This window comes from Sphingomonas sp. CBMAI 2297 (assembly GCF_029870595.1).
GTDB lineage: Bacteria > Pseudomonadota > Alphaproteobacteria > Sphingomonadales > Sphingomonadaceae > Sphingomonas.
Genome location: NZ_JAPDIR010000001.1, coordinates 1 through 53,560 on the forward strand (window position 1 = coordinate 1; position 53,560 = coordinate 53,560).

Here is a 53,560-nt window from a genome sequence, read left to right on the forward strand (position 1 = left end):
CCCCCAGCCCCTCCCTCCTGGGAGGGGAATCGGAAGGCCTTACGCCTCGGTCCGCGCCTTGACGATCTTGCCCGGGTTGCGCGGCGGCTCGCCCTTGGGCAGCGCGTCGACATGCTCCATGCCCTCGGTCACCACGCCCCAGACGGTATACTGGCCGTCGAGGAAGGTGGCGTCGTCGAGGCAGATGAAGAACTGCGAGTTGGCGCTGTTCGGATCCATGGTGCGCGCCATCGAGCAGACGCCGCGGACATGCGGCTCGCGGCTGAACTCGGCCGGCAGGTTGGGCAGCTTCGAGCCGCTCATGCCGGTGCCGGTGGGATCGCCGCCCTGGGCCATGAAGCCGTCGATCACGCGGTGGAAGACCACCCCGTCGTAAAAGCCCTCATCGGCGAGGGTGGCGATGCGCTCGACATGCTGGGGGGCGAGGTCGGGGCGCAGGAGGATGTGCACGTCGCCGGTATCGAGGGTCATGACGAGCTTGGTGGGTTCGGACACGAATTGACTCCTGAGAAGGATTTGCGCCCTGCCTAGGCGGGCTTCCGGCGACTTGCAAATCGCGCCCGGCAATGGCAGCGGCGGCAGGGGGCCGACAAGGGAGGTCGAACCTTGAGCGAGACCGAACTTCAAATGGATAGCGGCGCCCCCGAGCCCCAGCTCGACGAGGACGACCGGCTGCGCCCCGAGTTCGTCCATGCGGTGCTCGACGCCGTCCATGCCGGCGATTCCGCCCGCGCCCATGCGCTGGCCGAGCCGCTCCACCCCGCCGACATCGCCGACCTGGTCGAGCTCGCGCCCACCGAGGAGCGCGCCGCGCTCGTCGCCGCGATCGCCGACCTGATCGACGGCGACGTGCTCGCCGAGATGAACGACTGGGTGCGCGAGGCCCTGGTCGAATCGCTCACCGCCACCCAGGTGGCGGACATCGCCGCCGAGCTCGATACCGACGACGCCGTCGCGATCATCGAGGACATGGACGTCGAGGACCAGCGCGAAGTGCTGCGCGCGCTCGACCCGGACGACCGCGCGGCGATCGAGGAAGCGCTCTCCTATCCCGAGGAATCCGCCGGCCGCCTGATGCAGCGCGAGCTGATCGCGGTGCCCGAGCATTGGACCGTCGGCGACGTGCTCGACTATCTGCGCAGGAACGAGGACCTCACCACCGATTTCTGGGAGATCTTCGTGGTCGACCCGGCGCACAAGCCGGTCGGCACCTGCCAGCTCTCCTGGGTGCTGCGCACGCCACGCGTCGTCTCGATGGGCGACGTGATGAAGCGCGAGCAGACGCTGATCCCGGTCGACATGGACCAGGAGGAAGTGGCGCTGCGCTTCCAGAAATACGCGCTGATCTCGGCCGCGGTGATCGATCCGAGCGGGCGGCTGGTCGGGATGATCACGGTGGACGACGTGGTCCACATCATCTCCGAGGAAGCGGGCGAGGACATCCTCCGCCTGTCCGGCGCCGGCGAAGGCGACATCAACGAGCCGGTGGTCGACAGCTACAAGGGCCGGGTGCGCTGGCTGCTCACCAACCTGCTGACCGCGCTGGTGGCGGCGACGATCATCAGCCTGTTCGAAGGCACGATCCAGAAGATGGTCGCGCTCGCCGCGCTGATGCCGATCGTCGCCGGGGTGGGCGGCAATGCCGGCACCCAGACCATGGCGGTGACGGTGCGCGCGCTCGCCACCAACCAGCTGACTCAGTCCAACACGCTGCGCGCGATCCGGCGCGAGATCTCGATCGCCGTGCTCAACGGCCTGACCGTCGCCTGCGTGATCGGCACCGCGGTGGGGCTGTTCTTCCACCATGCCGCGCTGGGCGGCGTGATCGCGGCGGCCATGCTCACCAATATCGTGATCGCGGGACTGGCCGGCGTGATCGTGCCGCTCACGCTCGACCGGCTGAAGGCCGACCCGGCCGTAGCCAGCTCGATCTTCGTGACCATGACGACCGATTCGATGGGCTTCCTCGCCTTTCTGGGCCTCGCCACCGCCAGCGGCCTGGTCGGTTGATTGCGGCGCCCGCGCGCACCAGATTGATCGCGTGCAACTCCATCTGACCAAGGTCGCCTTTGGCTGCGACTCCGTAGACTATCTCGCCCAGCGCCTCGCCGCGCGCGGCGGCACCTGGGGCCTGACCACCCGCTATCTCCCCAAGCGCCACGAGGAGATCGGCGGGGAGGGCTCGCTCTTCTGGATCCTCAAGCACCAATTGGTCGGACGCACGCCGATCCTGGGCTTCGGCGAGGCCGAGGACGGGCGCACCGCGATCCTGATGGAACCGCGGCTGATCCTGGTCGCCGCCCGCCCCAAGCGCGCGCACCAGGGCTGGCGCTATCTCGAAGCGAAGGACGCGCCGCCCGATCTGGGCGAGTCCGGCGCCGGGATCGACGCACTGCCGCCCGCGCTGATGGGCGAACTGTCGGGACTGGGGCTGATCTGACGCGGGCCGGGAGACGGCTTCAGTTCACCAGCAGCGGATAGGCGTTGCGGAACGCCGCGACCTTGGGCTTGTCCCAGCGCACGATATAGGGATGGGTGGGGTTTCGCCAGAAGAAGTCCTGGTGATGGGCCTCGGCCGGATAGAAATTGCCGGTCTCCAGCCTGGTCACGATCGGGCGGGGAAAGGCCTTTGCCCTGGTCAGCTGCTCGATATAGGCCGCCGCCACGCGCCGCTGCTCCTCGTCCTGCGGGAAGATCGCCGAGCGATAGGAGGGGCCGCGGTCGGGCCCCTGGCGGTTCAGCTGCGTCGGATCGTGCGCGACCGAGAAATAGATGCGCAGCAGCGTGCCATAGCTGACCTTCCGCGGATCATAGGCGATGCGCACCGCTTCGGCATGGCCGGTCTTCTCGGTCGAGACCTGGGCATAGGTGGCGGTGCCGGCGGTGCCGCCGGCATAGCCCGACGTCACCGAATGCACGCCCTTCACCGACTGGAAGACGGCTTCCATCCCCCAGAAGCAGCCGCCGGCGAGCACCGCGACCTGCTCGCCCTTGCTCGGCTTCACGTCGAGCGTGGGGACAGGAACCGGCACCGCGCGCTCGACCACGCCGGCGCCCGGCAGCGCGCCCGGCATAAGGAACAGCGCGGCTCCGAAAAGCACGGCAGCGGAGAGCGACCCTTTGAGCATGGCCGCAATGTCGGGCCTGTTCGCCCTCAGCGCAAGGCCGCGCAGGCTTCCTGGATCCGGCCGCACGCCTCGGTGAGCAGCGCTTCCGAGGTCGCATAGCTGATCCGGAGCGCCGGCGAGAAGCCGAACGCCCCGCCATGCACCGCCGCGACTCGCGCCTCGTCGAGCAGATAGCCCACCATTTCCTCGTCGGTGGCGATCACCTGGCCCTTGGGCGTGGTCTTGCCGATCAGCTGGCTGAACTCTGGATAGACGTAGAAGGCGCCTTCCGGACGCGGGCAGTGCATGCCGTTGATCTGGTTGAGCATCGACACGACCAGATCGCGGCGGCCCTGAAAGGCGGCGACGCGATCCTTGAGGAAGCTCTGGTCGCCGTTCAGCGCCGCGACCGAAGCCGCCTGGCTGATGCTCGACGGGTTCGAGGTCGACTGCGACTGGAGCTTGCCCATCGCCTTGATCAGCCAGGCCGGCCCGCCCGCATAGCCGATGCGCCAGCCGGTCATCGCATAGGCCTTGGACACGCCATTGGCCGTCAGCGTGCGATCGTAGAGCGACGGGCAGACCTGTGCGATCGTCGCGAATTCGAAGCCGTCGTACAGGATGTGCTCGTACATGTCGTCGGCATAGACCAGCACATGCGGGTGCCGCTCGAGCACTTCGCCCAGCGCCTTCAGCTCCGCGGCGCTATAGGCGGCGCCGGTCGGGTTGGAGGGCGAGTTGAGCACCACCCATTTGGTCTTCGCCGTGATCGCCGCCTCGAGCTGGGCGGGCTTGATCTTGTAGCCCTCGGCCGCGCCGGCGGCGATGAACACCGGCTTGCCGCCCGCGAACTCGACCACGTCGGGATAGCTGACCCAATAGGGCGCCGGGATCACGACCTCGTCGCCCGGGTCGATCGTCGCGCAAAAGGCGTTGAACAAGGTGTGCTTGCCGCCCGAATTCACGCTGATCTGGTTCTCGGCATAGGCGAGGCCGTTGTCGCGCGCATATTTGGCCGCGATCGCCTGCTTCAGCTCGGGCGTGCCGTCGACATTGGTATATTTGGTCTTGCCGGCGCGGATCGCCTCGATCGCCGCCTCCTTCACGAAATCGGGCGTGTCGAAATCGGGCTCGCCGGCGCCCAGGCCGATCACGTCGATCCCCTGGCGCTTCAGCTCGAACACCCGGCTCGTCATCGCGAGCGTGGCGGAGGGCTGGATGCGATTGAGCGCGGCCGAGGTCTGCATGAAAGGCGCCTTTTCCGATAAGGGAGACGGCGCGCCTATAGGACCGGGCTCGCGGCCTCCGCAACCGTTACCGCTGAAACCAGTCCGCGCAGCGCATTGCCGACATAGAAGCCGCCCGCCAGATCGGCCGGCCGCAGATCGCCTTCCACCGCGCGGCCGGTCTCGATCAGCTCGGCGCGCAGCACGCCGGGGAGCAGGCCGCGCGCGGCGGGCGGGGTGACGAGCATGCCGCCCCGCTCGATGAAGATCGACGTGAAGCTGCCCTCGGTGAGATAGCCTTCCGCGTCGGTGAACAGCACTTCCCAGGCGCCGGATTCGCGCCGCGCCGCGTCATGGAACGCCCGGCGGCTGGTCTTGTGCGCCAAGCGGAAGTCGTCCCGCGCGACTTTCCGGGGCGCGATCGCCACCGGCACCGGGCCGGCCGGCACCTCGGGCAGCGGCGCGATGCCGATGGCGATGGCGCCCGAGGGCGCGAGCAGCAGCCGCACGCGCGCGGGCGCGCGCAGGCGGAAGGTAGCAGCCTGCAATTCGTTGCGCGCCGCATGGCGATCGAACGCGAAGCCGAAGGTCCTGGCGCTATCCTTCATCCGCGCGAGATGCCGCTCGAGCAGCGGCAGGCCGGCCAGCGGATCGAAGCGCATCGTCTCGATCAGGTCGAACGGCACCTCGCCGGACGTGACGAAGGCGCCCTTGGCCAGGCACTCGTCCCATTCCTCGGCGGCGTTCGAATCGGCAACCACGCCCGATCCTAACCCGAGCAGCGCGCGATCCGCACCCGTTTCGATCGTCAGCGTGCGGATCGCGACGTTGAACAGGGCGGAGCCGTCAGGCTCGATCGCGCCGATCGCGCCGGTATAGATGCCGCGGGCGTCGCGCTCGACCTCGGCGATCACTTCCATCGCGCGCAGCTTGGGCGCGCCGGTGACGGACCCGCAGGGAAAGAGGGCGGCGAGCGCGTCGATGGCGGCGACGCCGGGCGCGGGCACGGCGGTGACGGTGGAGACCATCTGGTGGACGGTCGGATAGCGCTCGACCGCGAACAGGGCCGGCACGCGCACCGTCCCCGCCCGCGCGATGCGGGCGAGGTCGTTGCGCATCAGGTCGACGATCATCAGATTCTCGGCGCGCTGCTTGGGATCGGCGGCAAGCTGCGCGGCGAGCGCATCGTCCTCCGCCGGCGTGGCGCCGCGCCGGGCGGTGCCCTTCATCGGCTTCGCGGCGAGGCCGGCGGCGTCGAAGGTGAAGAAGAGCTCGGGCGAGAAGGAGAGGATCCAGCGCGTACCGGTGAAGACCAGCGCGCCATAGCCCGCGCGCGCGCGCGACCGCAGCAGCGCGTAGAGCGCCGCGGGATGCCCCGCAACGGGCACCGCGGCGCGGAAGGTCAGGTTCGCCTGATAGATGTCGCCGGCAGCTATATAGTCGGCGACACGGGCGAACTGCGCCTGATAGTCGGCGCGGGTGATGCCGGGGAGCGGCGTGCCCGCCCAGGCACCGGCCGGATCCGGGAGCAGCGCGGCGGGGTCCACCGGCTCCCGCCTGGCGAACCTGCCGAACCAGAGGCTCGGGGCCGGAGCCTCGCGCGTCGCGGCCCGCGGCTCGAGGCCGGAAGCCGCCTCATAGCCCAGCATGCCGGCGACATGGCCGTCGCCGCCGCGCAGCTGCTCCAGCGCATCCGCCACGCTGCCCCGCATGTCCGCCTGCACGATCTGCAGCACGCCGTGATAGAGGCGCGCGCCTGCCCCGCCGGGGCGGGCATCGTCGAGCAGCACGAAGGGAGTGTCGGGCAGGGTCATGCCGGCCCCCGCATGCAGCCGCGCGGCCGCCACGGCAAGCCCGTGTTGCCGCGGCGGACCGCCGCGCCTATCTCCGCGCCATGTCGAATCCCCCGATGCGCGCCGCGGTGATCCCGGTCACGCCGCTCCAGCAGAACTGCACGCTTTTGTGGTGCACCGAGACGATGCGCGGCGCCTTTGTCGATCCCGGCGGCGACCTGGAGAAGCTGCGCGCCGCCGCCCTGCAGCAGGGCGTGACCATCGAGAAGATCCTGGTGACGCACGGCCATATCGATCATTGCGGCGCGGCGGGCGAGTTCGCCGAGGAGCTGGGCGTGCCGCTGGAGGGACCGCACGAGGCGGACCGGTTCTGGATCGCCCGCCTAGACGAGGACGGGCGCACCTATGGCATCCGCGGCACGGTGTTCGAGCCGACGCGCTGGCTGGCGAACGGCGACCAGGTGACCGTGGGGAAGCTGACCCTCGACGTCTATCACTGCCCCGGCCACACGCCGGGCCATGTCGTGTTCCACCATCCCGAATCGCAATTCGCCTGTGTCGGCGACGTGCTGTTCCAGGGCTCGATCGGCCGCACCGACTTTCCCATGGGCAACCATCAGGACCTGATCGACGCGATCACCGGGCGGCTCTGGCCGCTCGGCGACGCGACGGTGTTCGTGCCGGGGCACGGGCCGCTCAGCAATTTCGGCCATGAACGGAAGACCAATCCCTTCGTGGCCGATTCGGTGCTGGCGAAGGGCTAGCCCACCCGACCGACCTTGAAGACGGTGGCGGGCGCCGCGCGGTACTGGCTGCCGATATAGATGCCATAGGCCGCGAGGCCGAGCATCGTCAGCATGGTCAGCGCGATGCCGATGCGGCGGCCCAGGCCCCAGCCGTCCATGCCGAAGGCGTGGAGGACACGGCCGAGGATCAGCGCCGCGCCGACGCCCCACAGCCAGATGCTCGTTCCCGCCGCCAGCTCGACCAGCGCGAGCAGGACGAGAATCAGCGGCACATATTCGACGAAGTTCAGCTGCGCGCGCATGCGGCGGACCAGCCGGTCGTCGCCGCCATCGCCGACGAAGATCTTTTCGGACATGCGGAGCCGGCCGATTCGCAGGGCCAGCCAGAAATTGACCACGGCGGCGGCGCCGGCGGTGCAGAGCGTCACGGGAAGAATGAGCATATAGAAGAGTCCCCTCCAGAGGCTTCCTCCTACACTCCCTTGCTTCCCCTGCAAGAATCGCTATACGCGCGCACTCGCTTTCGTGACCGTCCGCTGGTCCGGCGAGCGCCGGATCCTCCGTCGCTTGCCCGCTGGGCCATGCGGGCGTATCGCGATTTTGACTTTGGTTTCGTTAGAAGGTGCCGAAATGGCCGTTCCCAAGAGAAAGACCTCGCCGTCGCGGCGTGGCATGCGTCGCGCTCACGACGCTCTGACGCCCCAGGCGTTCCAGGAGTGCCCGAACTGTGGCGAGCTGAAGCGTCCGCACGTGCTGTGCGGTTCGTGCGGCCACTATAACGGCCGCGAGATCGTCTCGGCCGAAGACTGATCGGCAACGATTGGGCCGAAACGCGCGGGGGCATGCGGGTATGACGAATTCCTCTCGAATCGCCGTCGATGCGATGGGCGGTGACGAGGGAATTGCGGTCATGCTCGCCGGTGTCGCCCGCGCGCGCCGCCGGTTCGAGGGCATGGAGTTCATCCTCGTCGGAGACGAGGCGCAGATCCGCGAGGGTCTGAAGAACCATCCGAACCTGACGGCCGCCTCCGAAATCGTCCACGCGCCGGACGTCGTCGCCTCGGAAGAGAAGCCGAGCGCGGCGATTCGGCGCGCCAAGACCACATCGATGGGAATCGCCATCGACCTGGTGAAGAAGGGCCAGGCCGGCGCGGCCGTCTCCTCGGGCAATACCGGCGCGCTGATGGCGATGGCGAAGCTGTCGCTGCGCACCATGCCGGGCATCGATCGCCCCGCGCTCGCGGCGCTGATGCCGACGCTGGGCGAGAACGACACGGTGATGCTCGATCTGGGCGCCAACACCGAAGTCGATGCGCGCAACCTCGTCCAGTTCGCGGTGATGGGCGCCGCCTATGCGCGCACCGCGCTCGACCTGGAGAATCCTCGCGTCGCGCTGCTCAACATCGGCACCGAAGAGATGAAGGGCACCGACTCGATCCGCGAGGCGGCGGCCGAGCTGCGCGCCGCCGAGCATCTCCGGCTCGACTTTCGCGGCTTCATCGAGGGCAACAAGCTCTCGCGCGGCGATGTCGACGTGATCGTGTGCGACGGCTTCTCGGGCAATATCGCGCTGAAGACGGTGGAGGGCACCGCGCGGTTCGTGGCGGACCTGCTCAAGCGCGCCTTTTCCAGCTCGACCCGCTCGAAGATCGGCTTCCTGATCTCCAGGCCGGCGACCGAGCTGCTGCGGCACCATCTCGACCCCAACAACCATAATGGCGCGGTCTTCCTCGGCCTGAACGGCATCGTCGTGAAGAGCCATGGCAGCGCCAACGAACTCGGCGTCGACACCGCGATCGGCTTCGCGGCCAAGATGCTGCGCGACGATCTCAATCGCCGCATCGCCGAGGATCTCGGGAACTTCGAAGCAAAGGCGGCGTAGACATAGTAAGATGACCCTGCGTTCCGTCATCATCGGCACTGGTTCCGCCCTGCCGCCCCGCCGCGTTTCCAACGCCGAACTCGCCCAGGAAGTGGATACGAGCGACGAGTGGATCGTCGAGCGCACGGGCATCCGCTTCCGGCACATCGCCGGCCCCGACGAGACCACCGGCACGCTCGCCGCCGAGGCGAGCAAGGCCGCGCTGGCCAGTGCCGGCATCGCCGCGGCCGATATCGACCTGATCGTGCTCGCCACCGCGACTCCGGACCAGACCTTCCCGGCCACCGCGACCAAGGTGCAGGCCGCGCTCGGCATCCAGGACTGCGTGGCGTTCGACGTCGCCGCGGTCTGCTCGGGCTTCCTCTATGCCGTGCAGGTCGCCGATTCGATGCTGCGCGCCGGCGTCCACAAGCGGGCGCTGGTGATCGGCGCGGAGACGTTCAGCCGCATCCTCGACTGGGAGGACCGCGCGACCTGCGTGCTGTTCGGCGACGGCGCCGGCGCGATCGTGCTGGAATCCCAGGATACGGTTCCCGAAGGCGGGCGCGGGATTCTTTCGACCAAATTGCATGCGGATGGCCGCTACAACGAGCTGCTCTACGTCGATGGCGGCCCCTCGACCACCCAGACGGTCGGCAAGCTGCGCATGAAGGGCCGCGAGGTGTTCCGCCACGCCGTGGTCAACCTCGCCTCGGTGATGCAGGAATCGCTCGCCGCCGCCGGGCTCCAGCCCGGTGACGTCGACTGGGTGGTGCCGCACCAGGCCAATGCCCGCATCCTCGACGCGACCGCCCGCAAGCTCGACCTGCCGGCCGAGAAGGTGATCATCACCGTCGACCGGCACGCCAACACCTCCGCCGCCTCGGTGCCGCTCGCGCTCGACACCGCGGTGCGCGACGGGCGCATCCGCCAGGGAGACCTGCTGGTGCTGGAAGCGATGGGCGGCGGCTTCACCTGGGGCGCCGCGGTGGTGCGTTTCTGATAGCTGCGAAAAAACGAAGATAATCGTTCCGGAGCCTCAATGTTCCCGTTTGCTGTGTCGAAACAATCTGATACGACCGACTCGACACAGTAGAACGCAAGGGGGAGTTGCCGCATGACGGCTGCGGGCACGCTGACCAGGGCCGATCTTGCCGAATCGCTGCACCGCGAGGTGGGTCTCTCGCGCGCCGACGCCGCGCGGCTGGTCGAGCAGATCCTGAGCCATATGTGCGAGGCGCTGGCCAAGGGCGAGAACGTCAAGATCTCCGGCTTCGGCAGCTTCATCCTGCGCGACAAGGGCGAGCGGGTGGGCCGCAATCCCAAGACCGGTGTCGAAGTGCCGATCGCACCCCGCCGGGTGCTGACCTTCCGAGCAAGCCAGATGATGCGCGACCGCATCGTCTCGGCCGGCTGAGGGAAGCCGGAATGCCGGGGGCCGAGAAGGCTGCTGGCGCGCTAAGGACGATAGGGGAGCTCGCCCAGGAGATCGGGCGCCCCCAGCACATCCTGAGATATTGGGAAACCCGCTTCCCCCAGCTGCGCCCGCTCACCCGGGCCGGCAACCGCCGCTATTACCGGGCCGAGGACGTGGCGCTGGTGCGCCGCATCCATGACCTGCTCTCCAACCAGGGCTACACGATTCGCGGCGTGCAGAAGCTGCTCGCGGCGGAAAAGGGCAGCCGCGCCGCCCGCGCCGCCGCGGGCACCAGCCCCGGCGTGGGCAGCGGGAGCAAGCAGGGCCTGAAGACCGTCCGCGATTCGCTCGCCCAGGCGCTCGACGAGGACGGCTGAGCCGGCTTCGCGCGCGCCGGCCGGTCGAGAGGTTCCAACGCCGCCGATGGTGCGCGGCGCCCCGGCCCGGCCTTGGGAGCATCGGCATCCGGCCTGAAGACGCCGTGCCGGCGCCTGCCATGCCGGCCTGTTTGCGGAGCACGCACGCGAAGGGGGCAGGCTTTCGCGCCAATGACGCGGTTTGCCGGTCGCGTCGTGCCCCTGGGGCCAGAATCCGCGCAGGTCGCTGGTTCGCCTGGAGGCCAAGCCCCCATTTCGTCACCCTCGCGCGGGCGGGGATCCAGGGTAGCCCTGGATATCGACGCCGCTACCCGCATGCTCTCCGGAGAGTGCGGGGCCTGGCTGCGTGCAGTCCGCCCTTGGCCCTGGATCCCCGCCTGCGCGGGGATGACGGTGTAGGATGGCGGGAATGACGGCGCGGGATAGCGGGGATGGCGGCGCGGGATGGCGGGGATGGCGGCACAGGATTACGCGGATGACGGCGCCGGATAGCGGCGGTGACGGCGCCGGAAGCTGGATAGCAGGATCGCGGGGCGTGCCGATCGGCCCTGCCCCGGGAACCGCCCGACAGCCATGCCGATGGCGGCCTATCGATAGTCCGGCCCCAGCGTGGGATCGAGATCGCGCGGGCGCGTGAAGCGCACCAGCTCGCCCTGGCCCGGCTTCACGTCCGCCCAGCGCGCCACGTCGAAGCGCATCTCGGCAAGGCTCGCCGTGGGGAATTTCAACGCGACCGAATCGCGCAGCGCGTTCGCGCCCGCCAGCAGCAGCACCAGCTCCTCCAGCCCGGGATTATGCCCCGAGAAGAGCACCCGGCCGGCCCCGTCGGGGAGCTCGTGCACCAGGTCGAGCAGCGTGGCGGCCGAAGCGAGGTAGAGCCGCTGGTCCCAATGCGGCGCCAGCTCGCAGCCATAGCCGATAGCGACCTGGGCCAGCGTCTCCACCACCCGCGCGGCGGGCGAGGCGAGGACATGGTCGAACTCCAGCCCCTCGGCCTTCAGATGCCGCCCCATCATCGCGGCGGCGCGCTGCCCCTTGGGGTTGAGCGGACGATCGAAATCGCGCGCGACCGGATCGTCCCATCCCGACTTGGCGTGGCGCAGCAACGTGAGCGTCTTCATGGAATCCCCGGTCAGGCGTTCGCGGGGGCCTCTTGCCCCAGCTTGGCGGCCAAGGAAAGCCGCACGCGCTCGACTGCCTGATCGAGCGTGACCCGCGTCACCCGCGTGCCCGGCGGAAAGGCGTCGAGCAGCCGCGAGGGGCTGGCGGCAGCGAGCAGCACGAAGGTGCCGCGATCGTCCGCCCGGCGAATCAGCCGGCCGAACGCCTGGGCGAGCCGCGCGCGCACGATCCGGTCGTCATAGGCGGTGCCGCCCCCGGCCAGCCGCCGCGCGGCGTGGAGCACGGTCGGCTTGGGCCAGGGAATCCCCTCCATCACCACCAGCCGCAGCGAATCGCCGGGCACGTCCACTCCGTCGCGCAGCGCATCGGTGCCGAGCAGCGAAGCGCGCGGATCGTCGCGGAAGATGTCCACCAGCGTGCCGGTGTCGATCGGGTCGACATGCTGGGCGAGCAGCGGCAGCCCCTCGCGCGCCAGCCGGTCGGCGATTCGCGCATGGACGGCGCGCAGCCGCCGGATCGCCGTGAACAGCCCCAGCGTGCCGCCCTCGGCCGCGACCGCCAGCCGCGCATAGGCGTTGGCGAGCGCCGGCATGTCGCCGCGCTTCACATCGGTGACGATCAGCACCTCGGCCTGCTCGGCATAGTTGAACGGGCTCGCCGCCTCGAAGCGCTGGGCGGGGCGCATCAGGTGCACCGCGCCCGACCGCGCCTCCGCCACCTCCCAGTCGCCGCCGGCCCGCAAGGTCGCCGACGTGATCAGCGCGCCATGCGCCTGTTTCAGCACCGTCTCGGCGAACGGCTTGGAGGGATCGAGCCAATGGCGGTGGAGCCCGACATCATATTCGCGCCCCTCCACCCGATCGACCGCGAGCCAATCGACGAACGCCGAATCGGCCGGACCGCCGATTCGCGCGATCAGCGCGAGCCAGGCGCCGACCGTGTCCGCGCGCCAGCCGAGCGAGGCGACCGCGCCTTCGATCCGGGCGCGGGCCGGGCCGTCCATCCAGTCGGGCGCCTCGGTCAGCACCGCTTCGAGCCGGCGGCCGAGATGGACGAGCGGGCGGAGCAGCGCGTCGAGCGCCTCGCCGGCGGGCCCGGCCGCCTCGACCAGCGCGGCATCCGGCTCGGCCAGCTCGGTCTCCAGCCCATAGCCGGCATCGGCGGCGCCGTTGACGTCGCGGGCATAGACCAGCCCGCGCACCGCCGCGAGAAGATGCTCGACCGGGCCGAACGGCTCGCCTTCGTTCAGCCGCTGGAGCCAGCCGTCGCTGGGCAGGGCGCGAGCGGCATCCACGGCCTCGGCGATCGCCCGGCCGCCCTCCTCGTCATAGCTGGCAACGTCCGAGAGGCGCGCCGCCAAGCCCCGGCGGCGGCCCCTCGAACCCGATTCGGGACCCGTCACCCAGCGGCGGATCTCGATCGCCTCCTGCCCGGTGAGCGCGGCGGCGAACATCGCATCGGCGGCATCGAACAGATGATGCCCCTCGTCGAACACATAGCGGGTCGGGCGATTCGCCGTCTCGCGGCCGCGCGCGGCGTTGACCATCACCAGCGCATGGTTGGCGATGACGATGTCCGCATCCGCCGAGGCGCGGGTGGCGCGCTCGATGAAGCATTTCCGATAATGCGGGCAGCCGGCATAGATGCACTCGCCGCGCCGATCGGTGAGCGCGGTCGAGCCGTTGCGGCGGAACAGGGTGGGGAGCCAGCCGGGCAGGTCGCCGCCGACCATGTCGCCGTCCGCGGTATAGGCGGCCCAGCGCGCCACCAGCTGCGCCAGGATCGCGGCGCGGCCGGCAAAGCCGCCCTGCAACGCATCCTCGAGGTTGAGCAGGCAGGCGTAGTTCTCGCGGCCCTTGCGCGTGACGATCTTCCGCTTGCGCAGCTCCGGATCGGGAACGAGCCGTTCGCCCTCATGGCCGAGCTGGCGCTGCAGCGCCTTGGTGAAGGTCGACACCCACACCGCGCCGCCGGCCTGCTCGGCCCAGAGCGAGGCGGGGGCGAGATAGCCCAGCGTCTTGCCGATGCCGGTGCCCGCCTCGGCCAGCACCAGATTGGGCGATTCGCGCATGTCGCGCGGGGCAAAGGCACCGGCGGCGGCGGCGGCATAGTCGCGCTGGCCCTGGCGGCGCTCGGCGGCGCTGCCGGTGAGGCGGGCGAGGCGCTCGGCGACCTCGCTATCCTTGAGCGTCACGCTGCGCGGCGGCACGCGCGGCGGCTGCTCGTTCCATTCGGGCAGGCGCGAGAAGAGCCAGCGCTCGGCGCGCTCGGGCTTGGCGATCGCCTGGGAGACGACGGGCGCCCAAGGCCAGCGCAGCCGGAACAGCGACTGCGCGGCGTGCCAGGCGCCTTCGCGCTCCGGCCAGTCGCCCTGGGGCAGGGCGAGCAGCGCCTCCGCGGCACGGCGCAGGAAGCCGGCGACTTCGGTGTCGTTCTCCGGCGGCTCCAGCCCGGTCGCGCGCGCCACGCCCTTGGGGGTGGGCACCATGAACCGGGCGGGGCGCAGAAATGCGAACAGCTCGAGCAGGTCGAGCCCCGACAGCTCCGCATAGCCGAGGCGCTGGCCGATCAGCGGCGCGTTGAGCAGGATCACCGGCGTATCCGCCGCCAGCCGGATCGCCTCGCCCCGGCTGATCGCGCGCGTCTCCTCCGCGGTGGCGAGCCAGACGCCGCCATGGCTGGCGTGGAGAGCGGGATAGGGGAGCATGTACGCCTTTCGTTCCCTTCCTCCTAGCGCCAGCCGGGGTGCGAAGTGAAGGGACTCGCCCCGAATCATTTCACTTTGGCCGATTTCCCCCGGCCCGCGGCGCCCGGCGGCATGTCTTCGGGGTTTCGCGAGCCGGGGGGACGACTCGACGATGGTCCTTCGGCAAACCCCGCGGCCCGCCTCTCCACCCTGGGTTCAGCCGAAATGGCCGAGGCAGTTTCAACGGCCTGCTCGCGTTCCCGGACCGGGCCCGGCGCATCGGCCGGCCGCGAATTTCGTCGCCGCCAGTTCCATATGGGACTGAGTCCGGCCGGCGCGCCTCGCCTAATGCATCCGCGAGTCGCATCCCGCCCACGGCCTCGCGCCGGGCGGCCCCAGAAAAGAAAAAGATCCGCACATCCTTTCCCACGGGGAGAATTCTCATGTCCGATACCCTTCCGCCCTTTCCCGAGATCGACAGCACCGACTGGTCGCCGCCGGCCCAGACCGATCCGATCGAAATGGTGCGCATCACCAAGCCGCTCGTCATCTATGCCGATGCCGACAACGCCAACTACCAGGACAATGTGTGGGACGAGCCCCGCGATTCGGGCTGGCCGCGCCTGAACAACTGGTGGGACAATAGCGCGCCGGTCCCCCATCAGCTGGTGCTGCGCAAATATTGGAAGCTGGTGCCTGGCACCTTCACCCATCTCTATCCGGGCACGCACCTCCAGAAGAGCTGGGCCTATGAGCACGGCATCTCGACCACCGACAGCGAGTCGCTCACGGTCCAGATGGGCTTCTCCGGCGGCGGCGTCAGCGCGGGGGTTAGCGCCACGCTCTCGCATTCGGTGACGATCAACGACAAGCAGACCTCCACCATCCAGTTCAACGTCGATCCGCCCGCCTCGGGCACGCGCGTCTGGCTGCTCTGGGACCTGATGTACGAGTTCATGATCGTGCGGTCGGGCACCGACGAAGTCATTCCGACCGGCCGCTATCATGGCGATGTCGATTTCAACAATGACGACCATTATTCGGGCGCCTATCTCGACTATCGCTGGACGCACCTGCCCATATCGTCGGGCATATTGTGCCCGCAGGACAAGGTGTTCCCCTGATCCCGGCACCGGCCTCCCGCACGGTGCGGGGGGCCGGATTCACCACGGCGCTGGCCCCGCGCGCCCGTCTCCGCTAGAGGCGCGCGGTTATGACCGATACGAACGCCCTGCGCGCCGCCGCGCTCGACTCCAAGGCCTGGCCCTATGAAGAGGCGCGCAAGCTGGTGAAACGCTATCCGCAGGGCAAGCCCGACGGATCGCCGATGCTGTTCGAGACCGGCTATGGCCCGTCGGGCCTGCCGCATATCGGCACCTTCCAGGAAGTGCTGCGCACCACCATGGTGCGCCATGCCTATGAAGAGATGACCGGCCACGCGACCCGGCTGATCGCGTTCAGCGACGATATGGACGGCCTGCGCAAGGTGCCGGACAATGTGCCGAACCAGGCGCTGCTCGCCGCCAATCTCGGCAAGCCGCTGTCGCGCATTCCCGACCCGTTCGAGAAATATGAGAGCTTCGCGGCGCACAACAACGCGATGCTGCGCGAATTCCTCGATCGCTTCGGCTTCGAATATGAGTTCGCCTCCTCGACCGACTATTATGCCTCGGGCCGTTTCGACGAGACGCTGCGCAAGGTGCTGCGCAACTATTCCGCGATCATGGACGTGATGCTGCCGACGCTGCGCGCCGAGCGCCAGGCGACCTATTCGCCGGTGCTGCCGGTGAGCCCGAAATCGGGCGTGGTGCTGCAGGTGCCGGTCGAGGTGGTGGACGCCGAGGCGGGCCGCATCCGCTTCGTCGACGAAGGCGAGACGATCGAGCAGTCGATCTTCGGCGGCCAGGCCAAGCTCCAATGGAAGCCCGACTGGGGCATGCGCTGGGCCGCGCTCGGCGTCGACTACGAGATGTACGGCAAGGACCTGATCGACAGCGGCGTGCAGAGCGGCAAGATCGCCCAGGTGCTGGGCGGGCGGAAGCCCGAGGGGCTGATCTACGAGCTGTTCCTCGACGCCAAGGGGGAGAAGATCTCCAAGTCCAAGGGCAACGGCCTGTCGATCGAGGAATGGCTGACCTATGGCCCGGACGAGAGCCTGGCCTTCTACATCTATCGCGAGCCGAAAAAGGCCAAGTCGCTGCATCTGGGGCTGATCCCGCGCGCGATCGAGGAATATTGGCAGTTCCGCGCCAATTATCCGACGCAGGAGATCGCCCAGCAGCTCGGCAACCCGGTCCACCATATCCACAACGGCCAGGTGCCGGCCGAGACGCTGCCGGTGACTTTCGGGCTGCTGCTCAACCTGGTCAGCCTGCCGGGCGTGGGCAATCGCGAGACGGTCTGGGGCTTCCTGCGCCGCTATTCGCCCGACCTGTCGCCGGAGAGCCATCCCGAGCTCGACCGGATGGTGGGCTATGCGATCCGCTATGCGAAGGATTTCGTCGAGCCGGGCTTGCAGCGCCGCGCCCCGAGCGCAGCCGAAGCGGGGGCGCTGCGCCAGCTCGACGCGCAGCTCGCGGCGCTGCCGGAGGATGCCTCGGCGGAGGACATCCAGAACATCGTCTACGAGATCGGCAAGACCGATGCGTTCGCCAACCTGCGCGACTGGTTCAAGGCGCTCTACGAGACGTTGCTGGGCAGCGAGCAGGGGCCGCGCATGGGCAGCTTCATCGCGCTCTACGGGATCGAGAACAGCCGCAAGCTGATCGCCGAGGCGCTGGCCCGGGCCTGACGGCTCAGGGCGCCGGCGCCTGCCAGGCCAGCGCCGCCTGCGCGCCGTTGCCGGGCAGGCGGACGGCGGCGATTCCGGCTGCCTCCAGCCGCGCGATCACCAGGTCCGCGCGCCGGCCCGACACGCCGATCGGCAGGTGCAGGCGCCGGGCACCCCAGATCGCCGTGTCGAGCGCGGCAAGGCCCGCCGCATCAGGCACCTCGCCGTCGAAGCCGACCGGGGGCAGCGGCGCGGCGGGCGGCAGCAGCGTCACCTGCCAGTCCGGCACCGTCGCCGCCACGCGCTGCTCGAGCGCGCGATAGCTGGCGAGCGAGGCGCCGGGCAGCGGCGCGGCGCGGACCTCGGCACGGCGCGCGGTGCCGTCGAGCAGGACGGCATTCGCGTCGCCCGCCACCAGCGCCAGCCGGTCGCGCAGCAGATCCGCCTCGGACCGCTCCCGCTCGCGCGACTGGGCCGCGGCGATCTGCGCCGATTCGCTCGCGCCGCTCTCGCCGCCCACCCGGACCTGATCGACATGCACGTCCACCGCATGGCCGAGCGCCGCCCGGATCGCCGCGCCGGCCATGGCATCGCCGTCCGTCCGCAGGGCCGGGGTGAAGACCACCGCGCGGATCCGCTCGGGCCGCCCCGCGAAATCGATGTCGAGCTGGCTGATCCGGGCCTCGCGCGGGAAGCTGGCGCGGATCGCCTCGCGCACCTGGCGCTGGGCCAGCGCTTCCCAGGCGATCTGCCGCAGCGCGATGCCCAGCGGCACCGCCAGCGCCACCAGCCCGAGGATGATCAGCAGCCCCTGCAGCCGGGTCTGGGACGGCGAGAGATGGCCGCCGAACCCGTAGAGCCGGGCCATCACCGCCGCGGTGAGCGCGATGGTGACGAGGTTGGTCAGGAACAGCAGCAGCGCGCCGCCGGCCACCGTGCCGTTCAGCGTCGCGATGCCGAAGCCCACCACCGCGAGCGGCGGCATCAGCGCGATGGCGATCGCCACGCCCACCACCGTCTCGCCGCGCCCGCGGATCAGCGCATAGCCGCCCGCCACCGCCGAGAGCAGGGCGACGAGCAGGTCGAACAGATTGGGCTTGGTCCGCGCCGCGATCTCGCTCGTCACCGTCTGCACGGGCGAAAGCGCGACGAAGCCGGCGCACAGCAGCACCGCGATCGCGGCGCCGGCCGCCAGGGCGAAGGCCGCCCGGCGGATCTCGGCCAGGTCGAAGGTGGCGATGCCGAAGCCCAGGCCGATGATCGGCATCATCAGCGGCGAGATCAGCATCGCGCCGATCAGCACCGCCGAGGACGGCAGCAGCAGCCCGAGAATCGCGATCAGCCCCGAGACGATCACGAGAAAGGCATAGCGCCCGCTGAAGCCGGAATCGGCATGTACCCGCGCCAGCACCGCGCCATGCTCGACCGAGCCGACGACCACGCGGCGCCACCAGCGCCAGGGCAGGGCCCAGGCCCGCATTGGGGAGCTGTCCATCCCCCGAGGCTACGGGCTTTGCAGCGCGACATCCACCCCATAGAACGGCCGCGCCAGGCAAGCAGGGAGGCAATGGGCCGCGCATGCGCAAGATCGAAGAGGCGACCGAGTCGCTCGCCAAAGCTCCCGCCCGGGCCGAATCGGCACTGCGCGACTTCCTCAGGAGCGAGGCCGCGGGCGGCATCATCCTGATCGCCGCCGCCATCCTCGCGATGATCGCCGCCAATGTTCCCGGCATCTCGGAAACCTATTTCCACACGCTCCACCGGGAGATCGGCCCCACCCTCTCCGCCGCGCACGGGCCGATGACCGTCCATCTGTGGATCAATGACGGCCTGATGGCGGTGTTCTTCCTGCTCGTCGGGCTGGAGATCAAGCGCGAGTTCGTCGACGGCCGGCTCGCGAGCTGGGAGCGCCGCCGCCTGCCGGTGGTGGCCGCCGCCGCCGGCATGGCGGGTCCGGCGATCCTCTATCTCGCCGTGACGGGCGGCACCCCCGGCCTCGCCAATGGCTGGGCCATTCCGGCCGCGACCGACATCGCCTTCGCCATCGGCGTGCTCGCGATACTGGGCAGCCGCGCGCCGGCATCGCTCAAGCTGTTCCTCACCACCGTGGCCATCGTCGACGACATGGGCGCGGTGGCGATCATCGCGCTCGCCTATACCGCGCATATCAGCACCCTGGCGCTGGCCGGCGCGGCGATCGTGCTCGCTACCATGTACGTGCTCAACCGCAGCGGCGTGCGGCGGCTCTGGATCTATCTGCTGCTCGCCCTGCTGCTCTGGTATCTCGTGTTCCTCTCCGGCATCCATGCGACCGTCGCCGGCGTGGCCGCCGCGATGACGATCCCGATCGTCAAGTCGCCCGGCCATCCCGACGACGCCGCCTCGCCGCTCCACCGGCTCGAGCACGCGCTGCATCCCTGGTCGGCCTATCTGATCGTGCCGCTGTTCGGCTTCGCCAATAGCGGCGTCTCGCTGGCCGGAGTCTCGCCTTCGGTGCTGCTCGCCCCGCTGCCGCTGGGCATCGCGCTCGGCCTGTTCCTCGGCAAGCAGCTGGGCATTTTCGGCAGCATCTGGATCGCGGTGCGGACCGGCTTCGCGACGCGCCCGGGCGGCTGGCGCCAGATCTACGGCATGTCGCTGCTTGCCGGCATCGGCTTCACCATGAGCCTGTTCATCGGCGGCCTGGCCTTTCCCGGCCGCCCCGAGCTGATCGACCAGGTGAAGATCGGCGTGCTCGCCGGCTCGATCCTCTCGGCGATCGCCGGCTATCTCGTCCTGCGCTCGGCGAGCACCGCCACCACCAGCACCGCGAACCCGCCGAGCGACAGCAGCGCCCCCACCCAGCCGGTCGACGTCCAGCCATAGCCCGCCGCGATGGCGAGGCCGCCCAGCCAGGGGCCGAGCGCGTTGGCGAAGTTGAACGCCGAATGGTTGAGCGAGGCGGCAAGGCCCTGCGCCTCGCCCGCCACGTCCATCAGCCGGGTCTGCAGCACGGCGCCGAGCGCGCCGAGGAACCCGATCGCGGCGATGTCGAGCGCCAGGCTCCACAGCTGGCCGGCGGCGAGGGGATAGAGCGCCAGCGCCACCGCGCTGCCGAGCAGCAGCGCTGCCGCCGTCGGCATCAGCGCGCGATCGGCGAATTTGGGCACGATGATGCTGCCCGCGGTCGCGCCGATGCCGAAGATGGCGAGGACGACGGGGATCATGCCCGGCGAGGCCCCGGTCACTTCCAGCATGGTCGAGGCGACATAGGTATAGACGCAGAACATCCCGCCAAAGCCGATCGCGCTGATGCCGAGCGTAAGCCACACCTGGCCATTGGCGAGCGCCCCCAGCTCCTTGAGCGGGCTCGCGCCCCGTTGCGGCGGATCGCGAGGAGCGAGCGCCGCGACCAGCGCCACCGTCGCCAAGGCGAGCCCGCCGACCACCACGAAGCCCCAGCGCCAGCCCAGCGCCTGGCCCAGCCAGTTGGCGAGCGGCACGCCCAGGATCGTCGCCACGGTGAGCCCGAGCATCATCCGCCCCACCGCCTGGGAACGCTTGTTGACCGGCACCAGCGAAGCGGCGACCAGGGCGGCGATGCCGAAATAGGCGCCGTGCGGCAGCCCCGACAGGAAGCGGAACAGCAGCAGCCAGCGATAATCGGGCGCGAGCGCGCTCAGCGTGTTGAACAGCGCGAAACCGGTCATCAGCAGGATCAGCGTCAGCCGGCGCGAGAGCTTCGCCGCCGCCACCGCGATCAGCGGCGCCCCCACCACCACCCCGAGCGCATAGGCGCTGATGACATGGCCGGCGCTGGGCACGTCGATCTTCAGCCCCTCCGCCATATAGGGCACCAGGCTCATCGTCGCGAATTCGGTGGTGCCGATCGCGAAGCCGCCCATCGCCAGCGCGAAATGGACCAGGCCGACATTGTGGACGCGGGGAGCGGGGGCGTGCATGCGCCTCAAGTGCGTATGCTGCACTGCAGCGTCAACCCCCGGCGCGCGCATCCGGCGTTGCGCGCGCCGCATGGCGGCCGCCCTTTCCGGCACTCCCGCGATCGCCTATCCTGGCGCCATGCTCGCCGCCGCCCTCCTCTCGCTCGCCGCGCCGGACGCCTGCCCCTCGGACTGGCGCCTGCTCTTCGCCAACGGCCCCCAGGGCGAGGACGTCGCCGGGAGCCGCGCGGCGCTGATCGCGGCGGTGCGCCGGGGCAGCCCGCTGCGCGTCGGCTGGGGCGAGGCGGCCAGGGACGGCAGCTGGTCGGTGGAGGAATTCGCCAATGTCGGCTTCACCAACATCATGGGCGGCCGCGACCTGGTGGTGCAGCTGGAGCCGGCGATGATCCAGAGCGACTATCTCGACGCGAAAAAGGCTACGCTGCGCGCCGAGCCGCTGGAATGGCGGGCGATCATGTCCACCGATGGGCGCTTCGACGCGCAGATGACCGTCCCCGCCACGGGCAAGCTGTTCCGCACGCTGCGCCAGCGCACCCGGATCCATTGGTACGCGCTCGCGCCCGATCCGAAATGCGATGCGCGCGAAGCCGTGAACAGCGCCCCGCCCGGGCGCACCAACATCCTGGTCGAGAGCATCAAGCCGGTCGAATGACCGGGCACCCGGCGCTTCACACGCCGAGCCAGTCCAGCCCGCCCGGCAGCGCGGCCGCGGAATAGTCCAGCTGCAGCACCCGGCGATGCCGCATGCCGACGCTGGCGGCCGAGGCATGGACGATCGGCGTGGCGTAGAGCCAGACATCGCCCGGCCGGGCGAGGCAGGCGGCGGTGCCGCAGCGCTCGACCACGCCGGCAAGGTCGCCCTCGGCGATGCGGCCCAGCCGGTGCGAGCCCGGCGCGATCAGCAAGGGTGCATTGTCCTCGGGCACCGGATCGAGATGGACCCGCATCGTCCGCATTCCCTCGATCAGCGCGAAGGGCGGTTCCACGTGGAGCAATCCCCGCTTGCGCGACCAGGGCCCGAAGCCCGGCACCTCGCGGCGCGCGCGCACCGCGATCGTGCGGTCCTGGTGCCAGCCGAGCGCCCAATTGGCGCCGGGACTCTTGTCGAACAGGATCGCCCGGACCGGGCGCATGCCGGGAGCCAATGCGCCGAGCGCGTCGGGGCCGAGCAGCTCGGCCAGGCCCGGCACGCCGTGCAGCCGGATTCCGGCGCGGTCCGCCGGCTGGCGCGCGGCAAGCGCCAGCAGCGCATCCAGAAAAGGGGCGGCCGCACCGGCAAGGTGCGCCGCCCCATCCGCGTTCAGCGAAAACGCCAAGGTCAGAGCTTTTCGGTGAGCTCCGGCACGATCTTGAACAGGTCGCCGACCAGGCCGATGTCCGCCACCTGGAAGATCGGCGCGTCCTCGTCCTTGTTGATCGCGATGATCGTCTTCGAGTCCTTCATGCCGGCAAGGTGCTGGATCGCACCCGAGATGCCGATCGCGACATAGACTTCGGGGGCGACGATCTTGCCGGTCTGGCCGACCTGATAGTCGTTCGGCGCATAGCCCGCGTCCACGGCGGCGCGCGAGGCGCCGACGGCGGCGCCGAGCTTGTCCGCCAGCGGATCGATCTGCGCGTGGAACTGCTCCGACGAGCCGAGCGCGCGGCCGCCCGAGACGATCACTTTGGCGCTGGTCAGCTCCGGACGCTCGGACTTGGCGATCTCGGCACCCGCGAAGGTGGAGAGACCCCTATCTGCACTGGCTCCGCCTTCGCTCGCAACCGCCTCGATCGTGCCGCTGCCGCCGGTCGCCGCCGCCTTGGGGAAGGCGGTGCCGCGCACGGTGATCACCAGCTTCTTGTCGCTGGTCTGCACGGTGGCGATCGCGTTGCCGGCATAGATCGGGCGCGTGAAGGTGTCGGCACCCTCGACCGAGAGGATGTCCGAGATCTGCATCACGTCGAGCGCGGCGGCCACGCGCGGCGCGATGTTCTTGCCCGTGGTGGTCGCCGGGAACAGCACCGCGTCGTGCGAGCCCATCAGCGACACGATCAGCGGCGCGACATTCTCGGCGAGGAAATGCGCATATGCGGCGTCATCGGCGACATGGACCTTGCCCACGCCCTCGATCGCGGCCGCCTGCTTCGCCACGCCGTCGACGCCCTGGCCGGCGACGAGGAGATGGACCTCGCCAAGCTTCGCCGCGGCGGTGACCGCCGAGAGCGTGGCGTCCTTGAGGTTCTGATTGTCGTGCTCGACCCAAACCAGCGTCTTCATTTCGCCACTCCCAGCGCCTTGAGCTTCTCGACCAGCTCGTCGACCGAGCCCACCTTGACGCCGGCCGTGCGCTTGGCCGGCTCGACGACCTTGAGCGTCTTGAGGCGCGGGGCGACATCGACGCCGTAATCCGCGACGGTCTTCTTCGCGACCGGCTTGGACTTGGCCTTCATGATGTTCGGCAGCGTGGCGTAGCGCGGCTCGTTGAGGCGCAGATCGGTGGTGACGATCGCCGGCAGCTTGAGGTCCACCGTCTCGAGGCCGCCATCGACTTCGCGCGTGACCTGCACGCCCTGGCCACCCAGCTCGACCTTCGAGGCGAAGGTGCCCTGGGGCCAGCCGAGCAGCGCGCCCAGCATCTGGCCGGTCTGGTTCGAATCGTCGTCGATCGCCTGCTTGCCCAGGATGATGAGCCCGGGCTGCTCTTCCTCGGCGACCTTGGCGAGCAGCTTGGCGACGGCCAGCGGCTCGACCTCGTCATCGGTCTGGATCAGGATCGCGCGGTCGGCACCCATGGCGCGCGCGGTCAGCAGCACGTCCGACTCCGCCTTGGCGACGCCGATGGTGACCACCACCACTTCGGTCGCCGCGCCCTTTTCCTTCAGGCGCACGGCTTCCTCGATCGCGATCTCGTCGAACGGGTTCATGCTCATCTTGACGTTGGCGAGGTCGACCCCCGTCCCGTCCGCCTTCACCCGCGGCTTCACGTTGTAGTCAAGCACCCGCTTGACCGGCACCAGCACTTTCATCGAAATCCTCTCCATCGCTGGAAGATCGGCAACACCAATCGCTAATGCCCGAGAATCGATTCAAGTCCAGCCCCAAAGCGCCCCCGGCATACCCGATCATCGAAAATGCAGCCTATATCGCCTCGTTACGGTGGCGCGACGAGTTCACCGCAAGTTCAGACGCGAACCTGCATTTTCATGCAGAGAGGAGAGAGGATATGGGGAAGTCCACCACATCGATGCTGGCGATACTGATGGCGATGGCCGCTGCGGCGCCGGCGCTCGCGCAGGAGGCACCGGGCACGGAGAAGAAGGCGCCCGCGACCTCCGCGACTCCGAAGCCGGGCGGGGCGGTTTCGTCGAGCTATGCGCGGTGCGCGCCGGGCCAGCCGATCAAGGGGGTCATAGTGAAGGGCGGCACGAATCCGACCGGGAAGGCCGCCGCGTCCGAGCCCGAGGGCAGTTGCCCCGCGACCGGCGGGGCGGAAGCCGCGGCACCGGCGGCGCGGGACCAGATGCCCTCGCGCCTGTCGATGACGCCGACCACGGCGAAGGCGGCCGCCGAGCCGCCCGCGCCGACGGGCAAGAGCATCAGCGAGAAGGGCGTGGCGGCATCCAAGCCGCATCGCTGACGAAAAAAGGGGCGGAAGAGACCCGGTCTCCTCCGCCCCTTTCTCTATAGGGACCGTCAGCCGGCCGGGTCGCTCAGGCGGCGACCTTCTTGACCTCGGCCACGATCTTCTGCGCGGCATCGCCCAGGTCGTTGGCAGGGACGATCGCCAGGCCCGAATTGGCCAGGATGTCCTTGCCTTCCTGCACGTTGGTGCCCTCGAGGCGGACGACCAGCGGCACCGAGAGGTTCACTTCCTTCGCCGCGGCGACGATGCCCTCGGCAATGATGTCGCAGCGCATGATGCCGCCGAAGATGTTGACCAGGATGCCCTTCACGGCCGGATCGCTCAGGATGATCTTGAACGCCGCGGTCACCTTCTCCTTGTTGGCGCCGCCGCCGACGTCGAGGAAGTTGGCCGGGAACATGCCGTTGAGCTTGATGATGTCCATCGTCGCCATCGCCAGGCCGGCGCCGTTGACCATGCAGCCGATATCGCCGTCGAGCTTGATATAGGCGAGGTCGTACTTCGAGGCCTCGAGCTCCATCGGATCCTCTTCGCTCTCGTCGCGCAGCTCGGCCAGGTCCTTGTGGCGGAACATCGCGTTCGAATCGAAGCCGACCTTGGCGTCGAGGACGAGAAGGTTGCCCTGCTCGGTCAGCGCCAGCGGATTGACTTCGATCTGCGCGGCATCGGTGCCCTGGAAGGCGGCGAAGAGCGCGGCGGCGACCTTGGCGGCCTGCTTGCCCTGGTCGCCGGTCAGGCCCAGCGCCGCGGCGACGGCGCGGCCGTGATGCGGCATGAAGCCGGTCGCCGGATCGACGTCGAAGGTGTGGATCTTCTCGGGCGTCGAATGGGCGACTTCCTCGATGTCCATGCCGCCTTCGGTCGAGACGACGAAGGCGATGCGGCCGGTGACGCGATCGACGAGCAGCGCCAGGTAGAATTCCTTGGCGATGTCGGCGCCGTCGGTGATGTAGAGGCGGTTGACCTGCTTGCCGTGCTCGCCCGTCTGGATCGTCACCAGCGTGTTGCCGAGCATCTCGTGCGCGGCCTCGCGCACCTCGGCCTCGCTGCGGGCGAGGCGGACGCCGCCCTTGGCCTCGGGCGGAAGCTCCTTGAACTTGCCCTTGCCGCGACCGCCGGCATGGATCTGCGCCTTCACGACATAGAGCGGCCCGGGTAGCTTGTTCATCGCCTCGACCGCCTGCTCGACGGTGAAGGCCGCATAGCCGGCGGCGATCGGCGCGCCGAACTTGGCGAGCAGTTCCTTGGCCTGATATTCGTGGATGTTCATGGGAGCGCGCCCTCGTCATTTGTGGCGGGAAGGGGTTTGCGCGAGCCTTAAGCACGGCGCGCGCGCGAATCCAAATCTTTTCGGCGTAAATGAGATTGCGACGTATTTGCAAGAAGACCTGATGCTTCGTCGTGCCTGACTTGTCCGGCGATTGTCCGCAAAGACCACAACCCCTCTCCCGTCATCCCCGCGCAGGCGGGAATCCCGGGGAGCCAGCGACGATCGAAGCAATCCCGGTCGAGGCTGCCGGAAAAGGCACCACGGGCCGCATCGCCGTCGCGACCGGCCCTGGATCGCCGCCTGCGCGGGGATGACGGAGGGGTGTTTGCTCCAGAGGACAAGTGCCAAGCAGGTCCGGGATGAGGGAAAGGGCCGACCCGGCGACTCGCATACGCCGGCTGACGGATCGCGTGCGAGCGCCTATCTACACCACATGCCCCCCTGGCTCGGCCCCTTGCTGTTCCTCGCCACCATCGCCGCGATGGAAGGCTTTGCCTGGGCGATGCACCGCTGGGTGATGCACGGGCCCGGCTGGTTCCTCCACGCCAGCCATCATCGGCCGCGCACGGGTCCGTTCGAGTGGAACGACCTCTATGCCGTGATCTTCGCCATGCCTTCGATCCTGTTCCTGTACGGCGGCGTGCAGGCGGGCTGGTGGCCGGGCTTTGCCTGGATCGGGGCGGGGATCGCCGGCTATGGCGCGATCTATTTCGGCTTCCACGACGTGATCGTCCACCAGCGGATCCGCCATCGCCACGTCCCGCGATCGCGCTACATGAAGCGAATCGTCCAGGCGCACCGGCTGCATCATGCGGTCGAATCCAAGCATGGCGCGGTCAGCTTCGGTTTTCTCTGGGCGCCGCCCGCCGACGAACTGAAGCGCCAGCTCAAGGTCAACGCCGGTTTGGCCCGCTTCCGCGCCAACCCGGATTGACGCGGCCCCCGGCGCCGGACACATGCTTTGCGCCATGGAGCATCTGAATCTCTCCGAGTCCGAGTGGCGCAAGCGCCTGAGCCCGGAACAGTTTCACGTGCTGCGCGAAGCCGGCACCGAGCGGGCCTTTTCCGGCCACTATACCGACAACAAGGCAGACGGCCTCTATCTGTGCGCCGGCTGCAAGCTCGAGCTGTTCGACAGCGCCGACAAGTTCGACTCGGGCTCGGGCTGGCCCAGCTTCACGCGGCCGATCGATCCGGAGAACGTCACCGAGCACGCCGATACCAGCCATGGCATGCGCCGGGTCGAGCTGCGCTGCGCGCGCTGCGACGGGCACCAGGGCCATGTCTTCCCCGACGGGCCGCCGCCGGCGGGCCTGCGCTACTGCATCAACTCGGTCAGCCTCGATTTCCGTTCACGTGGCGGCAACCAGAATGCCGCTACCAGCGAACCGAGCGGCGCCTGATCCTTGTGAGCAGGCCGAATAGGGCTTAATCGCACTCCCCCGATGCCATCGAAGAATTTGCCCACCGTGATCCGCACGCCCAAATGGCGTGACCTCTCCTTTTGGAAGCGAATCGCTTTCTGGACGCTGGTGAGCGGCGGCGGCCTGGCGCTGCTCGCCTTCATCGCGCTGCTGATCGCGGTCTATTCGACCAAGTCGACGCTGCCGAGCTTCGACGAGCTCAAATCCTCGCCCAACGGCCAGATGATCCGCGTCCATGCCGCGGACGGCACCGTGCTGGTGTCGCTCGGGCCGAGCTATGGCGAATGGATCAAGTACGACCGGATTCCGCAGGTGATGAAGGACGCGATCATCGCCACCGAGGATCGCCGCTTCGAATCGCACTGGGGCGTCGATCCCGTCGGCGTCGCGCGCATCTTCTGGCGGGCCAAGCAGCTGCACGACGAGGGGCGGCGCCTGCAGGGCGGCTCGACGATCACCCAGCAGGTGGCGCGCACCATCTTCCTGTCGAACAAGTACGATCTCGGCCGCAAGGTCCGCGAAGGCGTGATCGCGCTGGCGATGGAGCGGAAGTTCACCAAGGACGAGATCCTCGAGCTCTATCTCAACAAGGTGTATTTCGGCGGCGGCGCCTATGGCATCGACGCCGCGAGCCGGAAATTCTTCGGCCACCCCGCCACCAATCTGAGCCTGGCCGAGGCGGCGGTGATCGCCGGCCTGGTCAAGGCGCCCTCGCATTATTCGCCCACCGCCGATGCCGAGGCCGCGGTCGGCCGCGCCAGCGTGGTGCTCGACCTGATGGCCGAGACCGGCAAGATCACGCAGAGCCAGGCCAAGGCCACCGATCCGCGCACCGTGGCGCTCGCCCCCGAACCCCAGCAGAACAGCGTGCGCTACTTCACCGACTGGGCGCTGCCCCAGCTGGAGGTGCTGATCGACGAGACCGAGGCGCCGCTGGAAGTCTGGACCACGCTCGACCTGTCGATGCAGCGCGCCGCCGACGATGCGATCCGCGCCAACGCGCCGAAGAACGCGCAGGGCGCGCTGGTCAGCCTCGACCGCGACGGCGCGGTGCGCGCGATGGTGGGCGGCAAGGACTATGTGGCGTCCATCTACAATCGCGCGACCCAGGCGACCCGGCAGCCGGGCTCGGCGTTCAAGCTGTTCGTCTATCTCACCGCGCTCGAAGCCGGCCACAAGCCCGACGACATGGTGGTCGACGAGCCGGTGACCATCGCCGGCTGGAGCCCGCGCAACAGCTCGGGCGCGTTCCGCGGCGAGATGAACATCCGCACCGCCTTCGCCTATTCGGTCAACACCATCGCGGCGAAGCTCGGCCAGGAAGTGGGCTTCGGCGCGATCGCCAACATGGCGCGCCGCTTCGGCATCACCACCCCCGTCGACACGCATCCGGCGATGGTGCTCGGCACGTCGGACGTCCGCCTGATCGACATGACCCGCGCCTTCGCCTCGGTGGCGAACAAGGGCGTGGCGGTGACGCCCTATGGCATCACCCGCGTGACCGCGAACGGCGCGGTGATCTACCAGCATGAAGTCGACACCAGCCAGGTCCTGGTCGCGCCCTATGTCGCGGCGCAGATGACCGACCTGATGCAGACCGCGGTGGCTACCGGCACCGGCCGCGCCGCGCAGATCGGCCGCCCGGTCGCCGGCAAGACCGGCACCACCACCTCGAACAAGGACGGCTGGTTCGTCGGCTTCTCCTCGGGCCTCACCACCGGCGTGTGGATGGGCCGCGACGACGCCAAGGTCGTCCCCGGCCTGCAGGGCGGCACCGCCCCGGCACGCGCCTTTCACGATTTCATGGTCAAGGCGGTGGCGCGCCGGCCGGTCGAGCAGTTCGACACCCAGGTGACGCTGCCCGAATATCAGCTCGACGAAGAGAATGCGGCCTATGCCGAGCCGGACAATGGCCTGTTCGTCGATCCGGACGGCAATCCGCTGCCCGAGGATCAGCAGCCGCGCGGGGACGGCACCGAGCAGGCCCAGCCCCAGCATGGCCAGGACGAGCAGCTCGACCAGGACTGGATCGACCGGATGACCGGCCGCAAGGCGCCGGCCCCGGCGCAGCGCGACCAGCGCGATGCCCCGCGCGACCTCCCCCGCCAGCCGGGCCCGCCGCCGCGGGGCGATGCGCCGCGAGGCGAGCAGCAATAGGCCCGCGCCTCTCTCCCGAGGGGTGGGGAAGGGCCAGGTCGAGAACCCGGGCGAGTATCCGAGACTATATCCGTCATCCCCGCCTGCGCGAGGATGACGGCCGACAGAATATCAAGACCCGCCTATCGCCCGTACCAGTGCAGCCCGGCGCCGTTGCGCTTGAGCCACGCCCGCGCCCGCTCCGGATCGCCTTCATAGAGTTCCGCCACCACCCGGTGGAAAGCCGGCGAATGGTTCATGTGGATCCGGTGGGCGACTTCGTGCGCCACGGTCGCGCGGCGGACATGGCCGGGCGCCAGCAGCAATCGCCAGCTGTAGCGGATCTGGCCCGAGGAAGCGCAGCTCCCCCAGCGCCCGCGCGGATCGCCGATCGATACCTTGGTCACCGTTACGCCCGCGCGCTCGGCATATTCCGCGGTCTCCTCGCTCAGCAGGTCGAGCGCCGCCTGGCGGAGCCAGCGCTCGATGCGCCGCTCCAGCCCCTCGCGCGGGCCGCCGCAGAGCAGCCGGTCACCCGCCAGCCGCGGCGTGCGACCGGCGCCGGGCGCGGGCCAGGCGATCTCCACCTCGGCATCGCCGATCGGAATGCGTGCGCCCGGCGCGAACGGCCGCGCCTCGGGCATCTTCGCCCGTTGCGCCGCGATCCAGCCCTGCTGCTCGCGCGCCCAGTCCATGCCCTTCTTGAGCGAGGCCCGGGGCGGCAGCGTCAGCTTCACCCGGCCCGAGCGGGGATCGACCGAGAGCCGCATCCGCCGCGCCCGGGCGTGACGGACCACCTCGATCTCCGGGTCGCTCAAAGCTCGCGGTCCACCAGATGATGCTCGAAATCCACCACATCGTCCTCGCTCACCGTCCAGCCGCGCGTCGACTGGCCGGCCGCATGGACCGACTCCGGATCGCCGCTCACCAGATAATGCCAATCGGGCAGGGGCTTGCCCTCGCCGCGCAGCCGATAGGCGCAGGTGGAGGGAAGCCATTCGATGTCCCGGACGTTGCGCGCCGTCAGCCGCACGCATTCGGGGACATAGGCATGGCGATGCTTATAGTCCGAGCAGCGCCCCATCCGCCGGTCGAGCAGGCGGCAGGCGACATTGGTCGGCATCAGCTCGCCGGTCTCTTCGTCCTCGAGCTTGTGGATGCAGCACTTTCCACAGCCGTCGCAAAGCGCCTCCCATTGCGCCCGGTCGAGCTTGTCCAGCGGCAGGTCTTCCCAGAATTTCCCGGTCATTTCACCCAATGGTCGAGCTGCTCCACCATGGCCGCAGCATCCTTCTCGATCGGCAGCGACGTGATCGGCTTGCCGTCCTTGTCCATCAGATAGGCAATCTGGCTGTGTCCTACCAGATAGGCGCCGTTCGGGCCGGGCGCCTCCTTCTTGGCATAGACCGCATATTGCTTCTCCACCGCCGCGATCGCCGCCGGGCTGCCGGTGAGGCCGACGACGCGATCGTCGAAATTGCGGACGAACGCGCCGACCACCTTGGGCGTGTCGCGCTCGGGATCGACGGTGATGAAGATCGGCACGATCGCCTTGGCCTTTTCCGGGGCCTGCTTGTCGAGCATCCGCATTGCCTGGCCGATCTTGAGCATGTCGTTCGGGCAGATGTCGGGGCACCAGGTATAGCCGAAATAGACGATGCGGTACTTGCCGGCGAAGTCGCTGTCGCGCACCGGCTTGCCGTCCGGATCGGTCAGCGTGAAGGGACCGCCGATGCGGGCGCCGGCGAGCGGCGGCTCGTCCACGGCGCCGCTGCAGCCCGAGACGATCAGTAGCAAAGGCGCAAGGGCCTGAAAAATCCTGCTCATGGTATCTCCTGCCATGATCTGATAGTCCGGGGCTTGCAAGCACTGCCGCTATGGGGTTTGGGCAAGACATGATCGTTCGCGTATTGGGCGCCGCCGGCGCCGCCCTGCTGATGCTCGCCGCCGCGCCCGCATCGGCCCAGCAATTCTCCGACAGCTACAATTTCCTCAATGCCATCCGCGAGACGGACGGCACCAAGGTGAACAAGTATCTGGAGAACAAGTCGCTCCGCATCGTCAACGCCAAGGATCGCTCGACCGGCGAAGGCGCGCTGCACATCGTGACGCGACGCAGCGACTCGACCTATCTGCGCGTGCTGCTCCAGCAGGACGACATCAATCCGAACCTGCAGGACAATCGCGGCAATACCCCGCTGATCATCGCCGCCGAGCGTGGCTGGGGCGACGGCGTGCAGATCCTGCTCAAATACGGCGCCAATGTGAACACCGCCAACACCAGCGGCGAGACGCCGCTGATCCGCGCCGTCCAGGTCCATGACATCGACGTCGCCCGCCAGCTGCTCGCGGCGGGTGCCAATCCGGACCGAACCGACAATGTCACCGGCAAGTCGGCGCGCGACTATGCCCGTGACGAGACGCGCTATCCGCAGATCGCCAAGCTGCTCGCCGAAGCGCCCAAGGGCGGCAAGTCGAGCGGCAGCGCGGCGCCGGCCGGCCCGAAGCTCTAGAAAGCCGCTTCCGCGTCGGGATCGAGGATCTGGATGACCCGGCGCGCGGCGCGCCGGGCAAAGGCCAGCGTGCATTTCCGGCGCGTCGGCGCGGGCAGGGGGAATGTCGCCGCCTCGCGCATCACCGCCGCATCGTAGCGATCGGCGACGATCAGCCCGGCACGCCCGGGCAGGAAACCCTCCTGCTCGAAGGGCCTGAGGTCGAACCCCTCGGGCACCGCCCAGAAGAAGCGGTCGCAATGGGCGAGATAATCGGTCCATTTCCCGTCGGCGAGCAGATCGGCGCGCGACACCTTGATCTCGACGATGACGATGTTGCCACGCGAATCGATCGCCATCAGGTCGGCGCGGCGGCCGCCGTCCAGCGGCACCTCGGCGAGGGCGACGCAATCATGGCGAAGGAGCAGCCGAGTGACGCCGCGCGCGACATCGGCGGCGATCAAGGGCCCATCGGGCTGCGGGTCTTCCTGAATCGAAACGGCCGGGGAAGTCATCCCCGACCGTCTAGAACATTAGGCGAACGCAGGGAAGCCCGCGACTCGCTCAGCGATAGAAGACATGGTTGCCGACGGAGCCCACGCGCGCGCGCTTCCAGCTCGGCTTCACATAGCGAGCATGGAAATAGAGCGCCTCGGGCACCGGCGAATCCCATTGATCCTTCATCGCGACCTGGGCCACGGCGAGCGCTTTCTTCCACTGGCCATTGGCCGGCGGAGTCGGCAGCTTGCCGCCGCGCACGAAGGAGAACTGGCCGCGCTGAGTCACCACGCCGCAGACCGAGCGCGGAAAGCGGCCCGATTCGGTGCGGTTGAGGATCACGTCGGCCACGGCGAGCTGGCCGGCGAGCGGCTCGCTCTTCGCCTCGTAATAGACGCTCACGGCAAGGCAGTTGAGCTCGCTGTCGAGCGACGCGGGCGCATCCTGGGCGGCCACGGCTTCGGAGAGCGAGTCGAAATCTTCGTCGTCCGCATCCGCATTGGGGATCGGCTGGACGATCTCGGTCTTTTCCTGGATCGGAGTCGGCGCGGCCTGCGGGGCCGGCATGGGAACCTGCTGGAGGTTCTGGACGTTGACCTGCTGAACCGGCACATCCTGCGCGTTCGGGGTCACGTCGATCGTGGCGGCATTCGCAAGTGCGCCAGCGCAAAAAGTCACGGCCGCGAAGCCCGCGGCGCGATGGAGGAACTTCATTAGGCTTCGTTGCTGTGCGGTTGGTGCGCGGCCGGCCCTTCTTATCTAGTGGGCCGCCGGGCTTCCCCCCCGACTGCGTAACCTGCCGACTTCACACCCCGGCAGACACAACGCGATTGATAGTAGGCGCCGCCTTTCGCCGGGCGCGCCCTGCATGTCAATTCATTGCGATCGTTTCAGCGGCGAAGCGTTCCCCATCCACGATATCCAGTTCGACCACCCAGAGGTCGGAATCGCGTTCGCGGCGCCGCCGCCAATAGGCGGTGACCTCGCCCTCGTCGGCGAATTCGCGCGGGCCGGAGGCGATCAGCGCGGGGTTCCCGTCCGGCCCCAGCCCGCGCTCGACGAAGCGCGGATTGGCCCCGCGATCGACCAGCAGGAGCAGCACCGCACCGGCGGTCGCATCGCCCCGGGCCAGCACCATCGCGCCCCCGCCGGCGCCCTCGGCACGGCGGATCAGCGCGTTGACGAGCGTGCCGGTGGCGATCCGCGCCATCAACCCTGGCGATATCCGGGCAACGAAGCGAGCGGGATGCGCGAGCGCATGAACGTGCCCGTGCCGCGCGCCGCTTCCTCGCCGGTCGCATCGATCAGCCGCGCCTCGCCGACGAACACGCGCCGCTGCCCGCTCACCCAGCGCCCCTCCGCGACCACCGGCCCCGGGCCGAGCGGCTTGGTGAGCAGCAGGTTGAACTGGGTGGTCAGCACGAAGCGATCGGTGACGAGGCTGTTCACCGCATAGAAGGCGGCATCGTCGAGCATCTTGAAATAGCTCGTGCCGTGCGCCGCGCCCGCCGCATGGAAATAGCGCTCGTCGATCGTGAAGCGAATGCGCGCGACGCCGCCTTCCGGAATCTCGAGCTCGGACTCGAACAGCCGGTTGATCGGCGCCGCGGCATAAAGGGATTCGAGCGCACGGAAATGCGCCTCCGCCCCGATCGGCTCCTCAGGCTGCGTCACGCGCCTCCACGCCCGCAAGCAGCGCATAGAGCGCATCGCGCGATCCGGCGCCGCGCAGCTTGGCGGCGATTGCCTTGTCGCGCAGGCAACGCGAGACACAGGCCAGCGCCTTCAGATGCTCGGCACCCGCACCCACCGGCGAGAGCAGCATGAAGACGAGATCGACGGGCAGCTCGTCCACCGCGCCGAAATCGACCGGCTTGTCCAGCCGCACGAACACGCCGCACACGCGGCGGATGGCGTCGAGCTTGCCATGCGGAATGGCGATGCCGGCGCCGAAGCCGGTCGATCCCAGCTTCTCGCGCTCGGCAAGGGTTTCGGAAACGGCGCGCGCGTCGAGGCCATAGGCCTCCGCCGCGGCGGCCCCCAGCGCTGCGAACAGCGCCTTCTTGCTGGCAACACTCACGCCGGAGAGCACTGCCTCCGGCACGAGCAATTCAGTGATGGTCGTCATCGATATTCCAGTTGAGGTCCGCCCCCCGGGGCCTGCCTTAATACTCAGGCGGCGCGATTGGGTTCCACCCATCCGATCGTCCCGTCGCCGCGCCGATAGACCATGTTATGGGCACCTGTCGCGCTATTTCGGAAAAGCAGCGCATTGGTGTTCCGTAGATCGAGCATCATCACCGCATCCGAAACCGTGGCATCGGGCACGTCCACCCGGGTCTCCGCGATGATCAGCGGCGCATCGACCGGCTCGTCCTCGTCCACCGTCTCCTGAAACAGCGTGTAGCCGGCGTTGTTGTCATAGGCGCCGTTCTCGGCGAACGCATTGACCACGCCGTTCTGGCGGTCCTTCAGCCGGCGCGTATAGCGGCGCAGCTGCTTGTCGATCCGGTCGGCCGCACCGTCAAAGGCGCCATGCGCCTCCATGCCCTTGTTCGTCGCCTTGAGGACCAGGCCCTGGGTGACGTGCATCACGATATCGCAGGTGAACCCATTGTCGTGCGGTCCCTTGCCGAAGGTCGCCTGGGACGAGATCGCGCGGGAGAAATACTTGCCCGCAATCCCCTGGAGCCGTTCGTTGACCTGCGCCTTGAGCGCGGCGCCCGTCTCGACCTGATGCCCAGAAACCCGGATGTCCATTGTTCACCTCCACTTTGTACCGAGGACCCGTACTGGGGTGGGTCCGAGCCGATTGACCGCCGGCGATCGCCGGGAGTCAACTGGCCGGGGCGGTGCCCCAGAGCGGGTCCTCCATCTTAGAGAGAAAGGCCGCGTGGCGTTCGAGTTCCGCCGCGCTGGCCGTAAATTGCCGGGCCGGGCGCGCATGCACGCGCGACGGCGCCTCGACCATGGTCTCGCGCACCACCGGCGCGTCCACCGCCAGGCCCAGCGTGATCTGCCGCCCGCCGGTAAGCTCGACATAGACCTGGGCCAGCAGCGAGGCGTCGATCAGCGCGCCGTGCAGCGTGCGCTGGGTGAGATCGATGCCGTAGCGAGTGCACAGCGCATCGAGCGTGTGCTTGGCGCCCGGATGCTTGACACGCGCGATCGCCAGCGTGTCGACCATGCGGCCCAGGTCGACGATCGGCCGGCCGCTGCGGGTCAGCTCGCCATTGATGAAGCCGAAGTCGAAATTGGCGTTGTGCGCGATCATCGGGCTGTCGCCGATGAACTCGAGCATGTCCTCGACCACATCCTCGAACAGCGGCTTGTCCGAGAGGAACACGTCCGACAGGCCGTGGACGTTGAACGCCTCGATCGGCATCGGGCGCTGGGGATTGATATAGGCGTGGTAGGTGCGGCCGGTCATGACGCGGTTGACCAGCTCGACGCATCCGATCTCGACCAGCCGGTCGCCACCCGAGAAGCTGAGCCCGGTGGTTTCGGTGTCGAACACGATTTCACGCATTGGGACCTTATCCTCCCACGCGGCCCGCTAGGCAAGCGATGACATCACGGACCACCGCGCGCGTCTCCCCGATCGGCACGCCGGTGGGGATGACGAAATCGGCGCGCGCGCGCTTTTCCGAGTCGGGCAGCTGGCGGGCAAGGATCGCCTCGAACCGGGCCTCGGTCATGCCCGGGCGGGCGAGCACCCGTTCGCGCTGCACATCGGCGGGCGCGGAGGCCACGGCGATCCTGTCGACCTGCTCCCATCCACCCGCTTCGAACAGCAGGGGTATGTCGAGCACCACCAGCGGCGCATCGCGATTCGCCTGGAGAAACGCCTCGCGCATCTCGGCCACGGCGGGATGGAGGATCGCCTCCAACCGGGCAAAGGCACCGGGATCGGCCGTCACCGCCTCGCGCAGCAGCGCGCGGTCGACTCCGAGATCGCCGGTGGTGCCGGGAAACGCCGCCTCGATCGCGGCGAGCGCGCCGCCGCCCGGCCCCTGGAGCCGATGGACCTCCACATCGGCATCGAACACCGGCACGCCGTCTTCCGCGAACATCGCCGCCACGGTCGACTTGCCCATGCCGATCGACCCGGTGAGGCCCAGGATGATCGGGCGCGTGCTCATTTCAGCAGCAGCGCGCGCAGTTCCTCGTCGCGGTCGCGCGGCGGTTCGGCACCGAAGAACAGCTCGAAGGCAAGCGCGGCCTGGCCGACCAGCATCTCGAGCCCGTCCACCGTGTCGAGATCGCGGTCGCGGGCCTGGGCAAGCAGGTCGGTCTCGAGCGGGGCATAGACCGCGTCATAGACCACGGCGTCGGCGGGCAGCGGCGCCAGGTCGATCTCGAGCGGTGGCTGGCCGACCATGCCGAGCGCACTGGCGTTCACCAGCAAGGTGGCGGGGGGCAGCTTGGCGGTGAGCGGCAGCGCCTCGCCCTTGATCCCGAAGCCGGAAAGCAGGGCCGCGCCCTTGAGCACATTGCGGTTGAGCAGAGTCACCCGGCCGATGCCGACCTTGGACAGTGCGAACAGGATCGCCCGCGCCGCGCCGCCCGCGCCGATCACCACCGCGTGCCTGCCCTCGAGATCCAGGCCCGCGATCGGCGCATAGAAGCCGCCGGCATCGGTGTTGGTGCCGATCAGCGCGCCATCCTCGGCGCGCACCACCGTGTTGATCGCGCCGATCGACTGGCGGATCCCGCCGCGATCCTCGACGAACTCCAGCGCCGCCTGCTTGTGGGGCAGGGTGATGTTGCAGCCGCGCCAGTCGGGATCCGCCCTGCGCGCCTTGAAATAACCCGCCAGCTCCTCGGGCTTCACATGGGCTCGGCGATATTCGGCCGCGATGCCGAGCTGCGCCAGCCAGAAGCCGTGGATCAGCGGCGATTTGGACTGGGCGATGGGGTCGCCGATCACCTCGGCATAGGCTGTCATGACGTCAATATCCCCCGTACGCGCAGATAGTCGAGGATCGGCAGCAGCGGCATGCCGAGGATGGTGAACTGGCTGCCCTCGGTCCGGCTGAACAGCTGGACGCCGGGTCCCTCGATCCGGAAGCAACCGACACAGCCGGCGATCGCTGGCCATTCCATGTCGAGATACTCCTGGATGAATCCTTCCGAGAGCGGCCGGACGTGCAGCCTGGCCCGGTCGACATGGCGCCACACCGCGCGACCGCCCTCGGCGATCACGGCGGCGCTGTAGATGTCGTGCGTCCGGCCAGACATGCGGCGCAAGTGATCCGCCGCCTGCTCGCGGCTCTCCGGCTTGTCGAGCAGCGAACCGTCGGCGAGCGCGACCAGCGAATCGCCGCCCAGCACGAGCCCGGCCGGCACCAGGCCGGAGACCTTGAGCGCCTTGAGCTCGGCCAGCGCATCGGCCAGGTCGCGCGGGAAAATGCCGCCGGCGACCAGCGACTCCTTCGCCGAAGCCTCATCGACCTGTGCCGCCACGGCTTCGTGCGGCACTCCGGCGGCATCGAGCATCGCGCGGCGCGAGGCGCTTTGCGAGGCGAGGATGAACTTCATGACCTTCCCTTTTCGAGCGTCCGTTCGTTGCATAGCTGGATGATCGCCGCCGCGGTCTCCTCGATCGAGCGGCGCGTCACGTCGATCACCGGCCAGCCATTGTCGGCGAACATCCGCCGGGCATAGGCGACTTCGCGCGACACCGAGTCCTGGTCGACATAGCTCGTCTCGGGCGCCTGGTTCAGCGAAAGCAGCCGGTTGCGGCGGATCTGGATCAGCCGGTCGGCACTGGTAGTGAGGCCGACGATCAGCGGATGCTTGAGGTCGAACAGTTCCGGCGGCGGCGGCGATTCGACCACGATCGGGATGTTGGCGGTCTTGTAGCCGCGGTTCGCCAGATAGATCGACGTCGGCGTCTTGGACGAGCGGGAGACGCCGGCGAGCAGGATATCCGCTTCCTCCCAATCCTCGGCGAGCAGCCCGTCATCATGGGCGATGGTGAACTGGATCGCATCGACGCGCGCGAAATAGGCGGCATCCAGGGTATGTTGCCGGCCCGGCCGCGCCTTGGCTTCCTGGCCGAGCAGGTTGGAGAGCGCATGGTTGACCGGATCGAGCGGCGCGATCGCCGGCAATCCCATCGCCCGGCAACGGCTTTCCAGCGTTCGGCGGATCTCGGGGTTCACCAGCGTGTAGAGCACCAGGCCCGGGTTCTGCGCGATTTCCTGCAGGATGCGCTCGAGATGCGCCTCGCTGCGCACCATCGGCCAGAAATGCCGCAGCGTCTCCACATCGTCATATTGGGCGAGCGCCGCCTTGGCGATGTTCTCCAGCGTCTCGCCGGTGGAATCGGAGAGGAGGTGGAGATGAAGGCGCATCAGTGGTCCTTGCGGGAGGCGCGGAGTGCCACGGGGGATGAATCTGTGGAGAACATGCCGCACAGCCACTAGCGCAACCCGGCGCACGAACCAATCGGGCCAGTTCGACGACTCCCGCTGGTGATTCGTCCACATGCCCGTCCCCAGCTTGTGATTCCGATCCACAGCCTGTTGAAAACGGGGACGGCGCCGGCGAATCCGGAGACTCCCGAGAGGCCGGCGGAGTCAATCTGTTGGCAAGTCGCGGACGAATGCATAAGCCCCGGCTTTCACGCCCCAACAGACTCCAACAATTCCTAGATTCTCTTTTAATAGTTTTAGGACCGAGGCCCTGACCGCTCCCCGAACCAAGCCGTTGCTCGAGACGCTGAAGGGCGTCCGACAGGAAGTGCCGCCCCTGTGGCTGATGCGCCAGGCGGGGCGCTATCTGCCTGAATATCGCGCGCTCCGGGCCGAAAAGGGCGGATTCCTCGAACTCGCGCTCGACCCGCAGGCCGCTGCCGAGATCACGCTCCAGCCGATCCGTCGCTTCGGCATGGACGGCGCGATCCTGTTCTCCGACATATTGATGGTGCCGATGGCGCTGGGCCAGAAGCTCTGGTTCGAGACCGGCGAGGGACCGCGGCTGGCACCGACCGTGACGTCCCGCGCGGTCCTGGATGCCCTTGAATCGCGTCCTGAGGCCCTGCAGCCGGTGTACGAGACCGTCCGGCAGGTACGGGCCACCCTCGACCCCCGAGTGACCTTCCTGGGCTTCGCAGGCAGCCCCTGGACCGTCGCCACCTATATGATCGCGGGACAGGGCAGCCGCGAGCAGGCCGAGGCACGCCGGCTCGCCTATGCGGACCCCGGACTCATGCAGGCGCTGGTCGATCGCATCGCGGACTGCACGATCGACTATCTGAACGCCCAGATCGATGCCGGCGTCGAGGCGGTGCAGCTGTTCGACAGCTGGGCCGGCAGCCTTTCGCCCGAGCAGTTCGAGCGCTGGGTGATCGCGCCCACCGCCCGCATCGCGGCCGCGGTGAAGGGCAGGGCGCCAGTGATCGGCTTCCCCAAGGGCGCCGGCGGCAAGCTCCCCGCCTATGCGCGTGAGACCGGCGTGGACGCGATCGGGCTCGACGAGACAGTCGATCCCGTCTGGGCCGATGAGGTGCTGCCCGGGAATCTCCCCGTGCAGGGCAATCTCGATCCGCTCGCGCTGATCGCCGGCGGCGAGACGCTCGATCGCGCGATCGACCGGATTCTTTCGGCCTTTCCAAGCCGCCCGCATGTGTTCAATCTGGGGCACGGCATCCAGCAGGACACGCCGATCGCGCATGTCGAGCGGCTGCTGGCGCGGATCAGGAAAGGGTGATGGCAGCCCGCGAACGGAGGCGAGCATGAGTGGATTCCTGGGCGGGGCCTATCTCTGGGTCAAGGCGTTCCACATCATCTTCGTGATCTTCTGGATGGCCGGGCTGTTCCTGTTGCCGCGCTATCTCGTCCATCACCAGGAGGCGCTGGGCACGCCGGAAGCCGCCGCCTGGGCGAAGCGCGAGGCGCTGCTCCGCCGGATGATCCTCACGCCGTCGATCCTGGTGGTGTGGCTGCTCGGCCTGGCGCTCGCCGCCAATCTCGGGCTGTTCGAAGAGGGGGCCGGGCTCGGCTGGCTGCATGCCAAGTTGTTGATCGTGTTGCTGCTTTCCGGATTCCACGGCTGGGCGGTCGGCTATTCCCGCAAGCTTGCCGGCGGCCATGGACCGATCCCGGCGCGGCGCCTGCGCATGCTCGGCGAGCTGCCCGCGCTGGCGGTGATCCTGATCGTCATCCTGGCGGTCGTGAAGCCTTTCTGACCGCGGACGTAACATAGTTGCGCGAGCCTTCCGTCCCCCGCAAGATGACACCTGCCGCAAAAGCGCATTCCAGACCGCGGAGACCGGTTGACTTGGCCTTGGGCCCTACCTAATTCGGCGTTGTGGTCCGGGTCACCGGGCCATCCCTCCTCCAAGCATCGTTATTCGCGCGCGACCGTACCGCCGACCGACGCTCTCCCCAAGCAATCCAGGCATCCGGACTCCCAATGCATCTCAAGGACCTCAAGAAGAAAGCCCCCGCCGAACTGGTCTCGATGGCCGAGGAGCTCGGCGTCGAGAGCGCTTCGACTTTGCGCAAGCAGGATCTGCTCTTCGCGATCCTCAAGGCACAGGCCGAGCAGGGCGACCAGATCATGGGCGAAGGCACGATCGAAGTGCTGCCCGACGGCTTCGGCTTCCTGCGCAGCCCCGAGGCGAATTATCTCGCCGGGCCCGACGACATCTATGTCTCGCCCAACCAGGTCCGCAAGTTCGGCCTGCGCACCGGCGACACGGTGGAAGGCGAGATCCGCGCGCCCAAGGATGGCGAGCGTTATTTCGCGCTGACCCGCCTGGTCTCGGTCAATTTCGACGACCCGGATGCGGTTCGCCACCGGGTAAATTTCGATAATCTCACTCCGCTCTATCCCGAGCAGAAGCTGACGCTCGACAGCCTCGATCCGACGATCAAGGACAAGTCGGCCCGAGTGATCGACATCGTCGCGCCCCAGGGCAAGGGCCAGCGCGCGCTGATCGTGGCGCCGCCGCGCGTCGGCAAGACCGTGCTGCTCCAGAACATCGCCAAGGCGATCACCGACAATCACCCCGAGGTCTTCCTGATCGTGCTGCTCATCGACGAGCGCCCCGAGGAAGTGACCGACATGCAGCGCAGCGTGAAGGGCGAGGTGATCTCCTCCACCTTCGACGAGCCGGCGCAGCGCCACGTCCAGGTCTCCGAGATGGTGATCGAGAAGGCCAAGCGGCTGGTCGAGCACAAGAAGGACGTGGTGATCCTGCTCGATTCGATCACGCGCCTCGGCCGCGCCTACAACACGGTGGTTCCGTCCTCGGGCAAGGTGCTCACCGGCGGCGTCGACGCGAACGCGCTGCAGCGGCCGAAGCGCTTCTTCGGCGCGGCGCGCAACATCGAGGAAGGCGGCTCGCTCTCGATCATCGCCACCGCGCTGATCGACACCGGCAGCCGCATGGACGAAGTGATCTTCGAAGAGTTCAAGGGCACCGGCAACTCGGAAATCGTCCTCGACCGCAAGGTGGCCGACAAGCGCATTTTCCCGGCGCTCGACGTCGGCAAGTCGGGCACCCGCAAGGAGGAGCTGCTGGTCGACAAGTCCAAGCTCACCAAGATGTGGGTGCTGCGCCGCATCCTGATGCAGATGGGCACCGTCGACGCGATGGAGTTCCTGCTCGACAAGATGAAGGATTCCAAGACCAACGAGGATTTCTTCGACAGCATGAACCAGTGATCGTCCGGACCCCTCCTTTCGGGGAGGGGCGGATGGCGGATCGGGAAAGGCCGGGCATCACGCCCGGCCTTTTCTTTTGCCCGCGTCACGCTAGGGCTTGGCGATGCTCGACTTGCTCTTCAGCGCCGCCGCGGCCGGTATCGGTTCCCCGCTCGAGATCTGGAACCACATCGTCGCCGATTTCTCGAACCTCGGCGATCCGTCCGCGCTCGCCGCCTTCGGCTCGGTGCTGATGATCGACCTGGTGCTGGCGGGCGACAATGCGATCGTCGTCGGCGCGCTCGCCGCGGGCCTGCCGGCGGAACAGCGTCGGAAGGTGATCCTGATCGGCATCGGCGCCGCGCTCCTCCTGCGCATCCTGTTCGCGCTGATCGTCAGCTGGCTGATGGGGATCGTCGGGCTGATCTTCGCCGGCGGGCTGCTGCTGCTCTGGGTGAGCTGGAAATTCTGGCGTGAGATCCGCGAGGGCGGGCCGCATGCCGATGAGGTCGAATCCGGCCTGAAGCCGGCCAGGAGCTTCGCCGCCGCCGCCTGGGCGGTCGCCGTGGCCGATGTCTCGATGAGCCTCGACAATGTCCTCGCCGTGGCCGGCGCCGCGCGCGAGCATCCCGGCATCCTCGTCGTCGGCCTGCTGCTCTCGGTGGCGCTGATGGGCATTGCCGCCAACCTGATCGCCAAGCTGATCAACCGCTATCCGTGGATCGCCTATATCGGCCTCGTCGTGATCGTCTTCGTCGCCTTCCGGATGATCTATGAGGGCTGGGTGGGCACGCACGAGACGCCGGGGATCGTCAGCTTCTTCTGAAGAACGGGCTGGATGTCCTTGCAATGGCCCTGGACATCGCTGCTGGTGATCCTGGCCATGGCAGTGATGTCGCGGGTCGTTGCATTCTTGTTCGGACGGGGGAGGGCGAGCGGGCGTTCATCGCCCAAGCGGCCTTTCGCATATGAAGCCGATCCGCCGATGGCCGCGCACGAGATGCTTGCCGGCTTCTGGGCGCGTGGCGGCGACCGTCCGGTACCCCATGAAGAGGAGGAGGGAGCTGGAGCGCCGCTATGGTATCGTGCTGCCCGCGGACTTTCGCGCCTATCTGCTGCACGTGGCGCCGAAGGAAGATCATTGGGATGATGGGGATGCCATCTGGTGGCCGCCGTCCAGAATCCGGAACATCCCTGAAGAATATCACCAGCGGCTCGAGAACAGGGCCGTTGCGGCCGGCGGCGGAGCGCTGCCTGTTCTTCGCCGATTACATGGTTTGGTGCTGGGCCTGGATCATCTGCTGCGAGGAGGGCGAGGATCATGGCCGGGTCCCCGTTATCGGCGCGGGGGATCGCCGGGTCGCCGACAGCTTCACCGACTTCGTGAAGGCCCATGTCGCCGATTCGATGTCGGTGTGCTGAGGCAATCGCAATTGGCTTGCCTCAGCACATGAATTTCAGTTCCCTACGATAGATTCTTCGCAAAGAACTCGGCCGTCCGCCCATCCGCCAGCTTCGCCGATTCATCCGAGCGGCGCTTGCCGAAGGTATCGGCGAATCCGTGATCCTCGCCCGGATAGTCGAACAGCGTGACCTTGGGATGGTCGTCCAGCCCGGCATGCATCGCCGCCTGCGTCTCGGGATCGACGAAATGATCGGCCTGCGGGATATGGAGCAGCACCGGATGAGCGATGCCGTGCTTCTCGCCGAGCAGATTGTCGATCCCCACGCCATAATAGCCGACGCTCGCATCGCTGTCCGTCCGGGTCGCGGTCATGAATGCCAGGCGGCCGCCCAGGCAGAAGCCCACCACGCCAACCTTGCCGCCGGCGCCGAGCAATGCCCGGGCGCGCCTGATCGTCGCTTCGATGTCGCGGATGCCGGCGTCCTGGTTGAACTTGCCCATCAGGCCCAGCGCCCGCTGGAACTGCTCCGGCACATCGGGATCGAGCTGGATGCCCGGCTCCAGGCGCCAGAACAGGTCGGGCGCAAGGCTCAGATAGCCCTTGGCCGCCCAGTCGTCGCACTTGCGGCGAATGCCCGGGTTCACGCCGAAAATCTCCTGGATCACGATGATCGCCGCACGCGGCGCGCCTTCGGGACGCGCGACATAGGCCTGGAAGCTGCCGCTTCCGTCGATCGTGTCGATGCTGATCATCTCGCTCATGGCAATGTCCTTCCGGCGTGGCGCCGCTCGCGCTCGAGCGGCTGGGATTGATCATCGGGTCCGTATCGGGTCCGGGCCCGCCCGCCTTCGACCCGGGACGGGATCGATGGGCGTTGCGATCACGGCACGGTCGCGCGCATAGATGGGTTCGAACTAGCAGCCACGGTGCTGCCCGCGCAACGGAGACGGCCATGAAGATCAATGTCGAGGTGGATTGCACCCCCGAGGAAGCGCGCCGCGCCATGGGGCTGCCGGACCTCGCCCCGGTGCACGAGCGCTATGTCGCGATGATGGTGGACGCGATCGACAAGCAGGGCAGCCCCGAAGCGTTTCGGGCGATGCTGCAGAGCTGGGCGCCGATGAGCGAGGCCGGCATGGGATTCTGGCGCGCGATGTTCGACGCCGGGAGCAAGACCGAGAAATAATGGACACGATCTACGCGGTCTCCAGCGGCGCGCTTCCCGCCGCGATCGCCGTGCTGCGCGTGAGCGGGCCGCGCGCCTTCGACATGGTGCGCGATTTCGCCGGCGACTTGCCGGCGCCGCGCCGCGCCGTGGTGCGGGCGCTGGCCGATCCCGCCGATGGCGGCCTGCTCGATCGGGCGATCCTCCTCTGCTTCCCGGGCCCGCGCAGCGCGACGGGAGAGGATCTCGCCGAATTCCATCTCCATGGCGGTCGCGCGGTGGTGCGCGCGGTTGAGGCGGCGCTGGCCCGCCGGCCGGGGCTCCGGCCCGCCGAACCGGGCGAGTTCACGCGCCGGGCGCTGCTGCACGGCCGGATCGACCTGAGCGAGGCCGAAGGGCTGGGCGACCTGCTGATGGCCGAGACCGAGGCGCAACGCCGGTCCGCGATCCGATCGGCGGAAGGGGCGGTTCGCCGGGCAGTGGAAGGCTGGACCGATCGGCTGCTGATGCTTGCCGCGCGAGTCGAGGCCGAGCTCGATCACAGCGACGAGGAGGATGCCGCCGACGCCACGCTGCTTCCGGCGATTCGATCCGGTGCCGCGGCGCTGGCGGCGGATATCGCCGCGGTGGCGGATCGGCCGCCGGTCGAGCGGCTGCGGGACGGAATCCGCGTCGTGCTGGCCGGGCCGCCCAATGCCGGCAAGTCGTCGCTGCTCAACGCAATGGCCGGGCGCGACGCGGCGATCGTCTCGCCGATCTCCGGCACTACGCGGGACCGGATCGAAGCGCCGGTGGTGCGCGGCGGCATCGCCTGGCTGTTGATCGACACGGCGGGCCTGGCGGCGCGGCCCGGCGACGAGATCGAGGCGATCGGCATCGCGCGGGCCCAGGCCGCCCAGGCCGAGGCGGACATCCTGTTGTGGCTGGGGGACGATGCACCTCCGGCGCATGACCGCAGCCTCTGGCTCAATCCGCGCGCGGACCTTCCCGGGCGCCCGGTCGCGACGGACCGATTGTCGCAATCATCGCTGACGGGCGAGGGGATGGATGGGCTGTGGGATGCAATGGCGGCGCTTGCCGCCGACATGCTGCCGCCGCCCGACCAGATGGCGCTCAACGCCCGGCAGCGCGCGCTGGCGCAGAACGCCGCCACGGCGCTGCGGGCGGCGGCGGCGGAGGGCGACCTGTTGCTGATCGCCGAGCAGCTGCGCAGCGCGATGCGTGGCTTCGACGCGATCACCGGGCGCGCCGGGGTGGAAGCGATGCTCGACGCGCTGTTCGCCCGCTTCTGCATCGGCAAATGACCCTGTTCCACGTGGAACGGTTTTGACGTGGCCGCGCGCATTCTGTAGCGCGCGGCCAATGGATTTCGACGTCATCGTCATTGGCGGCGGGCACGCCGGCACCGAAGCGGCCGCCGCCTCGGCCCGCCGGGGCGCGCGCACCGCGCTGCTCAGCTTCGACCTGACAAAGCTGGGGGCGATGTCGTGCAATCCGGCGATCGGCGGCCTGGGCAAGGGGCATCTGGTTCGCGAAGTCGATGCGTTCGATGGGCTGATGGGCCGGGCGACCGATGCCGCGGGCATCCATTACCGGATGCTCAACCGGTCCAAGGGCACGGCGGTGCAGGGGCCGCGCGTCCAGGCCGACCGGGTGCGCTATGCCGCCGCGATCCAGAAGATGCTCGCCGAGCAGCCGAACCTGCACCTGGTCGCAGGTGAGGCAGAGGCGCTCGAGCTCGCGGGCGGTGCCGTTGCCGGCATCCGCCTGGCCGATGGCAGGCTGCTTTCCTGCCGCGCCGTGGTGCTCGCCACCGGCACTTTCCTTGGCGGCCGCATCTTCCGGGGCGAGGAGCGCGAGACCGGCGGCCGGGTGGGCGAGGGTTCGGCCATTCGCCTCGCCGAGCAGCTGCGTGGGCTCGACCTCCCCATGGCCCGGCTCAAGACCGGCACGCCGCCGCGCCTGGACGGGCGCACCATCGACTGGGCACGGATCGAGGAGCAGGCCTCCGATGCCGATCCCTGGACCATGTCGCCGCTTACCCCGCGCCGCGTGCTGCCGCAGCTCCATTGCGGAGTTACCCGCACCACCCATGCCACGCACGCCGCGATCCGCGCCGGGCTCGATCGCTCGCCGCTGTTCACCGGCGCGATCGACGCGCAGGGGCCGCGCTACTGCCCGTCGATCGAAGACAAGATCCATCGTTTCGGCGATCGCGACGGCCACCAGATCTTCCTCGAGCCCGAGGGCCTCGACACCCATCTGATCTATCCGAACGGCATGTCGACTTCGCTGCCGGTCGATGTGCAGGTGGCGATGGTCAATTCGATTCCGGGGCTGGAGCAGACCGTGATCGTGACTCCCGGCTATGCCGTGGAGTACGACCATATCGATCCGCGCGCGCTCGACGCGACTCTGGCATTGCCGGCGATCCCCGGCCTGTGGTGCGCCGGCCAGATCAACGGCACCACCGGCTATGAGGAAGCGGCGGGGCAGGGCCTGGTCGCCGGGCTCAACGCCGCCGCCCATGCCCGCGGGCTCGCGCCGCTGATCCTCGATCGCGCGACTTCCTATCTCGGTGTCATGGTGGACGACCTTGTGCTGCAGGGCGTTACCGAGCCTTATCGCATGCTCACTGCCCGCGCCGAGTTCCGCCTGCGCCTGCGCGCCGACAATGCCGGATCGCGCCTCGGCCCGATCGCCGCCGGACTGGGATGCCTGGGGGCCGAGCGGCTTGCCTGGCTCCAGGCCCGCGAACAGGGCAGGGCCAGGCTGGACCAGGCCTTTGCCGTGGAGCGCACCGCCAGCGCCCTGGCGGCCCGGGGCGCTACTATCGCCCAGGATGGCGCGCGGCGCCCGGCGCGCGAATGGCTGCGCTTTCCGGGCATCGAGCTCGCGCATCTCGACATCGCCCCGGAAGCCGATCCCGATCTGCTCGCCGAATATGTCGAGGATGCGCGCTATGCCCCCTATCTCGAGCGCCAGGAGGCCGAGGTTGCCCAGCTGCGCGCGAACGATGCAGTGAAGCTGCCCGCCGGCATGGACTTCGCCGCCATTGCCGGGCTCTCCAACGAGATGGTGGAGAAGCTCGGTGCGGCGCGGCCCGAGACGATCGGCGCCGCCGCGCGCATTCGCGGCATCACGCCGGCGGCGCTTTCCGCCATTCTCCTCCACGCGAAACGGCGCGCCGCATGACCGAAGACGAAGCCCGAGACTGGATCCTGAATCGCTTCGGTGTTCCACGTGGAACGCTGCTGGAGCGCTTTGGGGCGATCCTGCGCGAAGAATCGGCTCGGCAGAACCTGATCTCGGCAGCGTCCTTCGAGACGCTCTGGGCGCGGCACTTCGTCGATTCGGCCCAGCTCATCCCGTTGGCGGCCGATGCCGGGGAGGGGGTCTGGCTCGATATCGGCACCGGTGCCGGCATGCCTGGCCTGATCGTGGCGCTGCTGATCGATCGCCCGGTGGTGATGGTGGAACCGCGCATCCGCCGCGTCGAGTTCCTTCGGACAGCGGCCGAGGCGCTCGGCATTGGCGATCGGGCCAAGGTCGCGCATTGCAAGGTCGAGGCCTATGTGCCGGAGGGCAAGACCGCGATCGTCTCCGCCCGGGCAGTCGCGGCGCTGCCCGATCTGTTCCGCGGCGCGGCGCATTGTACCGACTCGTCCACAATCTGGTTGCTGCCAAAAGGGCGAAGTGCGCAATCGGAGGTGGAAGCGGCGCGCGCGAAATGGCAGGGTGCGTTTCACGTGGAACCCAGCATCACGCAGCCGGAATCGGGTATCGTGGTCGCGCGAAAGGTACGCCCCAGATGATCTGCATCGCTATCGCCAACCAGAAGGGTGGAGTGGGAAAGACCACTACGGCGATCAATGTCGGCACCGCGCTCGCCGCGACCGGCCAGCGCGTGCTGCTGATCGACTTCGATCCGCAGGGCAACGCCTCGACCGGCCTGGGCATCACGCGGGCGGAGCGCGAGCATTCGAGCTATGACCTGCTCGTCAGCGATGTGAATCTCGAGGACGTCGCCACGCCCACCAAGGTGCCCGGGCTCGATATCGTCCCGGCGACGCAGGATCTGTCGGGCGCCGAGATCGAGCTGATCGAGTTCGAGGCGCGCACACACCGGCTCGATGCGGCGATCGCCCGCCATCATGCCAATCGCTGGGACGTGATCCTGATCGATTGCCCGCCTTCACTCGGCCTGCTGACGATCAACGCGATGGTGGCCGCGCATGCCTTGCTGGTGCCGCTGCAGTGCGAGTTCTTCGCGCTCGAGGGGCTCAGCCAGCTGCTCACCACCGTCGAGCGCATCCGCAGCCGCTTCAATCCGGGCCTGTCGATCCTCGGCGTGGTGCTGACCATGTATGATCGCCGCAATCGCCTGACCGACCAGGTTTCGGACGATGTCCGCGCCGTGCTCGGCCGGGTGGTGTTCGATACGGTGATCCCGCGCAATGTGCGCCTGTCCGAAGCGCCCAGCCATGGCCTGCCGGCGCTGATCTATGATCATCGTTGCCCCGGCTCGGAAGCCTATATCGCGCTTGCCCGCGAAGTGATCGACCGCCTGCCCAAGCTCAAGAAAGCCGCATGACCGACGCCAACCGCAAGCCTCGCCCCGGCCTTGGCCGCGGGCTTTCGTCCCTGCTGGGCGATGCCGTTCCCGAAGCGCCGGTCTCGGGCACGCCCGATGCCGCTTCCGGCCTGCGGATGCTCCCGGTCAGTTCGCTGGTGCCGCATCCGGACCAGCCGCGCCGCCATTTCGACGAGGATAAGCTGGAGGAGCTGGCCCAGTCGCTCAAGCAGCGCGGGCTGATCCAGCCGATCGTCGTCCGGCCGACCGGCCATAACTACCAGATCGTCGCCGGCGAGCGCCGCTGGCGCGCCGCGCAGCGCGCCCGGCTGCACGAAGTCCCCGTCATCGTTCGCGATTTCGACGATGCGGAGACGATGGAAATCGCGCTGGTCGAGAATATCCAGCGCCAGGATCTCAATGCGATCGAAGAGGCGGAAGCCTATGCCCGGCTGATCCGCGAGTTCGGGCACAGCCAGGAAGCGCTCGGCAAGCTCGTCCACAAGTCACGCAGCCATATCGCCAATCTGCTCCGCCTGCTCGACCTGCCCGAAGGCGTGCGCCAGATGGTGGTGGTCGGCGATATCGACATGGGCCATGCCCGCGCGCTGATCGGCGCGCCCGAGGCGGAGCGGCTTGCCCGCGAAGTCGCCGCCAAGGGCCTGTCGGTGCGCGAGACCGAGAAGCTGGCGCGCAATGCCAAGCCGGGATCGCGGCGCAAGGCCGATCCCAAGATCCGCGATGCCGACATCACGGCGCTCGAGCATCAGCTGGGCGATGTGCTCGGCCTCAACGTCCGCATCGCCCATGGCGCCAAGGGCGGCACGCTCACGCTTTCCTATTCGACGCTCGACCAGCTCGACATGGTCTGCCAGCGGCTGAGCGGCGAGCGGATCTGAAACTCGGCCGTCCTCCCGGGGGAGAGCCGGGACGACGAATTACAGCAGCTGCGCGATGCGCTCGGCCGCCTGATCGGGCGAGGTCCTGCCCGTATCGATCGCCAGGGCAGGGGCGGGCATCGCCGTCATGCATCGCTCGAACTCCCCGTGCAGGGTCCGCAGCAGCTCCAACGAGCGCAGCTTGCCGAACGCGGCCCGCTCTTCGGCCAGCAGCCGGCGCTCCTGCTCCGCACGGTCGAGCGTCAGCGCGACGAACAGGGCCTGGCCGCCATGACTCTCGACAAGTGACTGGACCCGCTCGGGAAAATCCCCCGCCACGCTCGGTTCGGGCGCAAAGGTGAAGATCAGCGACCGGCCCTGGCGCGCGGCTTCGGCAACCACCTCCAGCCAGAATTGCTCGCGCAGGCGCACAAAGGCGTCGCTGCCGAACGGAAAGACCGCGGCGACGGCGTCGACGACGAGATGGTTGTGGAACAGCGGCAGGCCGGTGCGGGCGGCGAGCGCCTTGCCGACTGTCAGCTTGCCAGTGGCGACTTGCCCATAGAGGAACACCAGCCGCACGGGGCCTAGCCTCGCGCCCGCGCCGCCTGGCGTGCGATCGTCACGGCCTCGGCATCGGCCAGCACTTCGCCGGCGCTGCCCGAATGCATCATCGCCCGCTCGGCCTCGCGCACTCGATCGATCGCGCGGGCGAGCTGCACGCCGTTCCAGCGGCGCAGCGCGCGGCCGGTGGCGGCTTTCTCGCGGAAGAAAACGCGATGCTTCTCAAGGACTTCATCCATGTCGCCGCCGCGATCCAGGTCGATCCGCATTTCGGCCATGGATTGCAGCCGCCGGGCGAGCTGGCGCATCAGCGGCACGCCGATGCCTTCGCCCAGCCGGGCGAGCTCGGTGCCGATATCGCCCACGCGGCCATCCACCACCGCCGTGATCGCGTCGCTCAGGTCCGAATCGCCCAGATCGGCGCCGATCGCGTCAAGCGCCGCGCCATCGGCGTCCCTGGGCCGCTCCGGCGCCGCATCGAGATAGAGCGCCAGCTTCTCGATCTCGCGCGCCAGGATCGCTCGGTCGCCCGCGGTGGCGGCGGCGAGCCGCTGCGGCACCTCGCCGGTTAGCCGCAGGCCGTGCTCGCGCGCGATATTGGCGGCCAGGCGGGTGGCGTCGATGCCCTCGGGCACATAACAGGCATGGGCATAGGCGTTCTGCGCGGCGATCACCGATTTCACCAGCTTGCCGCTTGCCTTCAGCCCGGGGCCGATCGCCACCACCGGGTTGCCGGCGCGCTCGGCGTTCAGCAGCAGCCCGATCGCTTCCGCCGCGCCTTCCTCGACGCCCAGCAGGCGGACATAGCGGGCACCGCCGAACAGCGAGAGCGATGCCGCTTCGTCGGCAAGCCGGCCAGGCTGCTCGCGCAGCGCCTTCATGTCGAGGTCGATGCGTTCGGCTTCCGGCCCCAGCGCCTTGCCGAGCTTTGCGGCGAGATCGGCGGCGCCGGCCTCGTCGGGGCCGTGGAACAGGTAGAGCCGCGTGTCGGGGTTGAGCTTCTCGATCGCGGCGCGGATCTGCGTCGCGTTGGCCTTCACTGGCTGCCGGTCCCGGGCGCGTTCTGCGCATAGCGGGCGACGCGCGCGACGATCTGGTCGGCGACGATGCCCGAAAGCCGCTCGAGCGCGCTCTTCTCCGCCGCGATCGTGGCATATTCGCTGCCGACCACGTCGATGCCGGCATCGGAGCCCGCGGTAGCGTCGAGCACGACATTGCCGTTCGAGAGGTCGATCAGCTGGTAGCGCGCGCGCAGCGTCCGCCGCTCGCGCGCCACCGAATCGTCGCGTCGCACGCCCAGGCCCGCGATCTGGTCGTCGAGCGTCACTTCCAGCCGATAGCGGGCAGGGGCGTCATTATGGTCGAGCCGGTCCTTGAGCGCATTGGCGACCAGCCAGCCCGACTGGCCCTTGATCGGCGCGACTTCGACCGCGGAGAGCGTGGAGCGCACCGCGCCGTCGGGCCCGCCGCCATAGAGCGGGCGAAGGCCGCAGCCCGACAGAGCGAGCGCGGCGGCGGCGAGGAGCGCAAGCTGCCTCATGCGACGATGTTCACCAGACGATCGGGCACGACGATCACCTTCCTGGGTTGCTTGCCTTCGAGCGATCGAACGATCTTGTCGCTGGCAAGTGCCGCGGCTTCGACCACATCCTTGGCCGCGCCCTTCGGCATTAGCAGCGTATCGCGCAGCTTGCCATTCACCTGCACGGCGATCGTCACTTCGTCGTCGACGAGCAGCGCGGGATCCACGGCGGGCCATTCGGCATCGGCGATCAGGCCCGGATTGCCCATGGTCGCCCAGGCTTCCTCGGCGATATGCGGCACCATCGGCGCGACGATGCGGGCCAGGGTGCGGATCGCTTCCGTTCTGGACGCCGAAGGCTGCGCCTTCTCGATCGCGCCGACCAGCTCGTAGAGCTTGGCGACCGATTTGTTGAAGGCCAGCGCCTCCACATCCTCGGCCACGCCGGCGATGGTGCGGTGCAGCCGCTTGTCGAGCTCGACATCGCGACCGGTGCCGGCTTCGGCTTCCGAAAGGCTATCGAACAGGCGCCACAGGCGATTGACGAAGCGCCAGGCGCCCTCGATGCCGCTTTCGCTCCATTCCAGGTCGCGCTCGGGCGGGCTGTCGGAAAGCATGAACCAGCGCGTGGCGTCGGCGCCATATTGGTCGACGATCTCGGTCGGGTCGACGGTGTTCTTCTTCGACTTCGACATCTTCTCGATGCGGCCGACGATCACGTCCTCGCCGGTATCGGTCAGATAGGCGGTGCCGTCGCCGCGCCGCGAAATCTGGGAAGGCTCGAAATAGGCCTTCCGTTCCAGCCCGTCATGCTCTTCCATCTGATAATAGCTGGCGTGCGTCACCATGCCCTGGGTGAACAGGCCGGCGAATGGCTCGGTCACGTCGAGCTTGCCGATATGGCGCAGCGCCCGGGTGAAGAAGCGCGCATAGAGCAGGTGCAGGATCGCATGCTCGACGCCGCCGATATACTGGCCGACCGGCAGCCATTGCTCGGCCACGGCCTTGTCGAACGGCCGGTCCGCCGGCTGGCTGGCGAAGCGGATGAAATACCAGGAGGAATCGACGAAGGTATCGAGCGTGTCGGTCTCGCGCCGGGCGGGCGCGCCGCATTTCGGGCAGTCGACATGCTTCCAGCTCGGGTGCCGGTCGAGCGGGTTGCCGGGAATGTCGAACGACACGTCCTCGGGCAAGGTGATCGGCAGCGATTCGCGCGGGGCGGGGACGACGCCACAGCTTTCGCAATGGATGATCGGGATCGGCGTGCCCCAATAGCGCTGGCGGCTGACGCCCCAATCGCGCA

The 53,560-nt window shown here is 68.5% G+C and carries 60 protein-coding genes (1 of these 60 cut by a window edge); 28 read left to right on the forward strand and 32 right to left on the reverse strand.

The genetic code is table 11. The annotated features are described in order from the left end of the window. Positions 1 to 39 precede the first annotated feature (39 nt). Positions 40 to 495: a peptidylprolyl isomerase gene (locus OMP43_RS00005; RefSeq protein ID WP_280277375.1), complete on the reverse strand. Its 456-nt coding sequence runs from the start codon at positions 493 to 495 to the stop codon at positions 40 to 42. Positions 496 to 627: 132 nt separating this feature from the next. On the opposite strand from OMP43_RS00005, the gene mgtE reads away from it, so the two are divergent. Next, on the forward strand, positions 628 to 2,010 hold the full coding sequence (gene mgtE, locus OMP43_RS00010) for a magnesium transporter (protein WP_280278076.1): 1,383 nt from the start codon (positions 628 to 630) through the stop codon (positions 2,008 to 2,010). 31 nt (positions 2,011 to 2,041) lie between these two features. Beyond that, positions 2,042 to 2,440 (forward strand): DUF1489 domain-containing protein, encoded by a 399-nt coding sequence (locus OMP43_RS00015; protein ID WP_280277376.1) that lies wholly within the window; start codon positions 2,042 to 2,044, stop codon positions 2,438 to 2,440. 19 nt (positions 2,441 to 2,459) lie between these two features. Here the strand turns inward: OMP43_RS00015 and msrA are convergent, their stop codons facing one another. From msrA to pabB, 3 genes are read right to left on the reverse strand one after another with little or no spacing between them, the layout of a single operon-like run. Then, positions 2,460 to 3,128: a peptide-methionine (S)-S-oxide reductase MsrA gene (gene msrA / locus OMP43_RS00020; protein ID WP_280277378.1), complete on the reverse strand. Its 669-nt coding sequence runs from the start codon at positions 3,126 to 3,128 to the stop codon at positions 2,460 to 2,462. 26 nt (positions 3,129 to 3,154) lie between these two features. Then, positions 3,155 to 4,354 carry a pyridoxal phosphate-dependent aminotransferase gene (locus OMP43_RS00025; RefSeq protein ID WP_280277379.1) on the reverse strand — a complete coding sequence of 400 codons (1,200 nt, stop codon included), beginning with the start codon at positions 4,352 to 4,354 and terminating at the stop codon, positions 3,155 to 3,157. Positions 4,355 to 4,389: 35 nt separating this feature from the next. Beyond that, positions 4,390 to 6,147, reverse strand: coding sequence for an aminodeoxychorismate synthase component I (pabB, locus tag OMP43_RS00030; protein ID WP_280277380.1), 1,758 nt, complete (start codon positions 6,145 to 6,147; stop codon positions 4,390 to 4,392). A gap of 80 nt (positions 6,148 to 6,227) precedes the next feature. On the opposite strand from pabB, the gene OMP43_RS00035 reads away from it, so the two are divergent. After that, entirely contained in the window at positions 6,228 to 6,890 is a 663-nt protein-coding gene (locus OMP43_RS00035) for an MBL fold metallo-hydrolase (RefSeq protein WP_280277381.1), read from the forward strand. Here OMP43_RS00035 and OMP43_RS00040 read toward each other — a convergent pair. Further along, positions 6,887 to 7,315, reverse strand: a complete 429-nt coding sequence (locus tag OMP43_RS00040; protein ID WP_280277383.1) for an MAPEG family protein — start codon at positions 7,313 to 7,315, stop codon at positions 6,887 to 6,889. The two genes, OMP43_RS00035 and OMP43_RS00040, sit on opposite strands and share 4 nt — an antisense overlap. Positions 7,316 to 7,502: 187 nt before the next feature. On the opposite strand from OMP43_RS00040, the gene rpmF reads away from it, so the two are divergent. The 5 genes from rpmF (at position 7,503) to OMP43_RS00065 (ending at position 10,527) form a co-directional block, all read left to right on the forward strand. Further along, positions 7,503 to 7,682, forward strand: coding sequence for a 50S ribosomal protein L32 (gene rpmF / locus OMP43_RS00045; RefSeq protein WP_137862863.1), 180 nt, complete (start codon positions 7,503 to 7,505; stop codon positions 7,680 to 7,682). A 40-nt stretch (positions 7,683 to 7,722) separates the two neighbouring features. Beyond that, positions 7,723 to 8,754, forward strand: a complete 1,032-nt coding sequence (gene plsX, locus OMP43_RS00050; protein ID WP_280277385.1) for a phosphate acyltransferase PlsX — start codon at positions 7,723 to 7,725, stop codon at positions 8,752 to 8,754. A gap of 10 nt (positions 8,755 to 8,764) precedes the next feature. Then, on the forward strand, positions 8,765 to 9,736 hold the full coding sequence (locus tag OMP43_RS00055; protein ID WP_280277386.1) for a beta-ketoacyl-ACP synthase III: 972 nt from the start codon (positions 8,765 to 8,767) through the stop codon (positions 9,734 to 9,736). A gap of 114 nt (positions 9,737 to 9,850) precedes the next feature. Next, a complete protein-coding gene (locus OMP43_RS00060; RefSeq protein WP_280277387.1) occupies positions 9,851 to 10,150 on the forward strand; it encodes an integration host factor subunit alpha in 300 nt (99 codons plus the stop codon). An 11-nt stretch (positions 10,151 to 10,161) separates the two neighbouring features. Further along, a complete protein-coding gene (locus OMP43_RS00065; RefSeq protein ID WP_280277389.1) occupies positions 10,162 to 10,527 on the forward strand; it encodes a MerR family transcriptional regulator in 366 nt (121 codons plus the stop codon). Between the two features lie 587 nt (positions 10,528 to 11,114). Here OMP43_RS00065 and OMP43_RS00070 read toward each other — a convergent pair. Further along, on the reverse strand, positions 11,115 to 11,648 hold the full coding sequence (locus tag OMP43_RS00070; protein ID WP_280277390.1) for a histidine phosphatase family protein: 534 nt from the start codon (positions 11,646 to 11,648) through the stop codon (positions 11,115 to 11,117). 11 nt (positions 11,649 to 11,659) lie between these two features. Then, positions 11,660 to 14,356, reverse strand: a complete 2,697-nt coding sequence (locus OMP43_RS00075; protein WP_280277391.1) for an ATP-dependent DNA helicase — start codon at positions 14,354 to 14,356, stop codon at positions 11,660 to 11,662. 422 nt (positions 14,357 to 14,778) lie between these two features. Between OMP43_RS00075 and OMP43_RS00080 the strand changes: the two genes are divergently transcribed. Together OMP43_RS00080 and OMP43_RS00085 are read left to right on the forward strand one after the other, a co-directional pair. Further along, entirely contained in the window at positions 14,779 to 15,459 is a 681-nt protein-coding gene (locus OMP43_RS00080; RefSeq protein ID WP_280277392.1) for a hypothetical protein, read from the forward strand. 89 nt (positions 15,460 to 15,548) lie between these two features. After that, positions 15,549 to 17,126 (forward strand): lysine--tRNA ligase, encoded by a 1,578-nt coding sequence (locus OMP43_RS00085; protein WP_280277394.1) that lies wholly within the window; start codon positions 15,549 to 15,551, stop codon positions 17,124 to 17,126. A 4-nt stretch (positions 17,127 to 17,130) separates the two neighbouring features. Here the strand turns inward: OMP43_RS00085 and OMP43_RS00090 are convergent, their stop codons facing one another. Then, the gene (locus OMP43_RS00090) at positions 17,131 to 18,585 is read right to left on the reverse strand and encodes a DUF389 domain-containing protein (protein ID WP_280277395.1); all 1,455 of its coding nucleotides are present in this window, start codon (positions 18,583 to 18,585) and stop codon (positions 17,131 to 17,133) included. A 98-nt stretch (positions 18,586 to 18,683) separates the two neighbouring features. Between OMP43_RS00090 and nhaA the strand changes: the two genes are divergently transcribed. Continuing rightward, positions 18,684 to 19,970 (forward strand): Na+/H+ antiporter NhaA, encoded by a 1,287-nt coding sequence (nhaA, locus tag OMP43_RS00095; RefSeq protein WP_280277396.1) that lies wholly within the window; start codon positions 18,684 to 18,686, stop codon positions 19,968 to 19,970. On the opposite strand, the gene OMP43_RS00100 is transcribed toward nhaA, so the two are convergent. Beyond that, positions 19,871 to 21,046, reverse strand: coding sequence for an MFS transporter (locus tag OMP43_RS00100; RefSeq protein ID WP_280277398.1), 1,176 nt, complete (start codon positions 21,044 to 21,046; stop codon positions 19,871 to 19,873). The two genes, nhaA and OMP43_RS00100, sit on opposite strands and share 100 nt — an antisense overlap. Positions 21,047 to 21,116: 70 nt before the next feature. Between OMP43_RS00100 and OMP43_RS00105 the strand changes: the two genes are divergently transcribed. Continuing rightward, complete coding sequence (locus tag OMP43_RS00105) at positions 21,117 to 21,698, forward strand: hypothetical protein (RefSeq protein ID WP_280277399.1); 582 nt, start codon at positions 21,117 to 21,119, stop codon at positions 21,696 to 21,698. A gap of 16 nt (positions 21,699 to 21,714) precedes the next feature. Here OMP43_RS00105 and OMP43_RS00110 read toward each other — a convergent pair whose 3' ends face one another. Genes OMP43_RS00110 through OMP43_RS00120 form a run of 3 tightly spaced genes read right to left on the reverse strand, consistent with a single transcriptional unit; the run spans position 21,715 to position 24,055 of the window. Continuing rightward, complete coding sequence (locus OMP43_RS00110; protein WP_280277400.1) at positions 21,715 to 22,362, reverse strand: phytanoyl-CoA dioxygenase family protein; 648 nt, start codon at positions 22,360 to 22,362, stop codon at positions 21,715 to 21,717. Positions 22,363 to 22,364: 2 nt separating this feature from the next. Continuing rightward, positions 22,365 to 23,306, reverse strand: coding sequence for an electron transfer flavoprotein subunit alpha/FixB family protein (locus OMP43_RS00115; protein ID WP_280277401.1), 942 nt, complete (start codon positions 23,304 to 23,306; stop codon positions 22,365 to 22,367). Next, positions 23,303 to 24,055 carry an electron transfer flavoprotein subunit beta/FixA family protein gene (locus OMP43_RS00120; protein ID WP_280277403.1) on the reverse strand — a complete coding sequence of 251 codons (753 nt, stop codon included), beginning with the start codon at positions 24,053 to 24,055 and terminating at the stop codon, positions 23,303 to 23,305. Before OMP43_RS00120 ends, OMP43_RS00115 begins: the two co-directional genes overlap by 4 nt. Positions 24,056 to 24,252: 197 nt before the next feature. On the opposite strand from OMP43_RS00120, the gene OMP43_RS00125 reads away from it, so the two are divergent. Further along, entirely contained in the window at positions 24,253 to 24,666 is a 414-nt protein-coding gene (locus OMP43_RS00125; RefSeq protein WP_280277404.1) for a hypothetical protein, read from the forward strand. Positions 24,667 to 24,739: 73 nt separating this feature from the next. Here OMP43_RS00125 and sucC read toward each other — a convergent pair whose 3' ends face one another. Then, a complete protein-coding gene (gene sucC / locus OMP43_RS00130; RefSeq protein ID WP_280277406.1) occupies positions 24,740 to 25,942 on the reverse strand; it encodes an ADP-forming succinate--CoA ligase subunit beta in 1,203 nt (400 codons plus the stop codon). A gap of 433 nt (positions 25,943 to 26,375) precedes the next feature. On the opposite strand from sucC, the gene OMP43_RS00135 reads away from it, so the two are divergent. The 3 genes from OMP43_RS00135 to OMP43_RS00145 all read left to right on the forward strand — a co-directional run bounded on the left by OMP43_RS00135 (position 26,376) and on the right by OMP43_RS00145 (position 29,523). Beyond that, positions 26,376 to 26,876, forward strand: a complete 501-nt coding sequence (locus OMP43_RS00135) for a sterol desaturase family protein (protein WP_280277407.1) — start codon at positions 26,376 to 26,378, stop codon at positions 26,874 to 26,876. 34 nt (positions 26,877 to 26,910) lie between these two features. Beyond that, positions 26,911 to 27,345, forward strand: coding sequence for a peptide-methionine (R)-S-oxide reductase MsrB (msrB, locus tag OMP43_RS00140; RefSeq protein ID WP_280277408.1), 435 nt, complete (start codon positions 26,911 to 26,913; stop codon positions 27,343 to 27,345). A 150-nt stretch (positions 27,346 to 27,495) separates the two neighbouring features. Beyond that, on the forward strand, positions 27,496 to 29,523 hold the full coding sequence (locus OMP43_RS00145) for a PBP1A family penicillin-binding protein (protein WP_280278077.1): 2,028 nt from the start codon (positions 27,496 to 27,498) through the stop codon (positions 29,521 to 29,523). Positions 29,524 to 29,645: 122 nt separating this feature from the next. On the opposite strand, the gene OMP43_RS00150 is transcribed toward OMP43_RS00145, so the two are convergent. From OMP43_RS00150 to OMP43_RS00160, 3 genes are read right to left on the reverse strand one after another with little or no spacing between them, the layout of a single operon-like run. Next, positions 29,646 to 30,320, reverse strand: a complete 675-nt coding sequence (locus OMP43_RS00150) for a SprT family zinc-dependent metalloprotease (protein WP_280277409.1) — start codon at positions 30,318 to 30,320, stop codon at positions 29,646 to 29,648. Then, complete coding sequence (locus OMP43_RS00155) at positions 30,317 to 30,751, reverse strand: YcgN family cysteine cluster protein (protein ID WP_280277411.1); 435 nt, start codon at positions 30,749 to 30,751, stop codon at positions 30,317 to 30,319. The genes OMP43_RS00150 and OMP43_RS00155 overlap by 4 nt, the downstream gene beginning before the upstream one ends. Beyond that, positions 30,748 to 31,329 (reverse strand): SCO family protein, encoded by a 582-nt coding sequence (locus tag OMP43_RS00160; protein ID WP_280277412.1) that lies wholly within the window; start codon positions 31,327 to 31,329, stop codon positions 30,748 to 30,750. Before OMP43_RS00160 ends, OMP43_RS00155 begins: the two co-directional genes overlap by 4 nt. Before the next feature lie 68 nt (positions 31,330 to 31,397). On the opposite strand from OMP43_RS00160, the gene OMP43_RS00165 reads away from it, so the two are divergent. After that, the gene (locus OMP43_RS00165) at positions 31,398 to 32,015 is read left to right on the forward strand and encodes an ankyrin repeat domain-containing protein (protein WP_280277413.1); all 618 of its coding nucleotides are present in this window, start codon (positions 31,398 to 31,400) and stop codon (positions 32,013 to 32,015) included. On the opposite strand, the gene OMP43_RS00170 is transcribed toward OMP43_RS00165, so the two are convergent. From OMP43_RS00170 to OMP43_RS00220, 11 genes are all read right to left on the reverse strand, one after another. Further along, positions 32,012 to 32,509 (reverse strand): MmcB family DNA repair protein, encoded by a 498-nt coding sequence (locus tag OMP43_RS00170; RefSeq protein WP_280277414.1) that lies wholly within the window; start codon positions 32,507 to 32,509, stop codon positions 32,012 to 32,014. The two genes, OMP43_RS00165 and OMP43_RS00170, sit on opposite strands and share 4 nt — an antisense overlap. A 49-nt stretch (positions 32,510 to 32,558) precedes the next feature. After that, entirely contained in the window at positions 32,559 to 33,206 is a 648-nt protein-coding gene (locus OMP43_RS00175) for a cell wall hydrolase (protein ID WP_280277415.1), read from the reverse strand. 157 nt (positions 33,207 to 33,363) lie between these two features. Next, positions 33,364 to 33,702, reverse strand: a complete 339-nt coding sequence (locus tag OMP43_RS00180; protein WP_348538582.1) for a DUF1491 family protein — start codon at positions 33,700 to 33,702, stop codon at positions 33,364 to 33,366. Then, positions 33,702 to 34,166 carry a PaaI family thioesterase gene (locus OMP43_RS00185; RefSeq protein WP_280277418.1) on the reverse strand — a complete coding sequence of 155 codons (465 nt, stop codon included), beginning with the start codon at positions 34,164 to 34,166 and terminating at the stop codon, positions 33,702 to 33,704. The genes OMP43_RS00180 and OMP43_RS00185 overlap by 1 nt, the downstream gene beginning before the upstream one ends. Next, on the reverse strand, positions 34,153 to 34,620 hold the full coding sequence (locus OMP43_RS00190; protein WP_280277419.1) for a PTS sugar transporter subunit IIA: 468 nt from the start codon (positions 34,618 to 34,620) through the stop codon (positions 34,153 to 34,155). The genes OMP43_RS00185 and OMP43_RS00190 overlap by 14 nt, the downstream gene beginning before the upstream one ends. Positions 34,621 to 34,664: 44 nt before the next feature. Continuing rightward, positions 34,665 to 35,252 (reverse strand): ribosome-associated translation inhibitor RaiA, encoded by a 588-nt coding sequence (gene raiA, locus OMP43_RS00195; RefSeq protein WP_086127777.1) that lies wholly within the window; start codon positions 35,250 to 35,252, stop codon positions 34,665 to 34,667. A 76-nt stretch (positions 35,253 to 35,328) separates the two neighbouring features. Next, positions 35,329 to 36,021 carry a DNA polymerase III subunit epsilon gene (gene dnaQ, locus OMP43_RS00200; protein WP_280277421.1) on the reverse strand — a complete coding sequence of 231 codons (693 nt, stop codon included), beginning with the start codon at positions 36,019 to 36,021 and terminating at the stop codon, positions 35,329 to 35,331. Positions 36,022 to 36,028: 7 nt separating this feature from the next. Further along, positions 36,029 to 36,634 carry a dephospho-CoA kinase gene (gene coaE, locus OMP43_RS00205; RefSeq protein WP_280277423.1) on the reverse strand — a complete coding sequence of 202 codons (606 nt, stop codon included), beginning with the start codon at positions 36,632 to 36,634 and terminating at the stop codon, positions 36,029 to 36,031. After that, entirely contained in the window at positions 36,631 to 37,440 is an 810-nt protein-coding gene (gene aroE, locus OMP43_RS00210; RefSeq protein WP_280277424.1) for a shikimate dehydrogenase, read from the reverse strand. The genes coaE and aroE overlap by 4 nt, the downstream gene beginning before the upstream one ends. Further along, positions 37,437 to 38,033 carry a nucleoside triphosphate pyrophosphatase gene (locus tag OMP43_RS00215; protein ID WP_280277426.1) on the reverse strand — a complete coding sequence of 199 codons (597 nt, stop codon included), beginning with the start codon at positions 38,031 to 38,033 and terminating at the stop codon, positions 37,437 to 37,439. Before OMP43_RS00215 ends, aroE begins: the two co-directional genes overlap by 4 nt. Then, positions 38,030 to 38,851 carry a pyruvate, water dikinase regulatory protein gene (locus OMP43_RS00220; RefSeq protein WP_179187858.1) on the reverse strand — a complete coding sequence of 274 codons (822 nt, stop codon included), beginning with the start codon at positions 38,849 to 38,851 and terminating at the stop codon, positions 38,030 to 38,032. The genes OMP43_RS00215 and OMP43_RS00220 overlap by 4 nt, the downstream gene beginning before the upstream one ends. Before the next feature lie 331 nt (positions 38,852 to 39,182). Here OMP43_RS00220 and hemE point away from each other — a divergent pair, with 331 nt between their 5' ends. From hemE to OMP43_RS00245, 5 genes are all read left to right on the forward strand, one after another. Continuing rightward, positions 39,183 to 40,208, forward strand: coding sequence for a uroporphyrinogen decarboxylase (gene hemE, locus OMP43_RS00225; protein WP_280278079.1), 1,026 nt, complete (start codon positions 39,183 to 39,185; stop codon positions 40,206 to 40,208). Between the two features lie 25 nt (positions 40,209 to 40,233). Beyond that, positions 40,234 to 40,686, forward strand: coding sequence for a CopD family protein (locus OMP43_RS00230; protein WP_280277427.1), 453 nt, complete (start codon positions 40,234 to 40,236; stop codon positions 40,684 to 40,686). A gap of 227 nt (positions 40,687 to 40,913) precedes the next feature. Then, on the forward strand, positions 40,914 to 42,170 hold the full coding sequence (rho, locus tag OMP43_RS00235; RefSeq protein ID WP_137862830.1) for a transcription termination factor Rho: 1,257 nt from the start codon (positions 40,914 to 40,916) through the stop codon (positions 42,168 to 42,170). Between the two features lie 103 nt (positions 42,171 to 42,273). Beyond that, positions 42,274 to 42,975 (forward strand): TerC family protein, encoded by a 702-nt coding sequence (locus OMP43_RS00240; protein WP_280277429.1) that lies wholly within the window; start codon positions 42,274 to 42,276, stop codon positions 42,973 to 42,975. Positions 42,976 to 43,379: 404 nt separating this feature from the next. Continuing rightward, on the forward strand, positions 43,380 to 43,571 hold the full coding sequence (locus tag OMP43_RS00245) for a hypothetical protein (protein ID WP_280277430.1): 192 nt from the start codon (positions 43,380 to 43,382) through the stop codon (positions 43,569 to 43,571). A gap of 43 nt (positions 43,572 to 43,614) precedes the next feature. On the opposite strand, the gene OMP43_RS00250 is transcribed toward OMP43_RS00245, so the two are convergent. Continuing rightward, positions 43,615 to 44,316, reverse strand: a complete 702-nt coding sequence (locus tag OMP43_RS00250) for a dienelactone hydrolase family protein (RefSeq protein WP_280277432.1) — start codon at positions 44,314 to 44,316, stop codon at positions 43,615 to 43,617. A gap of 191 nt (positions 44,317 to 44,507) precedes the next feature. Between OMP43_RS00250 and OMP43_RS00255 the strand changes: the two genes are divergently transcribed. From OMP43_RS00255 to OMP43_RS00280, 6 genes are read left to right on the forward strand one after another with little or no spacing between them, the layout of a single operon-like run. Beyond that, positions 44,508 to 44,741: a DUF6489 family protein gene (locus OMP43_RS00255; RefSeq protein WP_086127787.1), complete on the forward strand. Its 234-nt coding sequence runs from the start codon at positions 44,508 to 44,510 to the stop codon at positions 44,739 to 44,741. Beyond that, on the forward strand, positions 44,741 to 46,024 hold the full coding sequence (gene mnmE, locus OMP43_RS00260) for a tRNA uridine-5-carboxymethylaminomethyl(34) synthesis GTPase MnmE (RefSeq protein WP_280277433.1): 1,284 nt from the start codon (positions 44,741 to 44,743) through the stop codon (positions 46,022 to 46,024). The genes OMP43_RS00255 and mnmE overlap by 1 nt, the downstream gene beginning before the upstream one ends. 58 nt (positions 46,025 to 46,082) lie before the next feature. Continuing rightward, a complete protein-coding gene (mnmG, locus tag OMP43_RS00265) occupies positions 46,083 to 47,915 on the forward strand; it encodes a tRNA uridine-5-carboxymethylaminomethyl(34) synthesis enzyme MnmG (RefSeq protein ID WP_280277434.1) in 1,833 nt (610 codons plus the stop codon). Then, positions 47,912 to 48,535, forward strand: a complete 624-nt coding sequence (locus OMP43_RS00270) for an RsmG family class I SAM-dependent methyltransferase (RefSeq protein ID WP_280277436.1) — start codon at positions 47,912 to 47,914, stop codon at positions 48,533 to 48,535. Before mnmG ends, OMP43_RS00270 begins: the two co-directional genes overlap by 4 nt. Next, positions 48,532 to 49,314 carry a ParA family protein gene (locus OMP43_RS00275; protein WP_167300051.1) on the forward strand — a complete coding sequence of 261 codons (783 nt, stop codon included), beginning with the start codon at positions 48,532 to 48,534 and terminating at the stop codon, positions 49,312 to 49,314. Before OMP43_RS00270 ends, OMP43_RS00275 begins: the two co-directional genes overlap by 4 nt. Then, positions 49,311 to 50,192, forward strand: coding sequence for a ParB/RepB/Spo0J family partition protein (locus tag OMP43_RS00280; protein ID WP_280277438.1), 882 nt, complete (start codon positions 49,311 to 49,313; stop codon positions 50,190 to 50,192). Before OMP43_RS00275 ends, OMP43_RS00280 begins: the two co-directional genes overlap by 4 nt. 39 nt (positions 50,193 to 50,231) lie before the next feature. On the opposite strand, the gene OMP43_RS00285 is transcribed toward OMP43_RS00280, so the two are convergent. The 4 genes in view from OMP43_RS00285 to leuS are tightly spaced (at most 5 nt apart) and all read right to left on the reverse strand, a layout consistent with a single transcriptional unit that may run on beyond the window. Continuing rightward, complete coding sequence (locus OMP43_RS00285; protein WP_280277439.1) at positions 50,232 to 50,753, reverse strand: shikimate kinase; 522 nt, start codon at positions 50,751 to 50,753, stop codon at positions 50,232 to 50,234. Between the two features lie 5 nt (positions 50,754 to 50,758). Beyond that, positions 50,759 to 51,775 carry a DNA polymerase III subunit delta gene (gene holA, locus OMP43_RS00290; RefSeq protein ID WP_280277441.1) on the reverse strand — a complete coding sequence of 339 codons (1,017 nt, stop codon included), beginning with the start codon at positions 51,773 to 51,775 and terminating at the stop codon, positions 50,759 to 50,761. Continuing rightward, positions 51,772 to 52,275 (reverse strand): LPS assembly lipoprotein LptE, encoded by a 504-nt coding sequence (gene lptE / locus OMP43_RS00295; RefSeq protein ID WP_280277442.1) that lies wholly within the window; start codon positions 52,273 to 52,275, stop codon positions 51,772 to 51,774. Before lptE ends, holA begins: the two co-directional genes overlap by 4 nt. After that, a protein-coding gene (gene leuS / locus OMP43_RS00300) for a leucine--tRNA ligase (protein ID WP_280277443.1) crosses the window boundary here: on the reverse strand, positions 52,272 to 53,560 show its 3' portion. The gene runs 1,249 nt beyond the window's last position; the window shows 1,289 of its 2,538 coding nt (coding positions 1,250-2,538); its start codon lies off the right edge, out of view; the stop codon is at positions 52,272 to 52,274. Before leuS ends, lptE begins: the two co-directional genes overlap by 4 nt.

What these genes read in the sequence shown, in the direction of transcription:
- mgtE (WP_280278076.1), top strand. Translation starts at nt 628, where the DNA reads ATGGATAGCGGCGCCCCCGAGCCCCAGCTCGACGAGGACGACCGGCTG.
- msrA (WP_280277378.1), bottom strand. Translation starts at nt 3,128, where the DNA reads ATGCTCAAAGGGTCGCTCTCCGCTGCCGTGCTTTTCGGAGCCGCGCTG.
- OMP43_RS00025 (WP_280277379.1), bottom strand. Translation starts at nt 4,354, where the DNA reads ATGCAGACCTCGGCCGCGCTCAATCGCATCCAGCCCTCCGCCACGCTC.
- pabB (WP_280277380.1), bottom strand. Translation starts at nt 6,147, where the DNA reads ATGACCCTGCCCGACACTCCCTTCGTGCTGCTCGACGATGCCCGCCCC.
- OMP43_RS00035 (WP_280277381.1), top strand. Translation starts at nt 6,228, where the DNA reads ATGTCGAATCCCCCGATGCGCGCCGCGGTGATCCCGGTCACGCCGCTC.
- OMP43_RS00040 (WP_280277383.1), bottom strand. Translation starts at nt 7,315, where the DNA reads ATGCTCATTCTTCCCGTGACGCTCTGCACCGCCGGCGCCGCCGCCGTG.
- rpmF (WP_137862863.1), top strand. Translation starts at nt 7,503, where the DNA reads ATGGCCGTTCCCAAGAGAAAGACCTCGCCGTCGCGGCGTGGCATGCGT.
- plsX (WP_280277385.1), top strand. Translation starts at nt 7,723, where the DNA reads ATGACGAATTCCTCTCGAATCGCCGTCGATGCGATGGGCGGTGACGAG.
- OMP43_RS00055 (WP_280277386.1), top strand. Translation starts at nt 8,765, where the DNA reads ATGACCCTGCGTTCCGTCATCATCGGCACTGGTTCCGCCCTGCCGCCC.
- OMP43_RS00060 (WP_280277387.1), top strand. Translation starts at nt 9,851, where the DNA reads ATGACGGCTGCGGGCACGCTGACCAGGGCCGATCTTGCCGAATCGCTG.
- OMP43_RS00065 (WP_280277389.1), top strand. Translation starts at nt 10,162, where the DNA reads ATGCCGGGGGCCGAGAAGGCTGCTGGCGCGCTAAGGACGATAGGGGAG.
- OMP43_RS00070 (WP_280277390.1), bottom strand. Translation starts at nt 11,648, where the DNA reads ATGAAGACGCTCACGTTGCTGCGCCACGCCAAGTCGGGATGGGACGAT.
- OMP43_RS00075 (WP_280277391.1), bottom strand. Translation starts at nt 14,356, where the DNA reads ATGCTCCCCTATCCCGCTCTCCACGCCAGCCATGGCGGCGTCTGGCTC.
- OMP43_RS00080 (WP_280277392.1), top strand. Translation starts at nt 14,779, where the DNA reads ATGTCCGATACCCTTCCGCCCTTTCCCGAGATCGACAGCACCGACTGG.
- OMP43_RS00085 (WP_280277394.1), top strand. Translation starts at nt 15,549, where the DNA reads ATGACCGATACGAACGCCCTGCGCGCCGCCGCGCTCGACTCCAAGGCC.
- OMP43_RS00090 (WP_280277395.1), bottom strand. Translation starts at nt 18,585, where the DNA reads ATGCGGGCCTGGGCCCTGCCCTGGCGCTGGTGGCGCCGCGTGGTCGTC.
- nhaA (WP_280277396.1), top strand. Translation starts at nt 18,684, where the DNA reads ATGCGCAAGATCGAAGAGGCGACCGAGTCGCTCGCCAAAGCTCCCGCC.
- OMP43_RS00100 (WP_280277398.1), bottom strand. Translation starts at nt 21,046, where the DNA reads ATGCACGCCCCCGCTCCCCGCGTCCACAATGTCGGCCTGGTCCATTTC.
- OMP43_RS00105 (WP_280277399.1), top strand. Translation starts at nt 21,117, where the DNA reads ATGGCGGCCGCCCTTTCCGGCACTCCCGCGATCGCCTATCCTGGCGCC.
- OMP43_RS00115 (WP_280277401.1), bottom strand. Translation starts at nt 23,306, where the DNA reads ATGAAGACGCTGGTTTGGGTCGAGCACGACAATCAGAACCTCAAGGAC.
- OMP43_RS00120 (WP_280277403.1), bottom strand. Translation starts at nt 24,055, where the DNA reads ATGAAAGTGCTGGTGCCGGTCAAGCGGGTGCTTGACTACAACGTGAAG.
- OMP43_RS00125 (WP_280277404.1), top strand. Translation starts at nt 24,253, where the DNA reads ATGGGGAAGTCCACCACATCGATGCTGGCGATACTGATGGCGATGGCC.
- sucC (WP_280277406.1), bottom strand. Translation starts at nt 25,942, where the DNA reads ATGAACATCCACGAATATCAGGCCAAGGAACTGCTCGCCAAGTTCGGC.
- OMP43_RS00135 (WP_280277407.1), top strand. Translation starts at nt 26,376, where the DNA reads ATGCCCCCCTGGCTCGGCCCCTTGCTGTTCCTCGCCACCATCGCCGCG.
- msrB (WP_280277408.1), top strand. Translation starts at nt 26,911, where the DNA reads ATGGAGCATCTGAATCTCTCCGAGTCCGAGTGGCGCAAGCGCCTGAGC.
- OMP43_RS00155 (WP_280277411.1), bottom strand. Translation starts at nt 30,751, where the DNA reads ATGACCGGGAAATTCTGGGAAGACCTGCCGCTGGACAAGCTCGACCGG.
- OMP43_RS00160 (WP_280277412.1), bottom strand. Translation starts at nt 31,329, where the DNA reads ATGAGCAGGATTTTTCAGGCCCTTGCGCCTTTGCTACTGATCGTCTCG.
- OMP43_RS00165 (WP_280277413.1), top strand. Translation starts at nt 31,398, where the DNA reads ATGATCGTTCGCGTATTGGGCGCCGCCGGCGCCGCCCTGCTGATGCTC.
- OMP43_RS00170 (WP_280277414.1), bottom strand. Translation starts at nt 32,509, where the DNA reads ATGACTTCCCCGGCCGTTTCGATTCAGGAAGACCCGCAGCCCGATGGG.
- OMP43_RS00175 (WP_280277415.1), bottom strand. Translation starts at nt 33,206, where the DNA reads ATGAAGTTCCTCCATCGCGCCGCGGGCTTCGCGGCCGTGACTTTTTGC.
- OMP43_RS00180 (WP_348538582.1), bottom strand. Translation starts at nt 33,702, where the DNA reads ATGGCGCGGATCGCCACCGGCACGCTCGTCAACGCGCTGATCCGCCGT.
- OMP43_RS00190 (WP_280277419.1), bottom strand. Translation starts at nt 34,620, where the DNA reads ATGACGACCATCACTGAATTGCTCGTGCCGGAGGCAGTGCTCTCCGGC.
- raiA (WP_086127777.1), bottom strand. Translation starts at nt 35,252, where the DNA reads ATGGACATCCGGGTTTCTGGGCATCAGGTCGAGACGGGCGCCGCGCTC.
- dnaQ (WP_280277421.1), bottom strand. Translation starts at nt 36,021, where the DNA reads ATGCGTGAAATCGTGTTCGACACCGAAACCACCGGGCTCAGCTTCTCG.
- coaE (WP_280277423.1), bottom strand. Translation starts at nt 36,634, where the DNA reads ATGAGCACGCGCCCGATCATCCTGGGCCTCACCGGGTCGATCGGCATG.
- aroE (WP_280277424.1), bottom strand. Translation starts at nt 37,440, where the DNA reads ATGACAGCCTATGCCGAGGTGATCGGCGACCCCATCGCCCAGTCCAAA.
- OMP43_RS00215 (WP_280277426.1), bottom strand. Translation starts at nt 38,033, where the DNA reads ATGAAGTTCATCCTCGCCTCGCAAAGCGCCTCGCGCCGCGCGATGCTC.
- OMP43_RS00220 (WP_179187858.1), bottom strand. Translation starts at nt 38,851, where the DNA reads ATGCGCCTTCATCTCCACCTCCTCTCCGATTCCACCGGCGAGACGCTG.
- OMP43_RS00230 (WP_280277427.1), top strand. Translation starts at nt 40,234, where the DNA reads ATGAGTGGATTCCTGGGCGGGGCCTATCTCTGGGTCAAGGCGTTCCAC.
- rho (WP_137862830.1), top strand. Translation starts at nt 40,914, where the DNA reads ATGCATCTCAAGGACCTCAAGAAGAAAGCCCCCGCCGAACTGGTCTCG.
- OMP43_RS00240 (WP_280277429.1), top strand. Translation starts at nt 42,274, where the DNA reads ATGCTCGACTTGCTCTTCAGCGCCGCCGCGGCCGGTATCGGTTCCCCG.
- OMP43_RS00250 (WP_280277432.1), bottom strand. Translation starts at nt 44,316, where the DNA reads ATGAGCGAGATGATCAGCATCGACACGATCGACGGAAGCGGCAGCTTC.
- OMP43_RS00255 (WP_086127787.1), top strand. Translation starts at nt 44,508, where the DNA reads ATGAAGATCAATGTCGAGGTGGATTGCACCCCCGAGGAAGCGCGCCGC.
- mnmE (WP_280277433.1), top strand. Translation starts at nt 44,741, where the DNA reads ATGGACACGATCTACGCGGTCTCCAGCGGCGCGCTTCCCGCCGCGATC.
- mnmG (WP_280277434.1), top strand. Translation starts at nt 46,083, where the DNA reads ATGGATTTCGACGTCATCGTCATTGGCGGCGGGCACGCCGGCACCGAA.
- OMP43_RS00270 (WP_280277436.1), top strand. Translation starts at nt 47,912, where the DNA reads ATGACCGAAGACGAAGCCCGAGACTGGATCCTGAATCGCTTCGGTGTT.
- OMP43_RS00275 (WP_167300051.1), top strand. Translation starts at nt 48,532, where the DNA reads ATGATCTGCATCGCTATCGCCAACCAGAAGGGTGGAGTGGGAAAGACC.
- OMP43_RS00280 (WP_280277438.1), top strand. Translation starts at nt 49,311, where the DNA reads ATGACCGACGCCAACCGCAAGCCTCGCCCCGGCCTTGGCCGCGGGCTT.
- lptE (WP_280277442.1), bottom strand. Translation starts at nt 52,275, where the DNA reads ATGAGGCAGCTTGCGCTCCTCGCCGCCGCCGCGCTCGCTCTGTCGGGC.